Genomic DNA, 56,449 nt, shown 5'->3' with positions numbered 1-56,449 from the left:
TCGTTCCGACAACGCGCACACTGGCGATTCGCGCCTGTTGAGTGGCTGCCCGTTGACGCGCCGCCTGCGCCATCGATTGCCGGCGGAGCTGTGCGTTCGAGGCTTCGATCTGCCGGCCGATTACCTCGCCCGCTGCTTGCAGGTCGCTGGCCAACAACCGCGCATTGACCCAATACGAGTACCAGGGGTACGCGAGCGCAACCAAGAGAAAGATCAACAAGCCGATCCAGAACCTGGCATCTGCATTGTCGTCTGGAGAACCTGCGCCGCCGCCGGCTCCAAGGCGTCGAAAACGGACATTGCCCCAATCCTCCGCGGCCGCCTCCGACTGATCTTCCCGATTGAGTACTGGCTCGTGTCGCTCCATTCCGTCCCCCGATCCCCTCCCGTGTGGGCAGAATCATGCATCAATCGGATCTGGCGGGGCGACTCCGCATTACTTACGCGCCCTGCCCAGCCTCGCTGTTCCCGTGCGTGCGATACACGCGAGCGTGCCGGTAAGCAAATTAATGCGCCTACCCCATTCCTGCCGAAAGCGCCTCTCATGGCGTGTCGCCACCCTGTCATTAGAGATGCAAAGTGTCCTGTTTATGGCCCCCTATCCCGTAATATCGACCAGGGGGCGACGGAAAAGGGGATTCCGACGTGTTGATCAAGCAGGCCGATGACCAGTCGTGGATCATCGAGAAATTGGAGAGGCTAGCCCGAACCAGCTCGGGCGTTGAAGCCAAACGGGCTTCCGAGGAACTACGACGGCGCAAAGCCGGACTGAAGGGCGAATCGGAGTCGGCCTATCTCATCGACTTCGACTACGCCAAGTCGCCCAACTGGGCGGTAGTTCATGACCTTCGAATCGAGCATGACGGCCGCACCGCACAGATCGACCACCTCCTCCTCAACCGCTGGATGGAGATCTATGTCCTGGAGTCGAGGCACTTTCATGCGGGCGTCAAAATTACCGAGGACGGGGAGTTCATGCGCTGGAACGCCTTCCGCAAGACCTTCGAAGGCATGGCCTCGCCGTTGCAACAGAACGATAGGCACATTGCCGTCCTCCGCGATGCAATGGCGGAGGTGGAACTGCCTACCCGGCTGGGCGTCCGGCTCGCGCCCACGTTCTATTCCTTTGTCCTGATTGCGCCCAGCGCACGCATCGACCGTCCAAAGCGATTCGACACCTCGCGCGTAATCAAGGCCGATCAGCTGCGGAAGAACATCTGGAAGGACATCGACAACGACAACGCGCTGGTACTGCTGGCCAAAACGGCCAAGCTGGTATCCGGCGAAACCGTGGCGCACGTAGCACAGCAGCTGGCTTCTCGGCACAAGCCGCTTGTACGCAACGTTGATGTAGTGGCGCCCGAACAGCCCAGGTCCGTCGCGGCCATCCGGTCGACGCCTCTGTCGAGCAAGTCAGCCCAAACCGCAAAGACCAGTTCAGGGCCAAGCTGCAAGCAATGCAGCCAAGGCCTTGGATCGATCCTGTACGGGAAGTACGGCTACTACTTCAAGTGCTTCGGCTGTGACGCCAACACCGCCATCAGGTTCACATGCCAACCCGGCCACAATCCGCGATTGAGGAAGGACAAGGATCTGTTCTTCCGGGAATGCGCCGAATGCGGAACCAGCGCTCTATTCCATCGAAACCAAGCTGGTGACCCATGATCGTGACCATCCCTGTCCTCCTGTACCAACTCGTGTTCGTCCTGATCCTGTATGTCGCCAGCAGGTTCGGCCGCACGCCGCTAACCATCACGCTGATCTGCTGTTTGCTGTGGACGGCAACCCATGTCTTCTTCCCGCCGCTGATGGCCCTTCAGGCAATCGTGATTCTTTCCAGCTACTTCTGGTTTCAGCGTCGAAAAGGCAACGACTTGGAAGGGGCGGAGTAAATGAACCTGACCCCTTTTCGCTTGAGAGGACGGCCGCCAACCTCACGGGATAAATGAACCTGACCCCTTTTTCTCCGACCCCTTTTTCTCCAATACACCCGAAATTTTCCCTGACACCTTTTTTCGTATCTGGTTCTGCAGCACGTCTAGCGCGGGCACGTCGAGGGCAGCAACCCTGTTGCACGCTGCAATGCGCGATCCGCTGGCGCGTTGGCCAGGTCTGCGGCCGACACGGGCGTCGGGCTGGCTCGCAGGTCCATTGCCTCCCGCCAGCGCGCGAGGTCCTCGCCCTCGAGCGCGATTTCCTCGCCGGGGTCGGGTGACACGCCGGCGTTGTCGTTGGCAGGCGGTGGATCGTGGCGGTCCGCGGCCACGCCGGAGGGGCGGACGTGGCGGGCGGTGCTGAGGATCAGGCCACCACCTGCGGCGAGCGGGAACATCTCCTGGACCATGCCCTTGCCGAACGTGCGCTGCCCGACGAATGGCGCGCGGCCATGATCCCGCAATGCGGCCGCGAGGAACTCCGCGGAGGAAGCGGTCTCGGCGTCGATCAGCACGACCATCGGACCGGCCCACGCAACGTCCGCATCCGCATGATGGAGCTCGCGGCCCTTGCGGCCCTCGGAACCTGCGATCAGGCCTTCGGAAAGGAACAGGTCGGCAATCCCGATCCCCGCCGACATGTAGCCGCCCACGCTTCCGCGCAGGTCGAGCACCAGGCCGCAGGCGTGTTCCCGGCGCAGCGTCGCCAGTGCGGCTTCCACTTCGCCGACCGAATCGCTGGCGAGGCGCGCGACGCGCACATAGCCGATGCCGCGCTGCGCGTCCAGGAGGTACGCGGCAGTGCCGTCCTCGGCGCGATGCACACCATGGACGCTCGGCAGGGGGTGCAGCTTGCGCGTCACCGCGATCGTGCGCGGCGCATCGTCGCCGGTCCGCACCGTGAGCCGGACAACGCTGCCCGGCGCCCCGAGCAACCGGGGGATGAAGGCATCGTAGGACTGGCCGTGCGTGTCATGGCCGTCGATGGCGTCCAGCCAGTCGCCGGCACGCACGCCGGCGCCGCCGGCCGCCGACCCGATCATCAGGCGCTCGACGCGCGGCCGGCTGCTGGCCTCGTCGATCGCCAGGGTCACGCCGACACCGGCGAGCCCGGCGTCCAGTCCACTGCGCATCTCCGCCCATTCCGCGGGATCGAGCACCTTGCCGTACGGGTCGATGTCCGCGACGAGCGCGCGCAGCGCCCGCCGTTCCAATTCCTCGCGCGAATACGCCTGCACGTGATCACTGACGATGCGGTCGACCACCTCGTCCATCTGCGTCTGGCGCACAGGCTCGGCGGCCATCGCCATGCCTGCGCACAGCAGTGACACGATGACCGCCCCTGGAAACCCCGATCCCATGGCGCTGAAGATAGGCCATTTCCGGTTCCCCGGGGGAAGCTCGGCCTGACGGCTGTTTTGAGCCCGAATTACATCTCCGGGACGTGATCCTTGATCACGTTGATGGCTTCGTCGGCCTTGCGCTGCGACTCGCGGATTTCGGCTTCGGTGGGCGGACGATATGGCTTTAGCGACGAAACGTCCGGCCTGTGGGCTGCATCCGGCAAAGGCATGGTGGTCACTGCTCGGTTGCTGGCCGGCGCTGGAACGAGCATGGGTGCCGCCGACGAGGTCGCTGCCGGGCGCTGCCCGACCCGTGTCACCGCATTCCAAAAGTTGTTCAACACGAACAAGGCGGCAAACAACATGAAGCCGGCGAACAACAGCGCTGCAAGGGTCTTGAAAAGCAGGAAGTTGGCAACCGGCCGCACCACGTTTCCACCGCGAATCCTGGCTTCGGCGGCGGAGAGCAGACGTTCGCCGGCACCGGCCACGGCTGCGGCGTAAAAGGGGCCAGAGTAAATTTCTGTTTGAAACTGAAATTTACTCTGGCCTCTTTTTTCCGACGCCTACTTGAACTTCGGATTGGAGCTATAGATCGAATCCACGAGACGACTGCAGCTGGATGTTAATCGGGCCAAGACTCTGATCTGGTCTCGACACGTAGTTACCTTTGTCTCTGTCGGATAATTCATCGAGTGGTCGACTTCACCCCAGAGCTCCTCCGCTAGCGTCCTCACCTGAATCTCGCATGTGCGCTTCGTCACGATGTTCGGAGAAATCACATAGTGGACACTTGTGTACATCTTCGGACTTTCAACTGTTGCTATACCCACAGACTCGTAGAAGGCCCTGTACTCATCGTCCCAAGTTCGCGCCTTTGCATCTTCAATAACGTCATACTTATATTCTGCCAATAGTTTCTTCAATTCCACATCAATTGCAGTGATCTGCGTAGTATGAAGATGCAGAATGCGCAGTCCGGCCAAGTCGTTGATTGTTTCAAACACATTACTAACTGAGATGCCGAACTCTGCCCCTTCCATCTTCGCCTTCAGCATCTTTCGAGCTATCTTATCCTTTAGATGTTCCGGATCTTTAACTCGCCAACGAAGCGAATGCACAAGCGCCATTAGTTTAGAGGAGCTCTGCACCGCAGTAGCTAGCTGCGACAGCATTGTCTCAACCAGTTCCCTCTCGGAAACATACTTCGCAACAATTTCCTTTGCCAGCGCCTTTTGCTCGCTATCCAACTGCTGAAAGGAAGTCATAGCTACGACCCCCCAACAGTGCGCGCCAGCACCCTGGAGGCTAGTTCTTGGAATGCGCGCCGCGCTTGATCCTTCTGATACTGTGAGCCGCCCTTGACATTAAAAATCGCAGCACCCTGCTCTTGCGCAAGCTGCGTGAGCGTCGAGAAGTCCTTAATTTGACCCAAAGCAAACTGACTCGGCGTACCTTCAGCTAGCAATGGATCAACCGATCGCAGCACAGAGACAATATCGCTAAAACTGTGGCGCTGAAGTTGCGCTGCGTATGAGCGGCTCCCGCTCGTTAATTCACCGCCGTACATTCGAAACTTCTGAAGCACATACCCTAAATATCGCGGAGTGCCGGGAAGTGAAGGCACATCTCGGGGGGCAAGTTGTGTAACGATCTGCCAATCCTGGACCCAACTAGCGACGGTGTGTCCAAGTGTCTTGAGCGCTCGCGTCGAGAAGTGGTCGCACGCTGCTGGAACTATAAAATAGTCGACGCCTAGAATCACTGCTCTGTTCAAAGGGCCGATATTCGGACCTACGTCATATATCACTACGTCAGCATTTATCTTTTTTGCGCAATTCTGGCTGATCCTCGATAACGCCGTTAATTCGACGAAGCCGCGGACCTTTCGCTGCAAGCAATCCAACCAGGACTGCCCGAGCGCGAGTTCGAATTCGCTGAGCCTGATGTCTCCTGGAACCAAATAAACCCCAGGCGCTCTTTCGAACGGCTCAATTTCCGCCACTTCTTTACCGCTAGTCACCATCGGATACAGTGCCGACCAGATCGTGGAACCCCGAGTGGTTTCTGATTCATCCAGGAACTTGTCCACCACCTCCGAATCAACCAGATATGACGTTAGGTTGCACTGAGGATCAGCGTCGACAAGAAGAACGGACTTTCCCAGGTCCGCAAGCGCGAAGGCAAGATTGACGCCTAAGGTCGTTTTCCCTACGCCACCCTTGTGGTTGAAGAGTGTTATCGAGATTGACATACGCCGCCCCTTACCGCTTAGCCCGGCGCTTGGTTTTAGCGCTCTTAAGGATCGATTTGGCTGCGTCCCGATTCGGGAGTTCCTCGACGTATCGTTCCCCTAGAGCACTCAGTTGTTTGTTTCCCCCAACAGAGGGCACAAGCAACCCCGACGCGCGTGCGTTTTCTACGGCATACGCGGCATTAGAAAATTTCGGCTGAGCGGCTTCTATATTCAGTGCGCTGATGTCTACGGTTCGAAAGTGCGGCGCATTTCGGTAGTGACTCAAGTAGTACGCCAGACAAGCAACTCGCTCAACGTCCGTTCTGGGATCCTTGTCGTGAAGAAACTCTTTTGCAGAGATCGTGCGATCTTGCGAGAAGCTTGGTTGGACATGAATCTGCGAGTCGGCTACCGGGCGCTCCGGCATAGCCCGAGACGAGGGCACGTCAAGAAGAGCATGGACAGACGCCAGCACCCTCTTTTGGGATTCCTTGTCGAGACTACGAAGCAGATCAACGATCTTGACGAACGCTTCCGCGTGCTCCATTCCCACACTCCCAATTAAAAAACTGCGGAGATATGCATCGCCGTTCTTCGGCAGTGCTAGCTGTGATTCTTGATCAGTGCAGCGGCAGCGTTGAGCCCGGGAGACGTTAGCTTCCAGCCCGCGTCCTTCGATCCAGTCAACTTATTCCCAAGCGTCTTTAAGATCCGCACATGGTTAGGAGAATCAAAGCAGCCGAACTGCACACATAAGCTTCTTGCCTCACTATCAGAAAATTTACCGTCGCCGCCTGATAGTGCCGCGGCCAAACCGGCAAGCAAATACGTATTCTTTGTCTGCTCGCGCTTTGATTGGGCATTGCCCGGCAACCCGATAGGAGTTGCGTCACCATTCTCGAAGTGCAGATAGTTCTCCAACTGCTCGACAGAAAGGCCTAGCCTCCGCATGCGAAGATCTGGCTCTGCCGCCGCTGGGCGATCGCTTGAGCTTGTTGAGCCGTGAGCAGGCGATCCCAAGTTACTGGCGCCTGAGCTGACATCCCCCAGCAGAGTTAGCGCTGCGCGGATCACTCGAGCCCGCTCATCCACAGCGAGTGGCTCAAGTACGCGCATTACGTTTGTCGCCGCTAGAGCTAGTTCGTTCTCACTCATAACCCCTCCAATTGGCAACCCACTACTGTGAATTGTCGACCATCAGCTACATATTCCGCCGATACTCCCCACCCACCTCATAAAGCGCATGGCTGATCTGCCCCAGCGAATGCGTCTTCACTGCTTCCATCAACGCGGCGAACACGTTCCGGCGGTCGCGGGCGGTTTTCTGGAGGTAGGCCAGGCCGGGGGTGGGGGAAGAGCTCGCGGCTGAAGCCGCTCCCACAGACGCCGCTCCCACAGAAGCCGCTCCCACCGGAGCCGTTCCCGCAATTTGATTGCGTAGCGCCTGGTAGCGGGCGACGTTGTCGATCTGCTGACCCTTCTCGCTTTCCGTGCTACGGATCAGTTCGATCTCGGTGACGATGTCACCGGCGTGTTCCTTGGGCAGGAAGGTGTTGACGCCGACCAGCGGCAGGCTGCCGTCGTGCTTCTTGTGCTCGTAGTACAGGCTTTCTTCCTGGATCTTGCCGCGCTGGTACATGGTGTCCATCGCGCCGAGCACGCCGCCGCGCTCGCTGATCGCCTCGAACTCCTTGTAGACCGCTTCCTCGACCATGTCGGTGAGGTAGTCGACGGCGAAGCTGCCCTGCCAGGGGTTCTCGTTGAAGTTGAGCCCCAGCTCCTTGTTGATGATCATCTGGATGGCGACGGCGCGGCGCACGCTTTCCTCGGTCGGCGTGGTGATCGCTTCGTCGTAGGCGTTGGTGTGCAGGCTGTTGCAGTTGTCGAACAATGCATACAGCGCCTGCAGCGTGGTGCGGATGTCGTTGAACTGGATCTCCTGCGCGTGCAGGGAGCGGCCGCTGGTCTGGATGTGGTACTTCATCATCTGGCTGCGGGCGTCGCCTTGGTAGCGCTCGCGCATGGCGCGGGCCCAGATGCGGCGGGCGACGCGGCCGATGACGGTGTACTCCGGGTCCATGCCGTTGGAGAAGAAGAACGACAGGTTGGGCGCGAAGTCGTCGATCTTCATCCCGCGCGCGAGGTAGTACTCGACGATGGTGAAGCCGTTGGAGAGGGTGAAGGCAAGCTGGCTGATCGGGTTGGCCCCGGCTTCGGCGATGTGGTAGCCGGAGATCGACACCGAGTAGAAGTTGCGGACCTTGTTGTCGACGAAGTACTGCTGGATGTCGCCCATCATCCGTAGCGCGAACTCGGTGCTGAAGATGCAGGTGTTCTGCGCCTGGTCTTCCTTGAGGATGTCGGCCTGCACGGTGCCGCGCACGGTGGACAGGGTCTCGGCCTTGATCCGGGCGTAGGTGTCGGCGTCGAGCAGCTGGTCGCCGGTGATGCCGAGCAGCGCCAACCCCAGGCCGTCGTTGCCTTCGGGCAGCGGGCCGGCGTATTGCGGGCGTTCGCGCCCCTTGAAGAAGGCTTCGATCTTGTCGTGGGCGGCCTCCCAGCGGGCCTGGTCGGCGCGCAGGTATTTCTCCACCTGCTGGTCGATGGCGGTGTTCATGAACATCGCCAGGATCATCGGCGCGGGGCCGTTGATGGTCATCGACACCGAGGTGGTCGGCGCGCACAGGTCGAAGCCGGAGTAGAGCTTCTTCATGTCGTCGAGCGTGGGGATGTTGACGCCGGAGTTGCCGATCTTGCCGTAGATGTCGGGGCGCGGCGCCGGGTCTTCGCCGTAGAGGGTGACGCTGTCGAAGGCGGTGGACAGGCGCGCGGCCGGCTGGCCGACGCTGAGGTAATGGAAGCGGCGGTTGGTGCGCTCCGGCGTGCCTTCGCCGGCGAACATGCGGATCGGGTCCTCGCCGGTGCGGCGGTACGGGTACACGCCGCCGGTGTAGGGGTAGTAACCGGGCAGGTTTTCCTTCTGCAGGAAGGTCAGCAGCTCGCCCCAGGATTTGTAGGTGGGCGCGGCGATCTTCGGGATCTTCTGGTGCGACAGCGACTCGCGGTAGTTCTCGACCTTGATGGCCTTGCCGCGGACCTCGTATTCGGTGACCTCGTCGGTGATCGACTTCAGCCGCGCCGGCCACTCGCGCAGCAGCCTGAGGGCCTCGGCGTCGAGCGACTGCACGGCGTCGTTGTAGCGCTGGCGCAGGGTGCGCAGCGAGTTGTCGGCCTCCTTGTCGAGCAGCGCATCGGCCGGATACAGGTCCAGCTGCGGCGGCAGCGCCGCGTCGCCCAGCGCCACCAGCGCCTGCCAGTAGGACTGGGCGTTGTCGGCGATGTCGGCCATGTGTTCGATCTTCGCGTTCAGGGTCCTGCCCTGCTCGGCGATCTCGGCGAGGTAGCGCACGCGGTTGCCGGGGATCAGCACGGTGGCGCGCGGTTCCTTGAGCGCGGTGTCGATCCGCGGCGTCCACTTTTCCGCCGGCAGCGCCAGCTTCTCGCGCAGCAGGCGGCACAGGTTGGCGAACATCCAGCTGATGCCGGGGTCGTTGAACTGGCTGGCGATGGTGGGATAGACCGGGACGTCCTCGTCCTTGACGTTGAAGGCGACGTGGTTGCGCTTCCACTGCTTGCGCACGTCGCGCAGCGCGTCCTCGGCGCCGCGCTTGTCGTACTTGTTGAGCACGACGAGCTCGGCGAAGTCGAGCATGTCGATCTTTTCCAGCTGGCTTGGCGCGCCGAAGTCGCTGGTCATCACGTACATCGGGAAGTCGACGAGGTCCACGATCTCCGAATCGGACTGGCCGATGCCCGCGGTCTCCACGATCACCAGGTCGTAGCCCAGCGACTTGAGGAAGGCGATGCAGTCCTTGAGCACGACGTTGGTCGCCGCGTGCTGGCGGCGGGTGGCCATCGAGCGCATGAACACGCGCGGGCTGCGCAGCGAGTTCATGCGGATGCGGTCGCCCAGCAGCGCGCCGCCGGTGCGGCGACGCGTCGGGTCGACCGAGACCACGGCGATGCGCATTTCCGGGAAGCTGGCGAGGAAGCGGTTGAGCAGCTCGTCGGTGACCGAGGACTTGCCGGCGCCGCCGGTGCCGGTGATGCCGACCACCGGGGTCTTGCCGCCGGCCAGCTGCCACTGCTTGCGCAGGTGCGCGAGTTCGGCCTCGTCCAGTGCGCCTTCCTCGATCGCCGAGAGCATGCGGCCGATCGCGATCTCGTCCTCGAACGCCACCTTGTGCGGCGTCTCCACCGGCTGCCGCGCTTCGGCGGCGCGGCGGACGACGTCCTCGATCATCGCCACCAGCCCCATGTGCATGCCGTCGTTGGGGTGGTAGATGCGCTCCACGCCGTAGGCCTCGAGTTCCTTGATCTCTTCCGGGGTGATCGTGCCGCCGCCCCCGGCGAACACCCGGATGTGGCCGGCGTCGCGCTCGCGCAGCATGTCGACCATGTACTTGAGGTACTCGACGTGGCCGCCCTGGTAGGACGACAGCGCGATGCCGTCGGCGTCTTCCTGCAGCGCGGCGCGGACCACGTCCTCGACGCTGCGGTTGTGGCCCAGGTGCACGACCTCGGCGCCCTGCGACTGGATCAGCCGGCGCATGATGTTGATCGCGGCGTCGTGGCCGTCGAACAGGCTGGCGGCGGTGACGAAGCGCAGCGGGCTGGCGGCCTCGGACTGGGCGGTGGGCTGGCTTGCGGACAGGCTGGCGGCAGGCGTGCTCATGGCGCACTCGATACGGAAACGGTCATTTCCGGATTGTAGCGCGGGGCCCGCCAGGGGCCCTTCCCGTTGGGCCGGCGTGTCAGTAGGCGAGTGCGCCCAGGCGTTCGCGCAACGGGCCCAGGTGGGCTTCGTAGCGGCGCCACTGCTCGAGGAAGCGGCCGTGGATCGGCTCGCGGACCTGCATCGCGCTGGCGGTGGCGACGCTGTCGCTACGCTGCTCGATCACCGACAGCCCCGCCTGCCACGGCAGCCCGCAGAACTCCAGCACCTCGCGTGCCACGCGCTCGGGGTCGGCCACCAGCTCGTCGTAGCGCACGTCCAGGATCCGGTCCGGGTACTGCGCGCGCCATTGCGCCATCAGCGTGCGGTAGCGGCGGTAGTGGTCCGCCATCTCCAGCTGGTCGTAGCTGTGCGGATAGGCGCCGGCGAACCATTCCTTGAGGTTGGAGAAGCAGGTGTCCATCGGCCCGCGCACCATGTGCAGGATCCGCGCCTGCGGCAGCGCGCGGGCGATGTAGGACACGTTGAGGAAGTTGGCCGGCATCTTGTCGGTGTAGACGGCGCGGCCCTGCGCGCGCCATTGCGTGTGCGCCAGGTAGCGGCGGCCGAGCTCGGCGAAGTCGATGGACTCGGCGCGCCTGGCCAGCGCCAGGTCGAGTTGCGACGGGCCGCCGAGGTCGCACATCCAGCGCAGCTGGCGCACCAGGTCGCGCAGCTCGCCGGCGTCGGTCACGTCCGGATGGTTGCCGAGTACGCGCTCCAGCAGGGTGGTGCCGGAGCGCGGCATGCCGACGATGAACACCGGCCGCGGGCCATCATCGGGCGCGCCCGCGACCGGCTGCGGGCGCAGGCTCGCCATGTGGTCGAACAGCGCCTGTTCGGCGGCGGTGTCGTGGCGCATCTGCGCGCGGCGCAGGCGCATGCCTTCGGCCAGGGCCTGCCACGCCGGCTCGATCTCGTCGCGGCGGTCCAGTTCGGCGAACAGGCTGTAGTGCAGCAGCGCCAGTTCCGAATCCGGGTCGGCCGTTTCGCGCTTCGCGATCGCCCTGCGCAGGCCATCGATCCGGCCTTGCGCGCCGTGCTCCAGGCGCAGCTTGCCCAGGCCCCACAGCGCCAGCGGCATGTCCGGCTCGGTCTTCAGGCACGCCAGCAGTTCGCGCTCGGCCGCTTCGGCATCGCCGGTGTACATCAGGCACAGGGCGATCAGGTGGCCCAGCACGGGGGTGTCGAGGCCGAGCTTGCGTGCACGCTGCAGCAACGGCAGGGCCTGGCCGGGGAAGGACGCGTCGGACAGCAGCTTGCCGAGTTCGGCGAGGGTCTGGATCGAGGTCGCCTGCTGCACCGCCTGGTCGCCGGTGCACGCGAGCATGGCCTGCGACTCGCCGAACGTGGACAGGCGCTTGGCGATCATCTCCAGCAGGTCCGCATCGGACACGCGCGCGTCGAATGCGGCCATCGCGGCGTCGACCGCATCGCGATAGTGGCGCTGCGCCGTCGCGATCAGCGACAGCCGCAGCTGCGCCAACGGGCCGAACTGGGCATCGCCGACCAGCTGGCGGTACGCCGTGCTTGCGGCCGCGAGGTCGCGGGCGCCGAGGTGGCGTTCGGCGGCCTGCCAGAGGTGCAGGAGTTCGGGGGATTGCATCGGTCAACTGCTCCCGTCGCGCCCGGCGGCGCGATGCGGTGTGTGGTGGGTGGGATCCCGCGGAAGGCGCAGCGGTTCCGGGCCAAGGATAAACCGATCGCCCGCGCGCCGGCGGCGGCCCCCGCCGCGGGGCCGGGCGCCGACGGGGCCGGCCTGCAGCATTGCCATGACGGGCTTTTGCCGGCGCAGACGCGTAAAATACGGCGCCTGCGTAGGGGCAAGAACACCCCTGCTGCCGCAGAACCCCGATTAATCAAAGACTTACCAAACATTGTTGGCGTCGCTCGCGATACGCGATCCGGCCGCCAGCGCTCTGGAGCACGCGATGATTTTCGAAACCCTCGACACCTTCGGCCATGAGCAGGTCGTCTTCTGCCACAACAAGGATGCCGGCCTGAAGGCCATCATCGCGATCCACAACACCGTGCTCGGCCCGGCGCTGGGCGGCACCCGCATGTGGCCGTACAAGACCGAGGCCGACGCGCTCAACGACGTGCTGCGGCTGTCGCGCGGCATGACCTACAAGAACGCGGTCGCCGGCCTCGACATCGGCGGCGGCAAGGCCGTGATCATCGGCGACCCGGCCACCGACAAGTCCGAGGCGCTGTTCCGCGCGTTCGGCCAGTTCGTGGAGTCGCTGGGCGGGCGCTACATCACCGCCGAGGACGTCGGCATCGACGTCAACGACATGGAATACGTGTTCCGCGAGACCGAGTTCGTCACCGGCGTGCACCAGGTGCATGGCGGTTCCGGCGACCCCTCGCCGTTCACCGCCTACGGCGCGCTGCAGGGCCTGATGGCCACGCTGCAGAAGAAGTTCGGCGACGAGGAAGTGGGCAAGTACAGCTACGCCGTGCAGGGCCTGGGCCACGTCGGCATGGAGTACGTCAAGCTGCTGCGCGAGCGCGGCGCCAAGATCTTCGTCACCGACATCAACCAGGGCCTGGTCGACAAGGCCGTGTCCGAGTACGGCGCCGAGGCCGTGGGCCTGGACGAGATCTACGACGTGGCGGCCGACGTGTACTCGCCGTGCGCGCTGGGCGGCACCGTCAACGAGCAGACCCTGCCGCGGCTCAAGGCCAAGGTCATCTGCGGCGCGGCCAACAACCAGCTGGCCAGCAACGCGATCGGCGACGAGGTGCAGAAGCGCGGCATCCTCTACGCGCCGGACTACGCGGTCAACGCCGGCGGCGTGATGAACGTGGCGCTGGAGATCACCGGCTACAACCGCGAGCGCGCGATGCGGATGATGCGCACGATCTACCACAACCTCAGCCGCATCTACGAAATCGCCGAGCGCGACGGCATCCCGACCTACAAGGCCGCCGACCGCATGGCCGAGGAGCGGATCGCGGTGATGGGCAAGCTGAAACTGCCGCTGGGCCGCGCCAAGCCGCGCTTCCAGGGACGCATCCGCGGTCATTGATGACCGATGGGCGATAATGGACGGGGCCTGCGGGCCCCGTTCTCGTTGTGGCACCACCAGCACCTGCGGAGTACCCATGCGTCCATTTCCCCTCGGTGAAGAGATCGATGCGCTGCGCGAGGCGGTGCGTCGCTTCGCCGACAGCGAGATCGCGCCGCGCGCGGCCGCCATCGACCACGACAACGCCTTCCCGCAGGACCTGTGGCCCAAGCTCGGCGAGATGGGCCTGCTGGGGCTGACCGTGGCCGAGGAACATGGCGGCAGCGGCATGGGCTACCTGGCCCACCTGGTGGCGATGGAGGAAATCTCGCGCGCCTCCGGCTCGGTCGGCCTGAGCTACGGCGCGCACTCCAACCTGTGCGTCAACAACCTCTACGCCAACGGCAACGACGCGCAGCGCGCCAGGTACCTGCCGAAGCTGTGCAGCGGGCAATGGAAAGGCGCGCTGGCGATGAGCGAACCCGGCGCCGGCTCGGACGTGGTCGGTTCGATGGCCTGCCGCGCGCAACAACGCGCGGACGGAACGTGGATCGCGAACGGCAACAAGATGTGGATCACCAACGGCCCCGAGGCCGACGTGCTGGTGGTCTACATGCGCACCGCGGGCAGGGATGCCGGCAGCAAGTGCATGACCGCCTTCATCGTCGAGAAGGGCATGCAGGGGTTCTCGACCGCGCAGAAGCTCGACAAGCTCGGCATGCGCGGCTCCAACACCTGCGAGCTGGTGTTCGAGGACTGCGCCATCCCGGCGGAGAACGTGCTCGGCGAGGTCAACGGCGGGGTCAAGGTACTGATGTCGGGGCTCAACACCGAGCGCCTGGTGTTGTCCGGCGGCCCGATCGGCCTGATGCAGGCGGCGCTCGACATCGCCCTGCCCTACGTGCGCGAGCGCCGGCAGTTCGACCAGCCGATCGGCTGCTTCGAGCTGATGCAGGCCAAGATCGCCGACATGTACACCGCGCTGCAGTCCTCGCGCGCGTTCGCCTACCAGGTGGCGCGCGACTACGACGCCGGCCACAAGTCGCGCGTGGACGCGGCCGCCTGCCTGCTGCACGCCAGCGAAGCCGCGGTGCAGGTGGCGCTGGAAGCGATCCAGGCGCTCGGCGGCAACGGCTACATCAACGAGTTCGATACCGGCCGCCTGCTGCGCGACGCCAAGCTGTACGCGATCGGCGCCGGCACCAACGAGATCCGGCGGATGCTGATCGGCCGCGAGCTGTTCGACGGCAAGGCCTGACCACGCCTTGCAGGAGCGGCTGATAGCCCCGAGCTTTGCGCGGCGACTGCCCGAACAAGGCAAGTGCTCGCGGTTATCAGCCGCTCCTGCAATCCAGCGGGCAAGCATGGGCCTGCGGGCGGGCCTGCGCCAGCGGTTTGCCGCACTGCAGCAAACAGCGCCATAATCGGGCGATCCCGGCCCCGGCGCCGGCCCCACCTAGGGACGGCATGTCCCCGGAGTCCGCATGTCCACTTCCAGTACAGATGTCGTCATCGTCGGTGCCAGGCGCACCGCGATCGGTTCCTTCCTCGGCCAGTTCACCGGCGTGCCGACCACGCAGCTGGGCACCACCGCGATCCAGGGCGCGCTTGCGCATGCGGGCCTGGCGCCCGACCAGGTCGACGAGGTGATCATGGGCTGCGTGCTGCCGGCGGGCCTGGGCCAGGCGCCGGCACGTCAGGCTTCGCTGGGCGCGGACATCCCGGCGTCGGCCGGTTGCACCACCATCAACAAGGTGTGCGGCTCGGGCATGAAGGCGGTGATGCTGGCGCACGACATCATCAAGGCCGGCTCGGCCAGCGTCGTCGTCGCCGGCGGCATGGAGTCGATGACCAATGCCCCGCACCTGCTCAACGGTTCGCGCACCGGCATCCGCTACGGCAGCGCCGAGATGCTCGACCACATGGCCTGGGACGGGCTGACCAATCCCTACGACGGCAAGGCGATGGGCGTGTTCGGCGACATGGCCTGCAGCAAGTACGGCTACGACCGCGAAGCGCTGGACGCGTACTCGACCGAAAGCGTCAAGCGCGCACAGGCGGCGCAGGCGTCGGGCGCGTTCGACGCGGAAATCGTCCCGGTCACCGTCAAGGGCCGCAAGGGCGACGTCGTGGTCGACAAGGACGAGGAGCCCGGCAAGATCGACGTCGCCAGGATCCCCGGCCTGCGCGCCGCCTTCGGCAAGGACGGCGTGCTGACCGCCGCCTCGTCCTCGAAGATTTCCGATGGCGCCGCCGCCACCGTGCTGATGTCCGCCGACGAAGCGGCCCGCCGCGGGCTCAAGCCGCTGGCGCGGATCGTGGCCCATGCCACCCATTCGCAGGCGCCGGAATGGTTCACCACCGCGCCGGTGTCGGCGATCGGCAACGTGCTGGCGAAGGCCGGCTGGACGGTCGCCGACGTCGACCTGTTCGAGATCAACGAGGCCTTCTCCTGCGTGGCGATGGCGCCGATGACCGACCTCGGCATCGCCCACGACAAGCTCAACGTCAACGGCGGCGCGGTCGCCCTGGGCCATCCGATCGGCGCCAGCGGCGCGCGCCTGCTGGTGACCCTGCTGCATGCCTTGCAGGCGCGCGGCGGCAAGCGCGGCGTGGCGTCCCTGTGCATTGGCGGCGGGGAAGCCACCGCAGTCGCCGTCGAGATGGCGTGAACGATCCGGGCCGTTTGGTTAAAACGGCTTTACAAAAAAAACACGGCCTACCGCTTGACAGGCGACACGGGCTTGTCATCATGTTATAGGCGCGCAGTTGCGCGTTGCCTAACTCAACGACGAGGAAGAACCACATGATCATCAACAAGGCGCTGCTCGCCCTGGCCATGGGCCTGGCCCTGGCCGCTTGCACCAACCAGCAGCAGGCCGAGGACTCGGCCGCCGAAGCCGCCACTGCCGCCAACGAGGCGCAGCAGGCTGCCGACAATGCCGCCGCTACCGGCGACACCATGGCTGCCGACGCTGCCCAGGCTTCGGCCGACGCCGCGGCTGCCGCCGCTGACGCCGCCGGCACCTCCGCCGACGCCGCCGCCGGCGCCGGCAACATGGGCGATGCCGACGACGCCGCCGACGCTGCCGAGAACGCAGCCGACTCGGCCGAGCAGGCCCAGGACGCCGCCGAGGAAGCCGCTGCTTCCGCCGACGCGCCGACCAACAACGACGGCCAGTAATACCGCCCGAGTGTTGTGAGAAAATGGAAAAGCCGCCGGTACGCCGGCGGCTTTTTCCTTGACGGACCGTGTCGCTTGCGACACCCGCCGGCGGATGCCGGACCCGCAGCGCGCAAAGGCGTTGCCTGACACGTGATACCCAACCTTCAGACAACTCCTCCGGAGACCACCATGAACACCAAGCTTTTCGTCATCGCCGCCGCCGCCGTGCTCGCCCTGTCGGCCTGCAAGAACGAGACCCCGGAAGCGCAGCAGCAGGCCGCCGAGGCCGCCGCTGCCGCCGACCAGGCCGGTGCCACCGCCGCCGACGCCATGTCCGCCACCGGTGAAGCCGCGCAGCAGGGCGTGGAAGCCGCCGCCGCCGCCACCGGCGAAGCCGCGGGCGAAGTCGCCGCCAACACCCAGGAAGCCGCCGACGCCGCCGCTGCCGCCGCCAGCGAAGCCGCCGCCGGTGCCGCCCAGGCCACCGCCGAGGCTGCGCAGAACACCGCCGACGCCGCGCAGAACGTTGCCGACAAGGCCGACGCTGCCGCCGAAGAAGCCAAGAAGTAAGCATCCGCATCCGCTGCATGGAAAAGGCCCGCCTCGGCGGGCCTTTTCTTTTTCCCCGGGCCGCTCGCCGAACGCGGCATGGCGCCGCGCCGGGAGCCGGTGCCTGAATCTGTATCCTTGCCGTTCCGCTGCAACCCGCCGCCCGCATGCCCGCCATCGCCTCGCAACTGGATCCGCGTTCCCCCGAGTTCCGCGACAACGCCGCCTGGCACCGCGCCCTGGTCGAGGAACTCGATCGCCGGCTGGCGCGCGCCGCCGACGGCGGCGGGCAGAAGGCGCGCGAGCGGCACGTCGAGCGCGGCAAGCTGCTGGTGCGCGAGCGCATCGTCGCCCTGCTCGACCCCGGTTCGCCGTTCCTGGAGATCGCGCCGCTCGCCGCCGAAGAGATGTACGACGGTGCGGCGCCGGCCGCCGGCATGGTCTGCGGCATCGGCCGGGTCATGGGCCAGGAAGTGGTGGTGGTCGCCAACGACGCCACGGTCAAGGGCGGCACCTACTTCCCGATCACGGTAAAGAAGCACCTGCGCGCGCAGGAGATCGCGCGCGAGAACCGGCTGCCGTGCGTGTACCTGGTCGACTCCGGGGGTGCCTTCCTGCCGCTGCAGGACGAAGTGTTCCCGGACAAGGAGCACTTCGGCCGCATCTTCTACAACCAGGCGCGGCTGAGCGCGGACAACATCCCGCAGGTCGCGGTGGTGATGGGCAGTTGCACCGCCGGCGGCGCCTACGTGCCGGCGATGAGCGACGAATCGGTCATCGTCAAGGAACAGGGCACGATCTTCCTTGGCGGCCCGCCGCTGGTGAAGGCCGCCACCGGCGAGATCGTCGACGCCGAGACCCTCGGCGGCGCCGACGTCCATACCTCGATCTCCGGCGTCGCCGACCACTTCGCCGAGGACGACCGCCATGCGCTGCAGATCGCGCGCGACATCGTCGCCAACCTCAACCGGCGCAAGCTGCTGCCGCTGGCGGTGCGCGAAGCGCGCGAGCCGCTGTACGCGAGCGAGGAGCTGTACGGGATCGTACCGAAGGATGCGCGCCGCCCGTTCGACATCCGCGAGGTGATCGCGCGCATCGTCGACGGCAGCGAGCTGCAGGAGTTCAAGGCGCGCTACGGCAAGACCCTGGTCACCGGTTTCGCCCACCTGCACGGCTACCCGGTGGGCATCGTCGCCAACAACGGCATCCTGTTCTCGGAGTCGGCGCTCAAGGGCGCGCATTTCATCGAGCTGTGCAACCAGCGCGGCATCCCGCTGGTGTTCCTGCAGAACATCACCGGCTTCATGGTCGGCCGCAAGTACGAGCAGGCCGGCATCGCCAAGGACGGCGCCAAGATGGTGACGGCGGTGGCGTGCTCGCACGTGCCGAAGTTCACCGTGGTGATCGGCGGCAGCTTCGGCGCCGGCAACTACGCGATGTGCGGCCGCGCCTACGGGGCGAGGTTCCTGTGGATGTGGCCGAACGCGCGCATCAGCGTGATGGGCGGCGAGCAGGCGGCGAGCGTGCTGGCGACGGTCAAGCGCGATGGCATCGAGGCGCGCGGCGGGCAGTGGCCGGTTGCGGAGGAAGAGGCATTCAAGGCGCCGATCCGCGAGCAGTACGAATCCCAGGGCAGCCCGTGGTACGCCACCGCGCGCTTGTGGGACGACGGCATCATCGACCCGGCCGACACCCGCCGGGTGCTCGGGCTGGGGATCTCGGCGTCGCTGAACGCGCCGATCGAAAGCGGCCCCGGACGCGACGGCACCCGCTTCGGCGTATTCCGCATGTAGCGACGCCCGGCTTGCGCCAGCCAGCGTGCGCAAGCCGGGCGCGGCGTCACAGCGCCGGTGCCATGCAGCCGTGCTAGTCTCGATGGTCCAGGGGGATCATCCGTACATACGTTCGCAGAGGACCCATCGCAATGGCGATTTTCAACCCGCAAAGCACGGCCAAAAAGGACGCGGCCCCGTTCACTCCCGATCCGCCGCCCTTCCGTGAAACGCCGGCCGCCACCAGCGCTGGTCCGGGCGCGATCCCGGAGTCGTCGCCCGCGCCGCGCCGCGATGCGGTCGCCGCGAAGGAATCCCTGATCGCCGCCGACCTCACCATCGAAGGCAAGATCGAAGGCTCCGGCCACGTCCGCATCGCCGGCAAGTTCAAGGGCGACGTCAACGTGCAGGGCGACCTGACGATCGAACCCGGCGCCAAGCTCACCGGCGGCGTGCGCGCCAAGCGCGTGGTCATCGCCGGTGAACTGGAAGGCAACATCGAGGGCGCCGCCCAGGTCGAACTGCAGCAGGGCGGCGTGCTGGTCGGCGACGTCAAGGCCGGCTCGCTCACCGTTGCCGCCGGGTCGCGCATGCGCGGCCAGGCCGACTTCGGCTGGGAAGACAAGGCCTCCAAGCCGAACGGCAACGGGGAAAGCAGCACCCTGTCATGAGCAGCGCGCGCGCGGGCACCGCGGGCAGCACCCGCGTCTGCCCGCATTGCAAGACCACGATCCTGGACAGCGCGGCGGTGTGCCCGTCGTGCAAGCACCACCTGCGTTTCGAACCTTCCTCGGCACGCACCCTGGAATCGTCCTCGGCGCTGCGGGTGGAAGGCACGATCCGGCATCCGCCGGACGGCGAGCCGTGGGAATACTCGGTGGTGCTGACGATCCGCAACGATCGCGGCGAGGAAGTCGCGCGCCAGGTGGTCGGCGTCGGCGCGTTGCGCGGCAACGAGCAGCGCACGTTTACCCTGGACGTGGAGATGTTCACGCCGGCCGGGGTCAAGCTGCCGGGCGGCGGCATCCGGCACTAGCAGGCGACTGCCCTGCCCCGGGCCCATGCCGACAACGGCGTGGGCCTTGCCTGGTACGGGACGCCACGCGCTTGCCCCGATCGCGAACGACGCGAGGCGGTGGTTGCCGCGCTACGGCCCGGTGCGCGCCACTGGCCGGTTGCGGCCGCTGCGCATGTTGAGCACGAAGCCTGCGACCGCCACCGCCAGCACGCCCAGCTGCGCCAGCATCGACTGCATCGACGGATACATCCCCAGCAGCGGGATCCGCGGCGCACGCAGGGTGTGCACCGACAGCCAGCCGGCTTCCTGCAGCGCCGCCACGCCCTTGCCCGCGAGCACCACCGCGAGCACCGTGATCAGCACCGAACTCCAGGTAAAGAACTTGCCGATCGGCAAGCGGCGACTGTAGCGCAGCATCAGCACCGCGATCAGCGCCAGCGTGCCGGCGCCGGCCAGCAGGCCGAGCAGCAGCGCGCCGTTGTGGCCCTGGTTCCACAGCGCGATGTAGAACAGGATCGTCTCGAACACCTCGCGGTACACCGCGATGAACGCCAGCCCGAACAGCAGCCACGCCGAACGCCCGGTGAGCGCGGCCGACAGCTGGCTCTGCAGGTAATGCTGCCAGTGGCCGGCGACGCTCTTCTGGTGCATCCAGATGCCAACGCTGAGCAGCACCGCGGCCGCGAACAGCGCGCTCAGCCCTTCGGTCAGCTCGCGGCTGGCGCCGCTGATCTCGACGAAGTAGGTCGCCGCGAACCAGGTACCGACGCCCGCCACCAACGCCACGATCCAGCCGGCGTGGACGTAGGTCAGCGCGTCGCGACGCTCGGCCTTGCGCAGGAACGCGATCATCGCGATCAGGATCAGCAGCGCCTCCAGGCCTTCGCGCACCAGGATCGTGTAGCTGCCGAAGAACGCCACGCTGGCGTCGCCGCTGGTCTGTTCCATCGTCGCCGCCGAGGAGTCGAGCAGGCCATGCAGGACCTGCGCCTGCGCGGCCACTTCCGCCTGTGGTGCCCCCGCGGCCAGGCGCGAGCGGTATTCGCCCATGGCCGCCTCGACCTGCGCCATCAGCTTGGGATCGCGGGCGGCGAGCGTGGGCTCGACCATCTCGAAGCCGTCCAGGTACGCCGACAGCGCCAGCGTGCGCGCGCCGGCGGCGTCGCCGCGACCGTAGGCGGCGACGCTCTGGTCGAGCTTCTCGCGCGCGATCGCGAGCCCGGCGCCGCCGCCGGGGCCGCTGGCGCCGGCGACGGCCGCGACGGCGTTGGCGGAATCGACGAGCTGTTGCGGATGGCTGCGCAGGTAGGCCATCAGCGCGCGCGCGACTGCGGCATTGCTGCCTGCGGCCAGGTCGGCTTCCGTCAGCCGCGCGAGCGCGTCCAGGTCGGGCACCTGCGCGCTCGGCGGCGCGCCGGTGGTCCACAGCGCCTGTCCGGCCGCGCGCACGCGGTCGTCGTAGGACAAGCCGGCCACGTGGAACGCCAGCGCCCAGCGGTCCGCCTCCGGCAATCCGGCGAAGCTGGCCATCGAGGTGCCGGCAACGCCCTGGGTGATGACCTGGTAGAGGCCGAACACGCTGCGTTCGCGCGCGCGCGCAGCGTCGGTGAAGGCGATCGCCGGGGGATCCAGGCGTGCCGCCGCCGGACCGTCCGCGTTGCCCTGCGCGCCATGGCAGCTCGCGCACTGGCCCTGGTACAGGGTCGCGCCGCGGGCGAGGTCCGGGACCTGCCGCGGCCCGGTTTCGATGCCGTAGCCGACCACCACCTGGTCGGCCAGCCCGCGCGCCAGCCTGGCCACCTCGGCCGGGTCGGCCTTGCGCGCCACCGCCTGCACCAGCGCCGCGGAGCCGTCCACCAGTTGCGCATGGCCGGGGCCCGCGGGCAGGCGGGCGATGCTGCGTTGCGCGGTGGCGGCGAACTCGACCATCTCGGCGTACTCGCCGGCCTTGACGACCTTGCCATCGGCGACCGCGCCGGCGTAGTCGACCGCGACGTAGTCCAGCAACTGCCACAACTGCCGGGCGTCGGCGCCGGTGGTGTTCGGGGCAGCCACGCACAGGCCGGCGACGGCCAGCAGCACGGTGGTCAACAGCAGGCGCAAATGGCTCATGGGGCGGTGGCCGGCTCGGAACGGGGTCGCATCGGCGCGCCACCGTCGGGATGGGAATGGTTCTCATTCTATACCAGCCAGCGGGGCCGCGGGAGGCCTCCCGCGGCAGCGGCTATCATCCGGAAGTTTCCCCATCGAATCGGATCCGATGAGCGACTCCCTGACCCTGCACCGCGACGGCGCGGTGGCGCGGCTGCGGCTGGAGCGGCCGCAACTGCACAACGCCTTCGACGCCGCCCTGGTCGCCGCCCTCACCGACGCGCTGGCCCGGCTCGGCGAGGATCCGCAGGTCCGGGTCGTGGTGCTGGAGGGTGCCGGCGCCTCGTTTTCCGCGGGCGCCGACCTCAACTGGATGCGCGGCATGGCCGCCGCCAGCGAGGCGGAGAACCGCGACGATGCGCTCGCCCTCGCCCGCCTGCTGCGCACCCTCGACGGCTTGCCGAAACCGACCATCGCGCGGGTGCATGGCGCCGCGTTCGGCGGTGGCGTGGGCCTGGTTGCCGCCTGCGACATCGCCATCGGCGTGCCGGAGGCCAGGTTCGGGCTCACCGAAAGCCGGCTCGGCTTGCTGCCCGCGGTGATTTCGCCCTATGTCATCGCGGCGATCGGCAGCCGCCATGCGCGCCGCTATTTCGCCACCGCGGAAATCTTCGACGCCGCCGAAGCCAGGCGCATCGGCCTGCTGCACGAAGTGGCCGACGCGAGCGCGCTCGACGACGCGGTGCAGCGGCAGGTCGACCTGCTGCTAAAGGCCGGTCCGGTGGCCGCGGCATCGGCCAAACTGCTGGTGCGCAATGCCTCCGCCGGCGGCGACGCCGAGGCGATCGACCAGGCCAACGCCGCGCTGATCGCGCGCCTGCGGGTCTCGGCCGAAGGCCAGGAAGGCATCGGCGCGTTCCTGGAAAAACGCAAGCCCGCATGGACCCAAGCCTGATGCCCGGCACGCCCCTGTTCGACAAGATCCTGGTCGCCAACCGCGGCGAGATCGCCTGCCGCGTCATCCGCAGCGCACGCCGGCTCGGCATCCGCACGGTCGCGGTGTATTCGCAGGCCGACGCCGACGCCCAGCACGTGCGCCAGGCCGACGAAGCCTGGCCGATCGGCGGCCCGCGCCCGCAGGAGTCCTACCTGCGCGGCGACGCGATCATCGAAGCGGCCCTGCAATCGGGCGCGCGGGCGATCCATCCCGGCTTCGGCTTCCTCAGCGAGAACGCCGACTTCGCCGACGCGGTCGCGGCCGCGGGCGTGGTCTTCATCGGCCCGTCGGGATCGTCGATGCGCAGGATGGGCAGCAAGGCCGGCGCCAAGGAACTGATGCAGGCCGCTGGCGTGCCGGTGGTGCCGGGCTACACCGGCGAGGACCAGTCGCCGCAGTTGCTGGCACGCGAAGCGGAACGGATCGGCTTCCCGCTGATGATCAAGGCCGCGCACGGCGGTGGCGGCAAGGGCATGCGCGTGGTGCACGGGCCCGGGGAGTTCCTGCCGAACCTGGAAAGCTGCCAGCGCGAAGCCGCCGGCGCCTTCGGCCGCGATCGCGTGCTGCTGGAGCGCTACGTGCGTTCGCCGCGCCACATCGAGATCCAGGTGTTCGGCGACAGCCACGGCAACGTGATCCACCTCAACGAGCGCGAATGCTCGGCGCAGCGCCGCTACCAGAAGGTGCTGGAGGAATCGCCATCGCCGTTCCTGACCCCGGAACTGCGCGCGGCGATGGGCGCGGCCGCGGTGCAGGCGGCACGCGCGATCGACTATGCCAATGCCGGGACGGTGGAGTTCATCGTCGCCCCCGATGGCGCCTTCTATTTCATGGAGATCAACACCCGGCTGCAGGTCGAGCACCCGGTCACCGAAATGGTGACCGGCCTGGACCTGGTCGAATGGCAGCTGCGCGTGGCCGCCGGCGAGCCGCTGCCGCTTGCCCAGGAGCAGGTGCCGCAGCGTGGCCATGCGATCGAGGTGCGGTTGTACGCCGAGGATCCCGAGGCCGGCTTCCTGCCCGGCTCCGGCAAGCTCGAGCAACTGCGCCTGCCGGCGCCGTCGGCGCACGTGCGCGTCGATTCCGGCGTGGTCGAAGGCGACACCGTCAGCATCTTCTACGACCCGATGATCGCCAAGCTGATCGTGCACGACGAAGATCGCGCGTCCGCGCTGGCACGGATGCGCGAAGCGCTGGCGCAATGCGACATCGCCGGGCCGAAATCCAACATCGCCTTCCTCGAGCGGCTGGTGCGGCACCCGGCGATCGTCGACGCCAGCATCGACACCGGCTACCTGGACCGCCACCTCGACGAGTTCGTGCCGGCCGCCGACGACGCCATCGACCCGCTGCACCTGCTCGCCGCTGCCACCGCGCAGCTGCTGCTGCAGGAACGCGCGCAGGCCGCGGGCGCCGCCGCGTCCGCCGACCCGGGATCGCCCTGGGCGCTGGCCGACGGCTGGCGCCTGGGACACGCCGGCAAGCGCCACCTCGCGTTCCTGCATCGCGGCCGGCGCGTGCTGCTGGCCGCGCACGGCAGTGGCGGGGAATACCGGATCGAAGTCGACGGGCACGGCAGCGTCGTTTCCGGCGCGCGGCTGGCCGATGGCGTGCTCAGCGCCCGTTTCGACGACCTGGCGCACCGGTTCCTGGTCCGCGCCGGATCGCGGCGGCTGCTGCTGCACGACGGGCAGCGACGCCTGCAACTGGAACCGGTCGAGGTGTATCTTCGCGAAGGCGGCACGCAGGCCGCGCAGGACGACCGCTTGCGCGCGCCGATGCCGGGCCGCGTGGTGGTGGTCCGGGCCGGCCCGGGGGAGAGCGTCGTGGCGGGGCAGGAGTTGCTGGTGGTCGAGGCGATGAAGATGGAGCTCGCGCTGAAGGCGCCGCGCGATGGCGTGGTCGCGTCGCTCGGCGCGGCGGCCGGCGATTTCGTCGAGGCCGATGCCGTGCTGCTCACGCTGGAGCCCTGAGGTGGCCGCGCCCGCGCCCCGGCTGCCCGGCCATGTGCGCATCGTCGAAGTCGGCGCGCGCGACGGCCTGCAGAACGAGAAGAAGATCGTCGCGACCGCGGCCAAGATCGAGCTGGTCGACCGGCTGTCGGCGACGGGGCTGCAGAGCATCGAGGCGACCAGCTTCGTCAGCCCGAAATGGATTCCGCAACTGGCCGACGCCGCGGAGGTATTCGCGGGCATCACCCGCCTGCCCGGGGTGCATTACCCGGTGCTGGTGCCGAACCTGCAGGGCTACGAGCGCGCGCGTGCCGTCGGCGCCGAAGAGATCGCGATCTTCACCGCGGCTTCGGAAGCCTTCAACCAGCGGAACATCAACGCCGGCATCGACGAGTCGCTGGCGCGCTTCGCGCCGGTGATGGAACGCGCCTGCGCCGAAGGCGTGCGCGTGCGCGGCTACGTCTCCACCGTGCTCGGCTGCCCCTACCAGGGCGCGGTGCCGTTGGCCGACGTGGTGCGGGTGGCGCGCGCGCTGCACGCGATGGGCTGCTACGAGGTCTCGCTGGGCGACACCATCGGCGTCGGCACCCCGGGCAAGGCACGGGCGATGCTGCGCGCGGTCGCGGCGGAAGTGCCGATGGCGGCGCTCGCGGTGCATTTCCACGACACCTACGGCCAGGCATTGTCGAACATCCTCGCGTGCCTGGAGGAAGGCGTGGCGGTGGTCGATTCCTCGGTCTCCGGCACCGGCGGCTGTCCCTACGCGAAGGGCGCCAGCGGCAACGTCGCCAGCGAGGACGTGGTCTACATGCTGCATGGCCTGGGCATCGAGACCGGCATCGACCTCGGCCGCCTGGTCGAGACCGGGCGCTGGCTCGCCGCCCTGCTCGGCCGCGACAGCGGCAGCAAGGTCACCCGGGCGCTGGCCGCCGCGTGAACGCCGACGCGCCCATGCCGCCGGTACCGCCTCCCGGGCCCGACGCGGCCGCGCCAGCTGCCAGCGGCATGCCCGACACCGATGCCCTGCTGGCCGCGCTGAAGCGCGCCGCGGAAAATCCGACGCTGCCGCATGGCCTGCAATCGCTGCTGTTCGAAACGCGCAACGTGCTGCAGGCCGCCGTCGCCGACAGCGCCGCCGAGCGCAGCCGCTATCGCGCGCTGTTCGACGCCGTGCCCGACCCGGTCAGCGTGATCGCGTGGGACGGCACCGTCCTCGACCTCAACAAGGCCGGCATCGCCGCCTACCGGCGCCGGCCCGAGGAAATCATCGGCAAACCCATCCACGTGCTCAACCCGGACCTGCCGCGCGACCACATGGGCCCGGTCTGGGACGCGCTCACCCGCGGCGACAGCTACGTGGTGGAAGTCACCAACATGCGCGCCGACGGAACCCGCTTCCCGGTGGAGGTGCATTCGGCCAACTTCGAGTACGACGGGCGTCCCTGCGTGGTGGCGGTGGCGCGCGACCTCAGCGACCGGATCGAGGCGGACCTGCGCTACCGCGAGCTGATGGCGGTCATCGACAAGGGCATCATGGTGCGCGACGCGCAGGGCCGCATCACCTACGCCAACGCCGCCGCGTTCCGCATGCTCGACGTCGAGGACGGCCTCAGCCTGGACGAGGAGCTGCGGCCCGGGCGCTGGCGCGTGGTCGACGAGGACGGCAACGAATTGCAGGAGCAGGACCTGCCCGCGTTCCGCGCCCTGCGCACCGGGCGCATGGAAGACAGCACCGTGCTCGGCTTCTACAACGAGCGCCTGCGGCAGCTGACCTGGCTGGCGGTGGCCTCGGTGCCGCAGTTCGCGCCCGGCGCCGACAAGCCGCACCAGGTGCTGTCGCTGTTCAGCGACGTCACCGAACTCAAGCGCGACAGCGCGCTGTTCGACCGCGTGCAGGCGCTGGCGCACATCGGCGGCTGGCAGTGGGATGCCGGCCGCGGCCTGCTCTACCTCAGCGACGAAGCGCAGCGCATCCTGGGCTTCGACAACGCGCCGACGACGATGGAACAGATGCTGGCCACGCTCGCCGAAGGCGACCGCATCCGCCTGCGCGAGGTGCTCGAGCGCACGTTGGCCGGCAGCGGTGGCTTCGACCTGGAACTGCAGGGCCGGCGCGCGGACGGCCGGCTGTTCCACGTGCGCGCGATCGGCGAGCCCGAGGGCGAACAGCCCCTGTCGCTGCACGTCACCGGCACCCTGCAGGACATCACCGAGCGCAAGCGCACGGAGGAAACCCTGCGGGTGCAGGCGCGCACCGACCCGTTGACCGGCCTGTTCAACCGCGACGCGGTGCTCGGCGAGCTGCAGGCGCGCCTGGCCGACCAGGCGATGGCCGGGATCGCGGTGCTGTACATCGACCTGGACCGGTTCAAGGTGGTCAACGACGTGCTCGGCCACGCCGCCGGCGACGACCTGCTGGTGTCCGCCGCCCACCGCATCACCCACGCCGTCGGTACCGAGGGCCTGATCGCGCGCTTCGGCGGCGACGAATTCCTGGTCGTGTGCAACGTCGGCGACGACCCGGCACGCCCGGAACGCCTCGCCGACACCATCCTCGGCGCCTTCGGCGACAGTTTCCGCTTCGACAGCGAGGAATTCACCATCACCGCCAGCGTCGGCATCGCCCGCGCCCCCGACGACGGCCAAACCCCGCAGGCCCTGATCCAGAATGCCGACGCCGCGATGTACGACACCAAGCGCCGCGTGCGCAACGGCTGGCAGGCGTTCACCCCGGCGCTGGCGCAATCGCAGCAGGAGCGTTTGCGGCTGGAGACGCACCTGCGCCGCGCCACCGAGAACAACGAGTTCCACCTGGTCTACCAGCCGCAGGTCGACCTGCACGGCGGCGGCATCGTCGCCGCCGAGGCGCTGATCCGCTGGCGCAACCAGCACCTGGGCGAAATGCGCCCGGACCGCTTCATCGCCCACGCCGAAACCACCGGCGACATCATCCGCATCGGCAGCTGGGTGCTGCGCGAGGCCTGTCGCCAGGTGCGGCAGTGGCGCGATGCCGGGCTCGGGGTGGTCCGGGTCGCGGTCAACGTTTCCTACCGCCAGTTCCTCGGCGACGACCTGGCGGTCATCGTGCGCGACACCCTGCGCGAGTTCGACCTGCCCGGCTCGGCGCTGGAGCTGGAGTTCACCGAGCGCGTGCTGATCGAGGACGCGCCCGACACCCTGCGCACCTTCGCCGAACTGCGCGCGCTGGGCGTGATGCTCACGATCGACGATTTCGGCGAGGGCTACAGCGCGCTCAACTACCTGCGGCGCTTGCCCATCCACGGCCTCAAGCTGAGCCAGCTGTTCGTCGAAGGCGTGCCCGGCAACAAGTCCGACGTCGCCGTCTGCCAGGCGGTGTCCGGCATCGCCCGCAGCCTCGGGCTGGGGCTGGTGGCCGAGGGCGTGGAGTCCGCGGCCCAGCGCGAGTTCCTGCTGCAGCTCGGGGTGCCGGTCGGACAGGGCTTCCTGTTCGCACCGGGCCTGCCCCCGGGGGAATTCGCGCGCCGGCTCGGGCAGGCCGCGCCGTGACCGCGGCGAACTGGTCGATCCGGCCGATCATCGCCGACGACGATGCCGCCATCGCCGCGATCATCCGCGCGGTGATGCCCGAGTTCGGCGCGGTCGGCGACGGTTTCGCCATCAACGACCCCGAGGTCGACTGGATGAGCCGCGCCTACAGCGCGCCGCGCAGCGCCTATTTCGTGGTCGAAGCCGACGGCGTCGTGCTTGGCGGCGGCGGCGTGGCGCCGCTGGAAGGCGGCCCCGGCGATACCTGCGAACTGCGCAAGATGTACTTCCTGCCCGGCGCGCGCGGGCTCGGCGCAGGCGCTGCGATGATGGCGCGCTGCCTCGACGCCGCGCGCGGCTTCGGCTTCGCGCGCTGCTACCTGGAAACCCTGGGCGGAATGGATGCGGCGATGAAACTGTACGAGCGCAGCGGCTTCCGCCGCATCGACGCGCCGTTGGGCGCCACCGGCCACGGCGGCTGCAACGCCTTCTACCTGCGCGACCTGTAGTCCGGGCCCCCGGCCGGCAACCCGGCGCAGCCGTCCCCGCCGCGCGCGGCGGACGGGGGAATGTCCCCACCGGAATCCGAAACCACTAAAATTCCCGGTTTCCGCCACAAGGATGCCCCCATGCAGCTTTCCGCCACCCGCGCCGTCGTCACCGGCGGCGTCTCCGGCCTCGGCCTGGCCGTCGCCCGGCACCTCGTCGCCAACGGCGGCAAGGTCGCGCTGTTGGACGTCAACGACGACAAGGGCGCGGCCGCGGTCGCCGAACTGGGCGCCGGCAACGCACGCTACTTGCGCACCGACGTCACCGACGAGGCCGGCGTCGCCGCCAACGTCGCCGACGCGCGCGAATTCCTCGGCGGGCTCAACGTCGCGGTCAATTGCGCCGGCATCCTCGGCGCCGGCCGGGTGCTCGGCAAGGAAGGCGCGATGCCGCTGAAGAATTTCGCCGGCACCGTGATGGTCAACCTGGTCGGCAGCTTCAACGTCGCCAAGGCCGCGGCCGAACTGATGCAGCACAACGAAGCCGGTGCCGATGGCGAGCGCGGCGTGATCGTCAACACCGCCTCCGTCGCCGCCTACGAAGGCCAGATCGGCCAGGCCGCGTATTCGGCATCCAAGGGCGGCGTGGTCGGCATGACCCTGCCGATGGCGCGGGAACTGGCACGTTTCGGCATCCGCGTGATGACCGTCGCCCCGGGCATCTTCTGGACGCCGATGGTCGACGGCATGCCGGAGAACGTGCAGCAGTCGCTGGCGGCGTCGATCCCGTTCCCCTCGCGCCTGGGCAAGCCGGAGGAATACGCCGACCTGGTCGGCTTCATCCTCGGCAACACCTACCTCAACGGCGAGACCATCCGCCTGGACGGCGCCACGCGCCTGGCCTCCAAATAACCCATTCCGGATGTAGCGGCTTCAGCCGCGACCCCGCATCCCGGTCGCGGCTGAAGCCGCTCCTACACACAAATGCACGAGACAGGAATCGGATGAAGGCTTACGACATCAAGAAGGGCAACGTGGTCGAGCACAACGGCACCGTGTACCAGGTGCGCGACATCGAACGCAGCTCGCCGCAGGGTCGCGGCGGCAACGTCAAGTTCCGCTTCACCCTGTACAGCGTGCCCGGCGGCACCAAGTTCGACCTCAGCCTCGGCGGCGACGACGAGCTGAAGGAAGTCGAGCTGTCGCGGCGGCAGGCGACCTACTCGTACCGCGACGGCGACGCCTTCGTGTTCCTCGACGACGAGGACTACACCCCGTACACGCTCGACGCCGACGTGGTCGGCGATGCCGCCGGCTACATCGTCGACGATCTCAAGGGCTGCTACGTGCAGGTCATCGACGACCAGCCCGTCGCCCTGCAACTGCCACAGAGCGTGGCGATGGAAGTGATCGAGACGCCGCCGGAACTCAAGGGCGGCACCGCGACCAAGCGCCCGAAGCCGGCGAAGCTGTCGACCGGGATCGAGATCCAGGTCCCCGAGTACATCGCCAGCGGCGAAAGGGTCTGGGTCAACACGACCACCGGCGAATTCGGCGGCCGCGCGGACTGACGGCCGCCTGGCGGCGCCCGCCCCACTGCCCCCCTGTGGGAGCGGCTTCAGCCGCGAGCTTTTGCAGTGGCGCCGCTTGCGATGCGACTGGGGAAGAGCTCGCGGCTGAAGCCGCTCCCACAATTGCGCACGCGGGTCAGTTCGACGCCGCTCGCGCCAGCCATTTGCCCGCCATCCGCCGCACCGACGGATCGGCGCTGGCCTCGCCCGCCAGTTCGGCGATGCTGCGCCAAGCGAGGGCATGGGATTCGTCGCTGACCACGAAGGCTTCGCCGGCACCGGCGCGCACCACGTAGCGCACGTCGTAATGCCAGTGCGCGGGCACGCCCTTGTGCTCCGGAATCCAGTGTCGGTCGAGATCGAAGATCTCGTCCTCGATCTCCAGGCCCGCCAGCCCGGATTCCTCGTGCGATTCCTTCAACGCGGCGCGGACCAGGTGGCGGTCGCCGTCGGCGTGGCCGCCCAGCTGCAGCCACAGGCCGAGCTTGCGGTGGTGGGTCAGCAACGCGCGCGCGCCATCGGCGGCGACCAGCCACGCCGACGCGGTGAAGTGCCCCGCCAGGCGCTCGCGCACGAACGGGTCGGCCGGGTCGTCCAGCAGTTCGAGGAAGCGGTCGACGGTCCCGCCCTCGCCTGGCCAGCGGCTGCGGTAGGCCCGCAGCGCCTCGGCAAGCCGCGCGGCGCCGTCTTCTCCTTTCCATCCATCCATGTCGCCGCAGTCCACCGATCGTCGAGGCCGTCGATTATCGCCCCGGCCCCGTTCATGTGCCCCACGGCGCTTGTGTGCATGCCGGGTGACCGGTAAGGTCGGCGACTTGCCGTTCCAGCACGGGTCCACCGTGCCCACCGCAACGTACTGGGGAGAACACGATGCTTTTTTGGCGCGTCAAGCCGCTCGACAAGATCCTGGAAACCGCCGGCAAGAAGGCGCTGACCCGGCAACTGGGTGCGTTCCAGCTGACGATGCTCGGCATCGGCGCGGTCATCGGCACCGGCATCTTCGTGCTGACCGCCGAAGCGGGCCAGAAGGCCGGCCCGGCGATGATGATCGCGTTCGTGATCGCCGCCGTTGTCTGCGCGCTGGCCGCGCTTGCGTACGCCGAGCTGGCATCGATGGTGCCGGTCTCCGGCTCCGCCTACACCTACACCTACGGCGTGCTGGGCGAGGCCCTGGCCTGGGTCGTCGGCTGGGCGCTGGTCCTTGAATACGCGGTCGCGGCAGGCGCGGTCTCGGTCGGCTGGTCGGGTTACATGAACGGCCTGCTGATGCATACCGACCTGTTCGGCCTGGTCGAGAAAGGTTCGCTGGCGCTGCCGCTGGCACTGCGCACCGGCCCGTACGACGGCGGCATGTTCAACCTGCTGGCGTGTGCCATCGCCCTGGTGGTGACCTGGCTTCTGGTGATCGGCACGTCCAAGTCGGCCAAGGTCAACGCGGTGCTGGTGTCGATCAAGGTGGCGGCGCTGATCGCCTTCATCGTGATCTCGCTGCCGGCGGTGCAGAGCGAGAACTTCGAACCGTTCTTCCCGACCGGCTGGGGCAGCCCGATGGGGGGCATCGGCGTGCTCGGCGCGGCGGCCTCGATCTTCTTCGCCTACGTCGGTTTCGATGCGGTCTCGACCGCGTCGGAAGAAACCAAGAACCCGAACCGCAACATCCCGATCGGCCTGATCGGCTCGTTGCTGATCTGCACCATCTTCTACCTGCTGGTGGGATACGGCGCGGTGGGCGCGGCCGGGTCCACCCCGATGGTCGGCGCCGACGGCGTGGTGCTGCAGCCCGGCACCCCGGAGATGGCGGCGGCGTGCCTCAACCACGCCGAGGCGCTGGTCTGCAGCAAGGAGCCGCTGGCGCACGTGATGCGCATGATCGGCTTCGGCGGCATCGGCAACCTGATCGGCCTGGCCGCGGCGCTGGCGCTGCCGTCGGTGGTGCTGATGATGATCTACGGCCAGACCCGCATCTTCTTCACCATGTCGCGCGACGGCCTGCTGCCGGAGGTGCTGTCCAGGGTGCACCCGAAGTACCACACCCCGCACGTGATCACGGTCATCACCGGCGTGTTCGTGGCGCTGTTCGGCGCGATGTTCCCGGTCGGCATCCTCGCCGACATTTCCAACTCGGGCACGCTGTTCGCCTTCATCATGGTCGCGATCGGCGTCATGATCCTGCGCAAGCAGCAGCCGAACCGGCATCGCCCGTTCCGCACCCCGCTGGTGTGGGTGGTGTGCCCGCTTGCGGTCGCCGGCTGCCTGCTGCTGTTCTTCAACCTGTCGCTGTACACGATCGGCCTGTTCTTCGGCTGGGCGATCATCGGCCTGGTGGTCTACCGGTTCTACGGCTACAAGCACAGCGACCTGGGTCGCGGCCTCACCGGGCCGGAAGGCGGCGAAGTACCGCCCCCGGAACCCGTGTTCCACGAGGGTCCGGAAGCCTGACGGCGGTAGGAACCGACCGCTAAGAACGGCGCCGGTGGCGCCGTTCTTTTTTGCCCGCGCTAAACTGCGGCCATGAGCGCTCCCCTGCCCTACGACACACAGCAACTGCGGCACACGGCCGGCGAGATCATCACCAACGTGCGCGAGCTGTCGCATGCCGGGTGGACACCGGCGACCAGCAGCAACTTCTCGCGCCGGCTGGACCCCAGGCATGCCGCGATCACCGTCTCCGGGCGCGACAAGGGCCGCCTGACCGAGGACGACATCATGGTCGTCGACCTCGACGGCCGGGCGGTCGGCAGCGACCACCGCCCCTCGGCGGAAACCCTGCTGCACACGCAGCTGTACCGGCGCTTCCCGGACATCGGCTGCGTGCTGCACACCCATTCGCAGGTGCAGACCATCGCCTCGCGGCTGTACGCCGGCGTCGGGCGCGTGCACCTGGAAGGCTACGAACTGCTCAAGGCCTTCGCCGGCAACACCACCCACGAAGCCGCGATCGACGTCCCCGTGTTCGCCAACACCCAGGACATGCCGACCCTCGCCGCGCAGGTCGACGCCCTGCTCGACCGCCAGCGTCTCTGGGGCTACCTGATCGACGGCCACGGCCTGTACGCCTGGGGCGCCGACATGGCCGAGGCACGCCGCCACCTGGAAGCGTTCGAATTCCTGCTGGGCTGCGAACTGGAACTGAGGAAACTGGGATGCCCGCAATGAGCCGCCTGCGCATCTTCGCCGAGGAGCATCCCGACGAGGCCCTGCTCGCGACCACCGATCGCGACGCCATGGCCGCCGAACTGGCGAAGATCGGCGTGGCCTTCGAGCAATGGCAGGCCACGCAACCGGTCGCGCCCGGCGCCGCGCCCGAGCAGGTCATGGCCGCCTATCGCGCCGACATCGACCGCCTGGTCGCGCAGCGCGGCTTCCGCAGCGTCGACGTGGTCAGCATCGCGCCGGACAATCCGCAGCGCGAGGCGATGCGCGCCAAGTTCCTCGACGAGCACTTCCACAAGGAAGACGAAGTGCGCTTCTTCGTCGCCGGCTCCGGCCTGTTCACGTTGCACGTGGACGGCCGGGTCTACGAAGTGCTGTGCACCCGGGGCGACCTGATCGCGGTGCCGGATTCCACGAAGCACTGGTTCGACATGGGCCCGGAGCCGAGCTTCGTCGCGATCCGCTTCTTCACCGAGCCCGACGGCTGGGTCGGGCATTTCACCGGCACCGACATCGCGCAACGGTTCCCGCGCCTCGAGCCCGGGCAAGGCGACCGATGAAGCCCGTCATCCTCACCGACATCGAAGGCACGACGAGCGCCATCTCGTTCGTCAAGGACGTGCTGTTCCCGTACGCGCGCCGAGAGCTGCCGCGTTTCGTGCGCGAGCACGGCCATGACCCCGAAGTGCGGCGCTGGCTGGACCGGGTCGCGGTCGAGAACGGCGCCGTCTGCAGCGACGAGGTCATCGTCGAGACCCTGCAGGGCTGGATCGACCAGGACCGCAAGCACACCGCGCTGAAGGCGTTGCAGGGCCTGATGTGGCGCGAAGGCTACGAACGCGGCGACTACCGGGGCCACGTCTATCCCGACGCCGCCGCATCGCTGCGCCGCTGGCACGAGGGCGGCCATCGCCTGGCAGTGTTCTCCTCCGGCTCGGTCGCCGCGCAGAAGCTGCTGTTCGGCCATTCCGAAGCCGGCGACCTCGCGCCGCTGTTCTGCGCCTTCTTCGACACCGAGGTCGGGCACAAGCGCGACGCCGATAGCTACCGGCTGATCGCCGACCAGCTCGACCGCAGCCCCGAAGACATGCTGTTTCTGTCCGACGTGGTCGCCGAACTCGACGCCGCGCGCGACGCCGGCATGCGCACGGTGTTGCTGGACCGGCGCGAGGACTACCCGCAGCCGCGCGACGCCAACGCCGGCAACGGCCATCCCCGCGTCGAATCCTTCGACGAAGTCGACGCGCTGCTGCAGGCCTAGCTACGGCGCGGGTTCGTCGAGCCGGTAATCGGTGGCAGCCCGCTGCTCGCCACGCCAGGGATCGAAGTAGCGGACCTCGACGCGATGGCTGCCGGCGGCCAGGTCGGTCGCCAGCACGCCACGCCACAGGTGCGTCGACGGCGTGGCCTCCGGGGAGCGGTCGTAACCGCGCAGCGCGTCGGCCTCGTCGTCGCGCGCGTTTTCGGCCAGCAACCGCGGATCGGGCGCCAGCACCTTCGCCATCGGCTTCCAGTCGCCCTCGTCGATGCGGTATTCGACGCGGCCGCCGTCGAAGCCCATGTACACGTTGGCGTACACGCCGAACGCCGGGTACGCGCCGCGGCGCAACACCTTCGGCGCGTGCAGGCCGATCTGGCTGTCGGCGGCGTCGCGGGCGTTGTGCCAGGCCAGCCGGTAGTCGCCGTGCCCTGCGACCGCCAGCACGGCGTATCCGTTCGGGGTGCCGTCGCCCATGGTGCTGTCGGGCACGCCCTGCGCATCCTCGACGCCCGACCAGTACGCACCGCAGGCGGCGCCTACGTTGTACTGGTGCAACGGCGTCGCGCCGTGCCACCCATTCGCAGCCTGGTGGAAGACGTGCATCTGGTTGTGGGTGTGGCCACTGAGCAGCAGCACGTGCGGGAAATCGCGCAGCAACGCGAACAGGCGTTCGCGGTCGGCGGCGCGGAAGGTCGGCGGCACCCCCGCCGGCGCGGTATCGAAGAACGGGATGTGCGCGGCGACCACCAGCAGCCTGTCCTTGCGCACCGTCGGCAGGTAGGCCTCGAGGAAGGCGAACTGGTCTTCGCGCAGGCCACCGACGTAGGCCGGGCGCTGGCCGGGCATGGCGATGACGTCATCGAGGCCGATGAAGGTCGCCTGCGCTTCTTCCCACGCGACCGTATCGGGGCCGTAGCGGGCATGGAACGTCCGCAAGTTGTCCGCATCGCTGGCCGCGCCGGCATCGATGTCATGGTTGCCGGCGACGTGCAGCCAGGGCACGCCCAGTGACGCGGTGACGGCGTTGAGCGCCGGATAGAGGTCGGGCGCGTCGTCGACCAGGTCGCCCAGGGTCATGCCGAGGGCGGCGCTCGTGCCGGCCAGCGGGGCGACGATGTCCGTGTAGTAGTAATCGACGTCGACCAGCGATGCCACCTGCGGATCGCTGAACAGCAGGACCTGCATCGGTCCGCGCACGTTTCGGCGGCGCGAAAGCGCGACATCGAATGGAGGGCCGGCAGCGTTGCCCGCGCCGGACCCGGCGCCATGCGCGGCCTGCGTGCCCACGCGCCAGAATGCAGGCAGCCCGTCCGCACGCATGCCGAAGCGGCGGTCGGCCGGCTTGATCGCGAACACGACATCGTCGGCGCGCGCAGCGATCGCGTAGCTGCCATCGGTCGCGCTGCGCACGATGTCGCGACCGTTGGACAGGGCCACGCCGGCGATCCCCGGTTCCCCGGCATCGCGCCTGCCGTTGCCGTTGGCGTCCTCGAAGACCGTGCCGCCCAACTGCGCCGCTGCCACGGCACCCGCAGGCGCCAGCAGGGCGAGCGCCAGCAGCGGGCCGAAACGGGCCGCCGTCACTCCGCCGCCCGCGCCGCCGCCAACACGCTGCCGTCCTCGACCATGCCGATCGCGGCACGCACGTCGCCGTCCAGCGCACGGTCGCGTTCGAGGAAGCCGATGCGTTCGCGGATCGCCGCATGCGCCGCGGCGACCACGCGCCCGGGGCGGAACGCGCCGGCCCCGCGCAGGTCCGCCCGCAGTTCGTCGACCTGCGCCAGGAACGATGCGCGCGCCTCGCCGTCGCCGACCGGGCCGCCCTGCACCTTCGCCGCGAACGCCGCGGCATCGGCGGCCAGCTCCTGTGCCGTCCGCAGCATGCGCAGGCGCACGTCCAGCGCCTGCGCGGCGGTGAACAGCTCCAGTGCCAGCACCTTGCCGAGATCGGCGGCCATCGCCAGCACGTGGCGCGCCTCGTTGGCGCCCATCGACACGTGGTCCTCGGCGTTGGCCGACGTCGGGATCGAGTACACCGACGCCGGCATCGCCCGGCTGGCGAGGTCGTTGACGATCGCCGCGGCGGTGTACTGCACGATCATGTGCCCGGATTCGGTGCCGTCCTCGTTGCCGACCAGGAACGCCGGCAGGCCATCGTTGGTCGCCGGGTCGACGAGCTTGTTGAGGCGGCGCTCGGAAATAGATGCCAGCACCGGGATCGCGGCCTTGGCGTAGCTCATCGCCAGCGCCAGCGGCATGCCGTGGAAGTGGCCGGCGGAAACCACCGCGCGATCGGCCTCGGCGTCGGGGAACACCAGCGGGTTGTCGGTGACCGCGTTGAGTTCGATCTCCAGCACGCGCGCGGCCTGCGCGACCGCGTCGCGCACCGCGCCGTGCACCTGCGGCACGCAGCGCAGCGAGTAGCTGTCCTGCGGCTGCACCTTCTTGCCGCCGCGGAACGGCGGCTTCGCATCCGGCGCCCATTGCCAGGCGATGTCGAACGCGCATTCACCCGGGTGGAATTTCGGCACCAGGTGGTAGTCGATGCCGGCCAGGGTCGAGCCCTCGAGCAGCGCGCGCAGGCGCGCGGCCACGTGTACCTGGCCCGGGTGCGGGCGCAGCGCGTGCACCTCCGGCGCGAACGCGCCGAGGCGGCCGGCGAAGGCATCGACGGTCATCGCCGCGGCGAGGTCGGCGGTGTCGAGCAGGTCTTCAAGCCGGGCCAGCGCCAGCACGCCGGTGGCCAGCATCTGCGCGGTGCCGTTGTTGAGCGCGAGGCCCTCCTTCAGGCCGAGCGTGACCGGTGCAAGCCCCGCCCGTTGCAGCGCCTCGCCGCCGGGCAGGCGCTCGCCGCCAAAAAGCGCCTCGCCGCCGCCCAGCAGCACGATCGCCAGGTGCGAAAGCGGCGCCAGGTCGCCGGAGGCGCCGACCGACCCGAGCTGCGGCACCACCGGCACCACGCCGGCGTTGAGCATCGCCGCCAGCGCCTGCAGGGTGGACACGCGGATGCCCGAGTGCCCGCGCAGCAGCGTGTTGATGCGGATGCACAGCATCGCCCGCACCACGTCGGCGGCGAACGGTTCGCCCACGCACACCGCATGGGTGATGACCAGGTTGCGTTGCAGCTGCTCGCGCAGGCAGCCGTCGGCGGGCAGCAGCTTGTCGGCGTTGCTGCCGAAGCCTGTGGAGATGCCGTAGATCGGCTCACCGCGCTCGACCTGCGCGGCGAGGAAACCGGCCGCGCGCGCCACCGCCTGCAAGGCGCCGGGGTCGAGTTCGACCGGGGCGCCGTTGGCCACCGCGAGCAACTGCGCGCGCGTCAGCGACACGCCATCCAGCATCACCGCGGTCATGCGCGCGCCCCCCGCAAGGCGTCGGCAAGGCCGGAGTCCGCGACCTCGAACTGTTCGCCGCGACGCAGGTCCTTGACCGCGACCACGCCGCGCGCGGCCTCGTCGTCGCCGCGGATCACCGCGAAGCGGATCCCGGCGCGGTCGGCGTACTGCAGCTGCTTGGCCAGCTTGCGCGGTTCCAGCTGGGTCTCGACGTTGAAACCGGCGGCGCGCAACTGCTGCGACAGCGACAGCGCATCGGCCAGCCGCGCCTCGTCCATCAGCGCGACCAGCACCTCCACCGAGCTCTCGGCGGTGGGCACGATGCCCGCCTCCTGCAACTGGAAGAACAGGCGCGTCAGCCCGATCGAGATGCCCACGCCCGGCAGTTTCGACTTGCTGTAGTGGCTGGCGAGGTTGTCGTAGCGCCCGCCGGAGCAGATCGAGCCGATCTCCGGGTGCGCGTCCAGCGTGGTCTCGTAGACGATGCCGGTGTAGTAGTCCAGGCCGCGCGCGATCGACAGGTTGAGCGCATAGCGCGACTCCGGCACGCCGAGCGCCTTGAGTTGCGCCAGCACCTGGCGCAGCTCGTCGCGGCCTTCCTCGAACAGCGGCGTCCCGGCGCCCAGCGCATCCAGCCGGGCCATGGCGTCGTCGTGGCCATTGGAACGCACCCGCGAGAACGCCATCAGCCGCGCCACGACGTCGCCGGCCAGGCCGAAGCCCTCCCCCGCCAGCGTCGCCGCCACCGCATCCGCACCGCGCTTGTCGAGCTTGTCCAGCTCGCGCAGCACCAGCAACTGCCGCTCGCCCTCGATGCCCTGGCCTTCGAAGAAGCCGCGCAGCAGCTTGCGGTGGTTGAACTGGATGGTGAACTCGCCGATCGCCAGCCGCTCGAAGGTGGCGTTGATCACCGCCGGGATCTCGGCGTCGAAGCGGATCGACAGGCTGTCCTTGCCGATCACGTCGATGTCGCACTGGTAGAACTCGCGGAACCTGCCGCGCTGCGCGCGCTCGCCGCGGTACACGCGCTGCATCTGGTAGCGGCGGAACGGGAATGCGAGGTCGTGCTCGTGCTCGGCGACGTAGCGCGCCAGTGGCACGGTCAGGTCGAAGCGCAATGCCAGCTCCGGCCGTCCTTCGCCGCCCTTCTCCAAGGCCCCGGTGGACTGCACGAAATACACCTGGCGCTCCGTCTCGCCGCCGGATTTGGTCAGCAGCACGTCGGTCAGCTCGAACACCGGCGTCTCCACCGGCAGGAAGCCGTAGGCCTCGAAGGTGGCGCGGATCGCGTCGAGCATGCGCTGGAACGCGACCTGCTCGCGCGGCAGCAGCTCCATGACGCCGGGCGGGGTGCGGGGCTTGATCAAGCGGGAAACTCCGGGCACTGGCTCAGCTGACCAGTGTAGCCGGCGGCCGCCGATCCGCCGATGGCAGGCCGGAGGGCCTTGCCCGCCCCCGGGCCCAGTCCTTACAATGCCGGGCTCACCTGTCGGGGTGTAGCTCAGCCTGGTAGAGCGCTACGTTCGGGACGTAGAAGTCGCAGGTTCAAATCCTGTCTCCCCGACCAATCGAATCAAGGTGTTAACGGAGAGCCGGCCATGCGCCGGTTTTCTTTTGCCCGCGCGTCGCGCGGGCGGCGGGCCGGGGACTAGCCGAGCGTATCCAGGCGCGCGCGCAGCGAGGCCAGCCGCGGCTCTCCGGCCGCGCCGGGCGATGTCCGCGCCTGCAGGCTGGCTTCCGGATCACGCGCCCGCCAGCGTGCGGGATCGGCCGCCTGCCGATAGGCGTCGCGGAACGGGACGCCCTGCTTCGCCAGCTCCACCGCCAGGTCGGTGGCATACAACGACGGATCGAGTGCCGCGCGCATCGCTTCGGGCTGCCACTGCAGGTCGCGCAGCAGTCCCGGCAGCAACGCCAGCGCCTGCAGGCCCTTGCCGAACCCGTGGAACAGCGCGCCCTTGGACACCTGAAGGTCGCGATGGTATCCGGACGGCAGCGACAGCAGCTGTTCGATCTCGGTGCGCGCCGCGGCGACGCTGGCATAGGTGCCGCGCATCAGCTCGACCACGTCCGGGTTGCGCTTGTTGGGCATGATCGAACTGCCGGTGGTGTACTGCGGCGGCAGGGCGACGAAGCCGAACTCGGCGCTGGTGAACAGGCTCAGGTCCCAGGCCAGCCGGCGCAGGTCGAGCATCGCGCTGCCGAGCGCCTCCAGCGCCGCCAGTTCGAATTTTCCGCGTGACAGTTGCGCGTACGTCGGCGCGACCTGCAGCCGAGCGAAACCGAGCGCGGTGGTGGCATGGTCGCGATCCAGCGCCAGGTTGATGCCGTAGCCGGCGGCGGTGCCGAGCGGATTGGCGTCGATCCATGCGCGGGTCGCCGCGGCGCGCTCGGCGTCGTCGATGAAGGCCTCAGCCCAACCCGCCCACCACATGCCCGCCGAGGACACCACCGCGCGTTGCAGGTGGGTGTAGCCGGGCAGCGGCAGCAGCATCTCGGCTTCGGCACGGTCCAGCGCGATCGCCGCCGCCTCGCGCGCCAGCGCTTGCAACTGCGTGAGCCGGTCCTTCAGCCACAGGCGGTTGGCGACCAGTACCTGGTCGTTGCGGCTGCGCCCGGCATGGATGCGCTTGCCGGCGTCGCCCAGGCGCTCGACCAGGCGCGCCTCGATCGCGGAGTGGCCATCCTCGTGGCGCGCGTCGAGGGCGAAGGCGCCGCTGCGGAAATCGACGGCAAGCGCGTCGAGTTCGCGCAGCAATCCAGCCAGCTCGTCCGCGGACAGCATGCCGATGCGATGCAGCCCTTGCGCGTGCACGCGGCTGGCGGCGATGTCGTGCAGGAAGAACTCGCGATCGAGCACCACGTCGTCGCCGGCGAGGAACGCCTGGATGCGGGCATCGATGGCGATGCCGGGTTTTTGCCAGAGCAGGTCGGACATTGGCTTGATTCCTGTGCTGCGTGTGCTTCGGTCGCTGCGTGTTTTTGTGGGAGCGGCTTCAGCCGCGAGCTCTTGCACTTGGCGATGCGCGCGAAAAGCTCGCGGCTGAAACCGCTCCCACGGAGCCGCGTTTACATGGGGATACCGGTGGATTCGGGGAGGCCGAAGGCCAGGTTGAGGTTCTGCAGTGCCTGCGTCGCCGCGCCCTTGAGCAGGTTGTCCACGGTGGCGACGACCACCAGCCGGTGGCCGTCCGCGGACAGGGTGACGCCGCCGATCTCGACATGCTGCGCGCCGGCGATGCGACTGACCCACGGCGCCTCGCCTGCGAGCACGCGCACCAGCGGTTCGCCGCCATAGCGCTGGCGGTAGCGCGCCAGCACCTCGTCGGCCGCACACGCGCGCGCCAGGTGCAGGTTGGCGGTCAGCATGATGCCGCGGAAATGCGGGGCCACGTGCGGCATGAACTCGACCGCATGGCCGAGGTGGCGCGTGGCTTCGCGTTCGTGGACGTGGCCGGTGAGCGCGTACGGCATCAGGTTGTCGCGCAGCTTTTCCGGGTCGTTGCGGTCCGATGGCGTGGTGCCGGCGCCCGAATGCCCCGACACGCCGAAGCACTGCACCGGGCCGTCGAGCACGTCCAGCATCGGCGCGATCGCCAGCTGCATCGCCGTGGCGTAACAGCCGGGATTGCTGATCCGCCGCTGGCCGCGATACGCGCCGCGGGTCAGTTCGGGCAGGCCGTAGTACCAGCTGTCGTCGAAGCGATAGTCGGCGGACAGGTCGACGATCACCGGTTCCGCACCGGCGGCGTCGAACGCCGCGACGCAGGCAGCCGCCTTGCCGTTGGGCAGCGCCAGCACCACCGCATCGGCGCCGATCCCCGGCAATGCCTCGTGTTCCGGCGCGCTGTAGCGCAGGTCGCCGTGCCAGGCCGGGACGTGGTCGGCGACACGCTGGCCGGCGCGCTCGCGCGAGGTGACGAAGGCCAGCTCGAAGCGCGGGTGCCCCGCCACCAGGCCGATCAGTTCGGCGCCGGTATGCCCGCGCGCGCCGACGATGCCGAGCGTGATCGCGGGCTCAGCCATTGGCGTGGCGCTCCAGCTTCTGCAGCAGGCCGGCCTTCACCGCCGGCCATTCGCTGCCGAGGATCGAGAAGTTGACGGTATCGCGCAGGCTGCCGTCGCGATGGCGCAGGTGATGGCGCAGGATGCCCTCCTGGGTGGCGCCCAGGCGCGCGATCGCGGCGCGCGACGCGGCGTTGCGGGTGCTGGTCTGCAGCCCGACCGAGGCGCAGCCCAGCGCCTCGAACGCGTGCCCGAGCAGCAGCAGCTTGGCCTCCGTGTTCAGGCCGGTGCGCTGCACCGAGCGCGCGTACCAGGTGTAGCCGATCTGCAACCGCGGCGTCTGCGGCAGCAGGTCGTAATAACGGGTGGTGCCAACGATGCGGCCGCCGGCATCGCGCACGGTGAATGCGAGCGCCGCGCCCGCGGCCTGCATCGCCAGCGCGGCCTCGATCCACGCCTCGACCTCGCCCGGCATCGGCACGTTGGTGTACGCCAGTTCCCAGAGGCTGCCGTCCGCGGCCGCGGCGCGCAGGCCGTCGGCATGCGCCGGCTGCAGCGGTTCCAGCGCGACATGGCGGCCGTGCAGGTGCGGCGGCCGCGTCCAGTCGGCGGTGGTGGCCGTGGTGGTCATGCCGGTTCCTCCAGCGTTGGCGGCCGCGTGCGGCAATGCTCGACGCAGCGGGCGATGTCGTCGAGCGCGTCGAAACCGTACCAGAACACCTTCCAGCGCGGCTGCTTGATGCAGCCGTCGCACTCGGCGAAATAGAACGGGTTGACCGGGTTGCCGCGGCGCGAGCGCCAGAACAGGCGTGGCGTGCGTTCGCGCATCTCCTGCCACACGGCGCGCCCCAGGCCCTCGCCCTGGGCGTCGTCCAGCACCGCGAACTTGTCGAGATAGCACGTGCTCGTTCCAGGCCGGCCGCCCTCGTCGGTCAGGATGACCGCGGCGCGATAGTTCTCGCTGACGTAGGCACGATGCAACGCGGTGCGCTCGAAGTAGTCGGCGGCCAGCCGGCGCCCGAACGCGGATTCGATCAGTCCGCGCAGCCGTGGCAGGTCGAGCTCGGCCCACGACGCCGCCTGCAGCACGCGCTCGCCGCGCCGCACCAGCGTGCCCGAACCCTTGTGGGTGAACAGCTCCTTGGCCAGTTCCGCAGGCCTGGTGATCGATACCGACGAGGCCGGCGGCAGGCCATCGAGCAGCTGCTTGACCTGTTCCAGCTTGACCCGCATGCCGCCGTCGATCCACGGCTGCGCCATCAGGTGCGCGTATTCGCTCGACAGGTTGATCGAATCGATCACCCGGCCCTGCGCGTCGAGCAGGCCGCCGCTGCCGGTGAGGAACACGATCTTGTACGGCTGCAGCACCTGCACCAGCGCATTGGCGGCGAAATCGGCATTGATGTTGAGGATCTGGCCGCCGACGGTCTCGCCGAGGCTGGCGATCACCGGGATCGAACCGGCCTGCAGGCTGGCCTGGATCGGCGCGGTGCCCACCCGCTGCACCGCCCCGACCAGGCCGAGGCCGTCGCGGTCGACGTAATCGGCCTCGAACACGCCCGAGACGATCGAAGTCGCGCGCGCGTCCTGGGCCTGCAGCGCTTCGACCAGCTTCAGGTTCTGCGCCTGGAACACGCGCCGCACCACCGCGAGCGCTTCCGGCGAGGTCACGCGCAGGCCATCGACGGTGCGCTTGCCGATGCCGGCGGCGGCCAGCTCCGCGTCGAGTTGCGGTCCAGCGCCGTGGACCACGATCGGGGTCAGGCCGACATCCTGCAGGAACGCCAGCGACGAGGTCAGCGCCTCGAGGTCGTCGCGAAGCACCGCGCCGCCGACCTTGACCACGGCGAAGCGCGCCGCGTCCAGTTGCGAGAAGCGCCGCAGGTACTGCGAGATCTCCTTGGCGCTGCCCATGCTGGAAAGCAGGCGGACGATGGTCTGGCGGGTTTGCGGGTCGTGGACGGGGCTGATCATGGCCAATAGTCTTGTAGGAGCGGCGTCTGTGGGAGCGGCTTTAGCCGCGAGCTTTTTTGGGTGAGGAAAAACTCGCGGCTAAAGCCGCTCCCACAAGGTCAGTGCACGGCTCCAAGGATGCGGACGATGGATTCGGCATACCGCTGCAGTTGCTCCAGCGCCACCCATTCGTCGGCGGCGTGCGCCTGGGCGATGTCGCCGGGGCCGTAGACGATCGCGGTCATGCCGGCGCGGGAGAACAGCGAAGCCTCGGTCCAGAAATCGACTGCGTTGCCGATCGGCAGGCCCAGCTCGTCGGCGAGGTCGCGCGCCAGCAGCCGCTGCTCCTCCGCCGCCGCCACGTCGCCCGCCGGCAACGCCGGGCCACGGAAGGTTTCCCGGTAACTCTCCAGCGCACCGGGCGCGGCGCAGGCGCCCAGGCGCAGGTGCAGCTCGTCGATGTCCTGCGACGGCAGCGGCCGGAAGCCGAAGCGCACCTCGGCAGCGGGCGCGATGACGTTCGCCTTGATCCCGCCTTCCACCCGGCCGATGTTGAATCGCAGCCCGGTGAGGCCGCCGAAGCGCAGGTGCGATTGCGATTCGACCAGCTCCAGCGCATTCGCGCCCCAGCGCATCGCCCGGTGCAGCGCACTGGCATCCAGCGCCTTCGCGCCGGACGCATGCCCCGCCTCGCCCTTGAACTGCAGCAGCACCGAACTGATGCCGCGATGCGCCAGAACCGCTTCGCAACCGGTCGGCTCGGCGACGATCGCTTCCCGGAAGCCGTGGCCACTGCCGAGGAAGGCCTCGATGCAGCGCGCGTCGTTGGCTTCCTCGTCGCTGCCGAACAGGAAGGCCGCATCGCCCGACGTCTCGTTCGCCGCCGCGATCAGGCCCGCGGCCGCGCCCTTGATGTCGCAAGCGCCCAGGCCGATCGCGCGATCGGCGTCGACCCGCAGCCGCAGCGGATCGGCGGACCACCGCGGCGACGACGGCACCGTGTCCAGGTGCACGTTGAACACCCGCGCCGGATGGCCGCGCAGCGCCAGCAGCGACACCGCGCCGTCGCCATGGTCGCTGACGGTGCAGCGGAACCCCGGCAGTTGCGCGCGGATGTAGTCGAAGATGCCGCCCACGCCGATCCGGCGCGGCGGATTGCGGGTATCGAACGACACCAGCGCTTCGAGGTGTTCAAGGACCGCGTCGAGCATTCGGATCGATTCCGGCTGGTTGTGGGAGCGGCTTCAGCCGCGAGCTTTTCCCACATGGACAAGGCAGGAGCTCGCGGCTGAAGCCGCTCCTACAGGTTGTTGATTTTCGCCCACAGCGTGCTGCTCATGCCGAACAGCTTGATGAAGCCCTCGGCCTCCTGCACGCCCCAGTCGGCGCTCTGCGCGTAGGTCGCGCCCGCGGCCGCGAGCAGATGCGGCGAGCGCACCGCGACCGCGTCGACCCGGCCGCCGCGCGTCTCCAGCACGACCTCGCCGCTGACCATGCGCTGCGACGACGCCAGGAACGCCTCCAGGTCGGTCTTCAGCGGATCATGGAAGAAACCCTCGTACACGATCTCCACCCACTTGCGCGCGACCTCCGGCTTGAACCGGTTCTGCTGCTTGGTCAGCACCGCCTCTTCCAGCGCGCGATGCGCGGCCAGCAACGCGGCCAGGCCCGGCGCCTCGTACACGATCCGGCCCTTGAGCCCGATGGTGGTGTCGCCGGTGTACAGGCCGCGGCCGACGCCGTACTGCGCGAACATGGTGTTGAGCTGCGCCAGCAGTTGCGCGCCGGGCAGTTCCTTGCCGTCCAGCGCCACCGCCTCGCCGGCGACGAAACGCAGCGCCACCTGCAGCGGCTCGGCCGGCCATTGCTCGCGCCGCGCGCACCAGCCGCGCGCGCCCTCGCCCGGCGCTTCCCAGCGATCGATCTCGCCGCCGGACATCGTCAGGCCCAGCAGGTTCTCGTTGATGGTGTAGGCCTTCTGCCTGGCCTGCACGCCGAAGCCGCGCTGCTCCAGGTAGGCCTGCTCGTAGGCGCGCGTCTGCGTGTGCTGCTTCTGGATTTCGCGGATCGGCGCGACGATGCGGTAGTCGCCGGACGCCTTCACCGCCAGGTCGAAGCGCACCTGGTCGTTGCCCATGCCGGTGCAACCATGCGCGACGGCGTCGGTGCCCAGGTCGCGCGCGCGTGCCAGCGCCGCATCGACGATCAGGTAGCGATCCGACACCAGCAGCGGGTACTGGCCCTGGTAGCCCTCGCCCGCCCAGACGAACGGCTTGGCGAAGCCGTCCCACAGCGCCTGCCCGCCATCGACGGTGACGTGCGAGGCGACCCCGAGTTCGGCGGCGCGCTGTTCGATCGCCTCGCGCCCGGCCGCATCGACGCCGCCGGTATCGGCGAACACGGTATGCACGCTCCAGCCCTGCTCCTGCAGCCAGGGCACGCAGAAGCTGGTGTCGAGGCCGCCGGAGAACGCGAGCACGATGTCCGTCGAACCGGGGCCCGGGACCGGCAATAGGTGACTCGAGGAGGGGGATTGCGATGACATGGGAGTGATTCCTGGAAACGTGTGATGGAACGCCGCGGGCGCTGGGCCCTATGCGCGCTGCGCGACCAGCCGGGCCATCACCGCCTTCTGCACGTGCAGGCGGTTCTCGGCCTCGTCGATGGCGATGCAGCGCGGCGAATCCATCACCGCGTCGGTGGCCTTGACGTTGCGGCGCAACGGCAGGCAATGCGAGAACACGCCGTCGTTGGTGAGCGCCATCTTCGCCTCGTCGACGATGAAATGCCGGTAACGGTCGCGAATGGGTTTTTCGGCCTCCCAGTTGCCGAAGTACGGCAGCGCGCCCCAGCTCTTGGCATAGACCACGTCGGCGCCGGCGTAGGCGGATTCGATGTCGTGGCTGACCCGCAGCGAGCCGCCGTTCTCGGCCACGTTCTGCGCAGCCCACCCCATGTAGCGCTCGTCGAGCACGTAGTCCGGCGTCGGGCACAGCAGGGTCACGTCCATGCCCATGCGGGTGGCGATGGTCAAGGCCGAATTGGCGACGGCGGTGTTGAGCGGCTTCGGGTGGTACGTCCAGGTCAGCACGTACTTCTTCCCCCGCAGGACCCGTTCCGGATCCGATCCGGGCTCGCTGCCGCCGAAGTGTTCCTGCAGCGCCATCGCGTGCGCCAGTTCCTGGCAGGGGTGGGTGATCGTCTCCATGTTGATCACCGGCACCGTGGCATGGCGCGCGAAACCCCGCAGCACCCGGTCCTCGCGATCCTGCGACCAGTCGACGAACTTCGGGAACGCGCGCACCCCGATCAGGTCGACGTAGCGGCTGAGCACCCGCGCCACTTCGGCGATGTGCTCCTCGGCCTCGCCATCCATCACCGTGCCCAGCTCGAATTCGATCGGCCAGGCGTCCTTGCCCGGTTGCAGCACCACCGCGTGGCCGCCCAGCTGGAACGCACCCAGCTCGAAGCTGGCGCGGGTACGCAGCGAAGCGTTGAAGAACAGCAGCGCGATGGACTTGCCCTTGAGCGCGTCGCCGGCGCGGTGGCGCTTGTAGCGGGCGGCTTCGGCCAGCAGCGCGTCCAGCCCGGCGCGCGAAAGGTCCTGGGTGTTGAGGAAGTGCTGTATGGGGGCGGGCTGCATCGGGGCGGGTTGCATCGGACTGGCTCGTGGTTCGTGGGGCGGAAAAGCGGAAGCGCGAAAGCAAAAAAGCCCAGCGCGGGGCTGGGCTTTTTCTGGATGCGGCGATGCGTCCGGAGTTACCCAGCAGGAGGGAATTCCGGTCGGCGCGCGCGCGAGGTCATGCCCGCCGCCAGGTAGGCGGAAGTCTGGACAACGGCGTCGGCGCGGGTCTGGGTCATCGGGCGCGCATCCTCGCACGCAGCCACCGGGCTTGCAAGGCCGGTGCCGCGCGGGCGGCACACGGAGGGCTCAGCGCCCGCTGTCGGGCACGAACGGGGTCACCGATACCCGCACCCGCAGCCGGTTGCCGGGGTCGTAGGGCAGCCGCGAGCGGTACTTCATGCCCTTGTAGACGTAATCCACGTCATAGGCGATCGGGCGCCGGAATTCGCGCTGGACCGGCACCAGCTCGCAGTCGGCGGGCGCGGGGGCGGCTTCTTCGACGGATTCTCCATCGGCACTGGGCGTGAGCGCATCCTTGACCGCGCCGACGATCCGCGAGAGCCCGCGCGGCGGGTCGTTCGGCGGCACCACCTTGCCGTTGCACTGCTGCTCCATGCGGGTGGCGGTCAGGGTCTGGAACACCGGTTCCACCCGCAGCACCTGGGCATAGCCGGTGCGGATGTTCTGCCTGGGGATCACCGTTTCCTGCGCCAGCGCCGGCGCCGCGGACGCGGCCAGCAGCAACGCCGGCAACAGCAGCCTGCGCATGGCGGGCCATGCTCCCGATCGGGACGTTCGCAGCGCTGGCGGGGATCGGTGGCTCACGGGGCAAGCAGTGTATGCGCTGGGCGGCCGCAGGGTATGAATCGCCGCTGTCATCGGCCGGCTGTCGTCGCCCGCGCGCGACCGCTAGAATTGGCTTCCTTCCCGTTTCCACCCGCGGATGAGCCTGCACCTGCACAACAGCCTGACGCGGCGGCTGGAGCCGTTCGCGCCGCTGGACCCGGCCTGCCCGACCATGTACCTGTGCGGGCCCACGGTCTACAACTACGTGCACATCGGCAACGCGCGCGGGCCGGTCGTGTTCGGCGTGCTGGCCGCGCTGCTGCGGCGGCGTTACGGCAACCTGCGCTACGCCCGCAACATCACCGACGTCGACGACAAGATCAACGCCGCGGCACGCGAGCTCGGGGTCCCGATCGCGACCATCACCGACAGGTACGCCGCCGCCTACCGCGCCGACATGGCCGCGCTGGGCATCGCCGCCCCGGACCTGGAGCCGGCCGCGACCGCGCACATCCCGCAGATCGTGGCGATGATCGAGCGCCTGGTCGCCAGCGGCCACGCCTATGCGGCCGAAGGCCACGTGCTGTTTTCCGTGGGCAGCTTCGCCGGCTACGGCAAGCTTTCGCGCCGCGATCCCGAGGACATGCTCGCCGGCGCGCGCGTGGAAGTGGCCCCGTACAAGCGCGACCCTGGCGATTTCGTGCTGTGGAAACCCTCCGGCGACGACCTGCCCGGCTGGGACTCGCCCTGGGGCCGCGGCCGCCCGGGCTGGCACATCGAATGCTCGGCGATGGCCGCCGACCACCTGGGCCGGACCATCGACATCCACGCCGGCGGCGTCGACCTGCAGTTCCCCCACCACGAGAACGAGATCGCGCAAAGCGAATGCGCGCACGGCGGCGAGGTGTTCGCGCGCTTCTGGCTGCACAACGGCATGCTCAACTTCGGCGGCGCCAAGATGTCGAAGTCGCTGGGCAACATCGAGAAGGTCCACGACCTGCTGCAGGCGCACCCGCCCGAGGCGCTGCGGCTGGCGCTGCTGTCGGCGCACTACCGGCAGCCGCTGGACTGGTCGGATGCGCTGATCGAGCAGTCGGTGCGCACGCTCGACCGCCTGTACGGCACGCTGCGCGACCTGGCCGGCGTGGATGCCGACGCCACGATACCCGCGAGCGTCGAGGCCGCGCTCGACGACGACCTCAACACCCCGAAGGCGCTGTCGCTGCTGGCGCAACTGGCGTCCGAAGCGCGCGCGCTGCGCAGCACCCTGGGCGATGGCGGCGATGATGCCGGCGCCGACGGCGCGCGCGCACGACTGGCGACACTGAAGGGCGAACTGCTGGGCGCGGGGTTGGCGCTCGGGCTGCTGCAGCAGGATCCGGCGGCATGGTTCGCGCGCGGCGCCTCCGGCGACGACGACGCCCGCATCCAGGCGCTGATCGACGAACGCAACGCGGCCAGGCAAGCCCGCGACTTCGCCCGCTCCGATGCCATCCGCGACCAGCTCGCCGCCGAAGGCATCGCGCTGGAAGACACGCCGCAGGGCGTGCGCTGGAAGCGCGCATGACCGGCATGCATGAAATGTAGGAGCGGCTTCAGCCGCGACCCAGGCGGCAGGAAGTCGCGGCTGAAGCCGCTCCTACGAGAAACGGCAACAACGAGGCAGCCTTGAACGACACCCCCTTCCCGCTCGAAGCCACCGCCGCCGAAGCGCAGGCCGCGATCGCCGACGAGTTCGCGTTCTTCGGCGACTGGTCGGAGCGCTACCAGTACCTGATCGACCTCGGCCGCAAGCTGCCGGAATTCCCGGAGGCGTGGAAGACCGACGAGCACCGCCTGCAGGGCTGCCAGTCGATGGTCTGGATCGTGCCTTCGGGCGACGCATCGCGGCTGGACTTCGCCGCGATCAGCGACTCGGCGATCGTCTCGGGCCTGGTGTACCTGGCGCTGCGCGTGTATTCGGGGCGGCCGGCCGCCGAGATCCTCGCCACGCAGCCCGACTACATCGCCGCCATCGGGCTCGCCAGCCACCTCTCGCCGACCCGCAGCAACGGCCTCGCCGCGCTGCTGGCCTTCATCCGCGACCGCGCGCGCGAAGCCGCCGCATGAGCAGCGGCGCCGACGCCGGCACCGCGGCCGCCGCGCCCGCCAGTTCGCCGCTGCACAACCGCGCCTTCCTCGCCCTGCTGCTGTACCGCATCTGCGCCGGCCTGTCGTACCAGATCGTCGCGGTCACGGTCGGCTGGCACATCTACACCATCACCCGCGATCCGTTCGCGCTCGGCCTGGTCGGCCTGGCCGAGATCGTGCCCTACTTCTGCGTCGCGCCGTTTGCCGGCTACCTGGTCGACCACCTGCGCCGGCGCACGCTCGGCGCGCTCGCGGGCCTGGGGCTGATGGTCACCGCGCTGGCGCTGGCGGCGATCGCGCACACCGCGCTCGGCGAGAGCGCCACCTGGCCGATCTACGCGGCGATCGCCCTCACCGGCATGGTCCGCGCGTTCCTGACGCCGGTGTACAACGCGCTGTTCGCGCGGGTGCTGCCGCGCGAACAGTTCGTGCGCGGCGCAAGCTTCGGCAGCGTGGTGTTCCAGGCCAGCCTGGTGATCGGCCCGGCGCTGGGCGGCGTGCTGGTCGGCTGGGCCGGCGTCGCCGAGGCCTATGCGGTCGCCGGCGCGTTCGGCGCGGCCGCCGCGGTCGCGGTGTACCGGCTGCGCGTCACCGAGCCGCCGCTGCTGCTGCAGCGCGCGCCGGTGTTCGCCAGCATCCACGAAGGCCTGCGTTTCGTGTTCGGCAACCAGATCATGCTGGGCGCGATGGCGCTGGACATGTTCTCGGTGCTGCTGGGCGGCGCGGTGTCGATGCTGCCGGCCTTCATCCGCGAGATCCTGCACTGGGGCCCGGAAGGCCTGGGCATCCTGCGCGCGATGCCGGCGGCGGGTTCGATCTGCGTCGCGCTGTGGCTGGCGCGGCATCCGCTGGAAAAGCACGCCGGCCGGGTGCTGATGTTCGCGGTCGCCGGCTTCGGGTTGTGCACGATCGCGTTCGGCCTGTCGCGGCACTTCTGGCTGTCGGCGGCGATCCTGGTGCTGTACGGCATGTGCGACGGGGTGTCGGTGGTGATGCGTTCGACCATCCTGCAGCTGGCCACGCCGGACGACATGCGCGGGCGGGTGTCGTCGATCAACGGCATCTTCATCGGTTCGTCGAACGAACTCGGCGCCTTCTACGACGGCACCATGGCGCGGCTGCTGGGACTGGTGCCGGCGGTGGTGCTGGGCGGCTGCGTGACCCTGGGCGTGGTGGCGATCACCGCCGTGCGCGCACCGCGCCTGCGGCGCCTGGACCTGCGCGAACTGCAGTGACACGGCCCCGTTGCGGGCGAGCGCTTCGTCCGCGCGACTGATCCGGCCAGCATGCGCCAAAGCCGGCCTGCAGGGCGCTTGACACACCCATTTCGTGTGCCCGGCCGGCCCCGGCATAGACTGCGGGCTGTCGCAGGACAACCGCAGGAGTCGCGCCATGGCCCATTCCGACACCCCGCCGCCGGGCCCCGATTTCAGCCAGGGCGTGCCGCTGTCCAGCATTCCCGCCGAGGGCGTGCTCGCCGGCCACGTCGATGGCGAGCCGGTGCTGCTGGCGCGGCTGGACGACGGCATCCACGCCGTCGGCGGCAGCTGCACGCACTACGGCGCGCCGCTGTCCGAAGGCCTGGTGGTCGATGGCGAAGTGCGCTGCCCGTGGCACCACGCCTGCTTCAGCCTGCGCACCGGCGTGGCGTTGCGCGCGCCGGCGTTCGCGCCGCTGGCCACGTGGCGGACCGACATCGTCGGCGACCGCGTGTTCGTGCGCGGCCAGGACGACGCACCACGCCCGGCACCGAAGGTGCCTGAAGATGCGCCGCGACGCATCGTCATCGTCGGCGGTGGCGCCGCCGGCTACGCGGCCGCGATCCGGCTGCGCGAACTCGGCCACGACGGCAGCATCACCCTGCTCAGCGCCGACGCGGCCGCGCCGGTCGACCGCCCCAACCTGTCCAAGGACTACCTCGCCGGAACCGCGCAGGAAGACTGGGTCCCGCTGCAGGGCGACGACTTCTATGCCAAGCACGGCATCGACCTGCACCTGGGCTGCGACGTCGCCGCGATCGACACCGGCGCCCACGAAGTCGTGGCGGCCGGCGGCGAACGCTTCGGCTACGACGCGCTGCTGCTGGCCACCGGCGCCGAACCGCGGACCCTGCCCACGCCCGGCTTCGACCGCCCCAACGTCTTCAGCCTGCGCACGCTGGCCGATGCCCGCGCGATCATCGCCGCCGCCGAGGGCGCGGGCAGCGTCGCCTTCATCGGCGCCGGCTTCATCGGCCTGGAAGCCGCGGCCGCGCTGCGCACGCGCGGGCTCGCCGTGCACGTGGTGGCGCCGGAAGCGATCCCGATGGAACGCGTGCTCGGGCCCGAACTCGGCGCGTTCCTCACCGAGCTGCACCGCGCGCACGGCGTGGCCTTCCACCTGGGCGCCAAGGCCACGGGGTTCGACGGCAAGGCACTTACGCTCGAGGATGGAACCCGCGTGCCCGCCGACCTGCTGGTGGTCGGCGCCGGCGTCACGCCGCGCACCGCGCTCGCCGCCGCGGCCGGGATGGAGGTCGACAACGGCATCCTGGTCGACGCGCAACTGCAGGCGTCGCTCCCCGGCCACTACGCCGCAGGCGACGTCGCCCGTTACCCGCAACGCGACGGCGAACGCGCGCGCGTCGAACACTGGGTGCACGCGCAACGCCAGGGCCAGCTCGCCGCCGCGAACATGCTCGGCGCCGCCGACGCCTTCCTCGACGTGCCGTTCTTCTGGACCCACCAGTACGACCTGGAACTGCGCTTCACCGGCAACGCCCAGGGCTGGGACGACGTGCGGATCGACGGCGACCTCGCAGCACGTGACTTCACCGCGCGCTACCTGCGCGGCGGCAGGCTGGTCGCCGCGGCCTCGGTTGGGCGCGACCTGGAAAACCTCCGGATCGAGGCGCAGCTGCGCGGCTGATCGCGGCGTGCCGGACTGCGCGCGCTGCAGGTCGAACACGCCGGAAGCGAAGCAGCAGCGTTACCGGCTCCGCGACTCCGCCAGCAGGAGCCCACGGGCCGCCAGCACCCTGGCCGCTTCCTTGTCGCTGGCCACGCGATGCTGCAGCGACTGGCAGCGCTCGATCCCCGCCAGGGTGAGGCGCATGCCGTCGTCGTAGCGATCGACCAACCCCGCCTCCACCAGGCGCTGGACCATCCCTCCGGAACGGGGGTCGAGCGCCTGCCCGGTATCGATCCGGACCAGGCATTCGAGCAGGTCGATTTCCGGCTGGCCGATGTTGCCGACGTGCATGGAATAGCGTGCTTGCTCTCCCATCCCTCCGCTCCAGGGGCATGGACCGGAGCGGGAATCTAGCGCCAACGGCGTGAAGACGCCAAGCATCCGCGGCGGCTTTCGCGCGGCCGCCGGACGTGCATTCAGGATCCGTTTTCCGGCGGCTGGACCGACACGCCCCCGCCCGGCCTCCCGCGCCGAACCCCCCGGTCGGCCGGCCCGGTGGCCGCCTGCTTGACAGCCATTAGTTAGTTGCTTACCTTAGTATTGTCCGGTGCCGGTTCCCGCCCGGACCGTCCATCCCGCGCCCCATCGGAGTTGCCTGCCATGGCCCCATCCGCAGCCACCGACGACGTCTTCCACGCCCTGTCCAACGGCACCCGGCGCGACGTGCTGGCGCGGCTGTCGGCCGGCCCCGCCAGCGTCGGCGAGCTGGCCGCGGGCTTCGACATGAAGCTGCCCTCGTTCGTGCAGCACCTCTCGGTGCTCGAACGCAGCCGGCTGGTGAAATCGAACAAGCGCGGCCGCGTGCGCACCTACGAGCTCGCGCCCGAGCGCCTGCAGGTCGCCGAGGACTGGCTGGCGGCACGACGCAAAACCTGGGAACAACGGCTCGACCAGTTCGACCAGTACGTCCACCAACTCAAGGCGAAGGAATCCGGCACATGAGCAACCCGTTCAAGTTCGACCCCAAACTCGATTTCTCCATCGAACGCGTCATCGACGCACCCGTGCGCCTGGCCTGGGAAGCACTCACCCGGCCCGAGCACCTCAAGCAGTGGTACATGCCCAGGCAATGGGGCCGCGTGACCAACGCCGAGCTGGACCTGCGGCCCGGCGGCATCGTCAGCATCGACATCGCCACCGCGGACGGCAAGTCGTTCCCCAACGTCGGCTGCATCCTGGAAGCGATCCCGATGCAGCGCCTGGTCTGGACCTCGATGCTGTTCCCCGGCTACCGCCCCGCCGTCTTCGACGACGTCCCGATCACCGCGATCATGGCGATGGAGAGCCAGGGCGACGGCACGCGCTACGTGTTCACCGCGCTGCACCGCGACGCGGCGGACTTCGAGAAGGACATGGCGTCCGGCTGGGCGGAAGGCACGACGATCGCCGTCGACCAGTTCGTCGAGCATGTGCTGGCGATGAAGTAGCCGCGCCGGCCGCGGCGGGCGCCAGCAGGACGGCACCGCCCGCCAGGACACACCGGCTTCGCGGGAAGGCATCGAAGCCCCGCGACCGGGCCGGGGCCCAAGGCCGCAGCGCGGCCCGGCCTCATTGCTTCATGAAGGTCGGCGGACACCGGGCGCCGATGCCCACGGCGTGCTGCAGGCCAGAAACCCGAAGTGCGCCGAGTCCAGAAGCGGCTTCGGCCGGGATCACGTGTCAGCCGCGCGCACGCCGATAGTGCATGGCGACCGCGCCATCGCGCAGCGCGGTCGCCGAGATCAACTCGAGCCGTCGCGTGCCGGGCAGCCCACCCTGGTACAGGGTCGGGCCGTGACCGGCGATCCTGGGGTGGACGAGGAACCTGTACTCGTCGATCAGGTCAAGCCGGTCCAGCGCGTTCGCGAGCTTGCCACTGCCCAGGAGGACGCCGGATGGCGTTGCGTCCTTGAGCTTCTGCACGCCCGTGCGCAGGTCACCGGCGATGTGCTGGCTGTTGGCCCAAGGGAAGTCGGTCCGCGTAGAGGACACCACGTACTTCGGCTTGGCCTCCAGCTTGACCGCCCACTCGCGCATGGCCGCCGGTACCTCCGTGTCGCCGCGGGCAACCGCTGGCCAGTAGGCCTCCATCAGCTCATAGGTGACGCGGCCCCACAGCATCGCCCCGCTCGCGTCCATGAGCCCGGTGAAGAAGGCGTGCGTCTCGTCGTCGACGATGCCTTCCCGGTGGTCGACGCAGCCGTCCAGGGTGAGGTTGATGCTGAAGGTCAGAAGGCCCATGGGGACAAGCTCAAGACAGGTTTGGCGGCGTCATCAAATGAACGATTGGATTTCAATAGCCGGCAGCTGGAAGCCTTATGCCGTAGCTTTACCATCCAGCACGTACCAGCAATTCCTTGTTAGCGCCGATTGCTTATCAATGTGCGCATCTGTGAGCGGCACAGCCAGACGAAATGTCAGGCGGCACCTGACAGTGGTTGGTAGAACTGGAGTGAGTTTTGCCCAGGATCACGCAGGTGGAACTCACGCGTACCCCAAGGCGTCTCTGCGGGAGACGACCACGGGCTGCCCTGGCCAGTCGTTGCGTTGATGCTGCCGCCTGCGAGGAACTCCTGATAGATCGCATCCACGTCCGTAACGCGGAATCGATACGCAGGACGATCAGTTGGATACGCCCACTGCGTCGCGTCTGCCCACTGAATGTGCAGCTCAACGCCGTCACGGACGATGCCCGCGTATCGCGGTGCCTCCGGTCGGTCTGCAAATGCCAGCGAGAATCCAAGCGTGCGATAGAACTGCACAGACTCCGCCACATCCTTGGCCATGAGTACAGGATGGGCGGCCAACAAGCTTGCTTTCATGGGCGCTCCTAGATGCACCAAGTGCCGCCTAACACCTGAATC

At 68.7% G+C, this 56,449-nt stretch carries 51 protein-coding genes and 1 tRNA gene (1 of these 52 running past the window's edge); 28 read left to right on the top strand and 24 right to left on the bottom strand.

Features of this window, described 5'->3' with window-relative positions; genetic code table 11:
• Positions 1 to 367, bottom strand: the 5' portion of a protein-coding gene (locus MQC88_RS00755; protein ID WP_243318282.1) for a hypothetical protein. It extends 185 nt beyond the left edge of the window; 367 of the gene's 552 nt are visible here — the first part of the coding sequence; its start codon is at positions 365 to 367; its stop codon lies beyond the left edge, outside the window.
• A gap of 278 nt (positions 368 to 645) precedes the next feature.
• Here MQC88_RS00755 and MQC88_RS00750 point away from each other — a divergent pair, with 278 nt between their 5' ends.
• Positions 646 to 1,665, top strand: a complete 1,020-nt coding sequence (locus MQC88_RS00750) for a nuclease-related domain-containing protein (protein WP_243318280.1) — start codon at positions 646 to 648, stop codon at positions 1,663 to 1,665.
• Positions 1,662 to 1,892, top strand: coding sequence for a hypothetical protein (locus MQC88_RS00745; RefSeq protein WP_243318278.1), 231 nt, complete (start codon positions 1,662 to 1,664; stop codon positions 1,890 to 1,892). Before MQC88_RS00750 ends, MQC88_RS00745 begins: the two co-directional genes overlap by 4 nt.
• A 146-nt stretch (positions 1,893 to 2,038) precedes the next feature.
• On the opposite strand, the gene MQC88_RS00740 is transcribed toward MQC88_RS00745, so the two are convergent.
• The 7 genes from MQC88_RS00740 to MQC88_RS00710 all read right to left on the bottom strand — a co-directional run bounded on the left by MQC88_RS00740 (position 2,039) and on the right by MQC88_RS00710 (position 11,893).
• Positions 2,039 to 3,265, bottom strand: a complete 1,227-nt coding sequence (locus MQC88_RS00740) for a S41 family peptidase (protein ID WP_243318276.1) — start codon at positions 3,263 to 3,265, stop codon at positions 2,039 to 2,041.
• A 98-nt stretch (positions 3,266 to 3,363) separates the two neighbouring features.
• A complete protein-coding gene (locus tag MQC88_RS00735) occupies positions 3,364 to 3,768 on the bottom strand; it encodes a hypothetical protein (protein ID WP_243318274.1) in 405 nt (134 codons plus the stop codon).
• A 75-nt stretch (positions 3,769 to 3,843) separates the two neighbouring features.
• Complete coding sequence (locus MQC88_RS00730) at positions 3,844 to 4,527, bottom strand: RelA/SpoT domain-containing protein (protein ID WP_243318273.1); 684 nt, start codon at positions 4,525 to 4,527, stop codon at positions 3,844 to 3,846.
• Positions 4,528 to 4,547: 20 nt separating this feature from the next.
• Entirely contained in the window at positions 4,548 to 5,531 is a 984-nt protein-coding gene (locus tag MQC88_RS13100; RefSeq protein ID WP_243318271.1) for a ParA family protein, read from the bottom strand.
• Between the two features lie 585 nt (positions 5,532 to 6,116).
• Positions 6,117 to 6,668 carry a hypothetical protein gene (locus MQC88_RS00720; RefSeq protein ID WP_243318269.1) on the bottom strand — a complete coding sequence of 184 codons (552 nt, stop codon included), beginning with the start codon at positions 6,666 to 6,668 and terminating at the stop codon, positions 6,117 to 6,119.
• A 46-nt stretch (positions 6,669 to 6,714) separates the two neighbouring features.
• Positions 6,715 to 10,248: a methylmalonyl-CoA mutase family protein gene (locus MQC88_RS00715; protein ID WP_243318268.1), complete on the bottom strand. Its 3,534-nt coding sequence runs from the start codon at positions 10,246 to 10,248 to the stop codon at positions 6,715 to 6,717.
• Between the two features lie 79 nt (positions 10,249 to 10,327).
• Entirely contained in the window at positions 10,328 to 11,893 is a 1,566-nt protein-coding gene (locus MQC88_RS00710; protein WP_243318266.1) for a tetratricopeptide repeat-containing sulfotransferase family protein, read from the bottom strand.
• A 325-nt stretch (positions 11,894 to 12,218) separates the two neighbouring features.
• Here MQC88_RS00710 and MQC88_RS00705 point away from each other — a divergent pair, with 325 nt between their 5' ends.
• From MQC88_RS00705 to MQC88_RS00670, 8 genes are all read left to right on the top strand, one after another.
• The gene (locus tag MQC88_RS00705) at positions 12,219 to 13,319 is read left to right on the top strand and encodes a Glu/Leu/Phe/Val dehydrogenase dimerization domain-containing protein (protein WP_243318264.1); all 1,101 of its coding nucleotides are present in this window, start codon (positions 12,219 to 12,221) and stop codon (positions 13,317 to 13,319) included.
• A gap of 76 nt (positions 13,320 to 13,395) precedes the next feature.
• Positions 13,396 to 14,556 (top strand): isovaleryl-CoA dehydrogenase, encoded by a 1,161-nt coding sequence (locus MQC88_RS00700; RefSeq protein WP_243318262.1) that lies wholly within the window; start codon positions 13,396 to 13,398, stop codon positions 14,554 to 14,556.
• A gap of 226 nt (positions 14,557 to 14,782) precedes the next feature.
• Entirely contained in the window at positions 14,783 to 15,970 is a 1,188-nt protein-coding gene (locus tag MQC88_RS00695; protein ID WP_243318260.1) for a thiolase family protein, read from the top strand.
• A gap of 134 nt (positions 15,971 to 16,104) precedes the next feature.
• On the top strand, positions 16,105 to 16,482 hold the full coding sequence (locus MQC88_RS00690) for a hypothetical protein (RefSeq protein ID WP_243318258.1): 378 nt from the start codon (positions 16,105 to 16,107) through the stop codon (positions 16,480 to 16,482).
• Positions 16,483 to 16,653: 171 nt separating this feature from the next.
• The gene (locus tag MQC88_RS00685) at positions 16,654 to 17,034 is read left to right on the top strand and encodes a hypothetical protein (RefSeq protein WP_243318256.1); all 381 of its coding nucleotides are present in this window, start codon (positions 16,654 to 16,656) and stop codon (positions 17,032 to 17,034) included.
• Between the two features lie 146 nt (positions 17,035 to 17,180).
• Positions 17,181 to 18,806: a carboxyl transferase domain-containing protein gene (locus MQC88_RS00680; RefSeq protein ID WP_243318255.1), complete on the top strand. Its 1,626-nt coding sequence runs from the start codon at positions 17,181 to 17,183 to the stop codon at positions 18,804 to 18,806.
• 131 nt (positions 18,807 to 18,937) lie between these two features.
• Complete coding sequence (locus MQC88_RS00675) at positions 18,938 to 19,456, top strand: bactofilin family protein (protein ID WP_243318253.1); 519 nt, start codon at positions 18,938 to 18,940, stop codon at positions 19,454 to 19,456.
• Complete coding sequence (locus MQC88_RS00670; protein WP_243318251.1) at positions 19,453 to 19,821, top strand: FYVE zinc finger domain-containing protein; 369 nt, start codon at positions 19,453 to 19,455, stop codon at positions 19,819 to 19,821. The genes MQC88_RS00675 and MQC88_RS00670 overlap by 4 nt, the downstream gene beginning before the upstream one ends.
• A 111-nt stretch (positions 19,822 to 19,932) precedes the next feature.
• Here MQC88_RS00670 and MQC88_RS00665 read toward each other — a convergent pair whose 3' ends face one another.
• Complete coding sequence (locus MQC88_RS00665; RefSeq protein WP_243318249.1) at positions 19,933 to 21,915, bottom strand: cytochrome c/FTR1 family iron permease; 1,983 nt, start codon at positions 21,913 to 21,915, stop codon at positions 19,933 to 19,935.
• 148 nt (positions 21,916 to 22,063) lie between these two features.
• Between MQC88_RS00665 and MQC88_RS00660 the strand changes: the two genes are divergently transcribed.
• From MQC88_RS00660 to yeiP, 7 genes are all read left to right on the top strand, one after another.
• Positions 22,064 to 22,849 (top strand): enoyl-CoA hydratase-related protein, encoded by a 786-nt coding sequence (locus tag MQC88_RS00660; protein ID WP_243318246.1) that lies wholly within the window; start codon positions 22,064 to 22,066, stop codon positions 22,847 to 22,849.
• Positions 22,850 to 22,863: 14 nt separating this feature from the next.
• Positions 22,864 to 24,864, top strand: coding sequence for an acetyl/propionyl/methylcrotonyl-CoA carboxylase subunit alpha (locus tag MQC88_RS00655; RefSeq protein ID WP_425491575.1), 2,001 nt, complete (start codon positions 22,864 to 22,866; stop codon positions 24,862 to 24,864).
• 22 nt (positions 24,865 to 24,886) lie between these two features.
• Entirely contained in the window at positions 24,887 to 25,780 is an 894-nt protein-coding gene (locus tag MQC88_RS00650; RefSeq protein WP_243320180.1) for a hydroxymethylglutaryl-CoA lyase, read from the top strand.
• Positions 25,781 to 25,848: 68 nt separating this feature from the next.
• Positions 25,849 to 28,371 carry a sensor domain-containing protein gene (locus MQC88_RS00645; protein ID WP_243318243.1) on the top strand — a complete coding sequence of 841 codons (2,523 nt, stop codon included), beginning with the start codon at positions 25,849 to 25,851 and terminating at the stop codon, positions 28,369 to 28,371.
• Positions 28,368 to 28,859 carry a GNAT family N-acetyltransferase gene (locus MQC88_RS00640; RefSeq protein WP_243318241.1) on the top strand — a complete coding sequence of 164 codons (492 nt, stop codon included), beginning with the start codon at positions 28,368 to 28,370 and terminating at the stop codon, positions 28,857 to 28,859. The genes MQC88_RS00645 and MQC88_RS00640 overlap by 4 nt, the downstream gene beginning before the upstream one ends.
• 120 nt (positions 28,860 to 28,979) lie before the next feature.
• Complete coding sequence (locus MQC88_RS00635) at positions 28,980 to 29,750, top strand: SDR family NAD(P)-dependent oxidoreductase (RefSeq protein WP_243318239.1); 771 nt, start codon at positions 28,980 to 28,982, stop codon at positions 29,748 to 29,750.
• Positions 29,751 to 29,842: 92 nt separating this feature from the next.
• Positions 29,843 to 30,409, top strand: a complete 567-nt coding sequence (yeiP, locus tag MQC88_RS00630) for an elongation factor P-like protein YeiP (protein ID WP_243318237.1) — start codon at positions 29,843 to 29,845, stop codon at positions 30,407 to 30,409.
• Between the two features lie 136 nt (positions 30,410 to 30,545).
• Here the strand turns inward: yeiP and MQC88_RS00625 are convergent, their stop codons facing one another.
• Positions 30,546 to 31,118, bottom strand: a complete 573-nt coding sequence (locus MQC88_RS00625; protein WP_243318235.1) for an NUDIX hydrolase — start codon at positions 31,116 to 31,118, stop codon at positions 30,546 to 30,548.
• A gap of 161 nt (positions 31,119 to 31,279) precedes the next feature.
• Between MQC88_RS00625 and MQC88_RS00620 the strand changes: the two genes are divergently transcribed.
• From MQC88_RS00620 to mtnC, 4 genes are all read left to right on the top strand, one after another.
• Positions 31,280 to 32,848, top strand: coding sequence for an amino acid permease (locus tag MQC88_RS00620; RefSeq protein ID WP_243318233.1), 1,569 nt, complete (start codon positions 31,280 to 31,282; stop codon positions 32,846 to 32,848).
• A gap of 72 nt (positions 32,849 to 32,920) precedes the next feature.
• On the top strand, positions 32,921 to 33,565 hold the full coding sequence (locus tag MQC88_RS00615; protein ID WP_243318232.1) for a methylthioribulose 1-phosphate dehydratase: 645 nt from the start codon (positions 32,921 to 32,923) through the stop codon (positions 33,563 to 33,565).
• Positions 33,562 to 34,122, top strand: a complete 561-nt coding sequence (locus MQC88_RS00610; protein ID WP_243318230.1) for a 1,2-dihydroxy-3-keto-5-methylthiopentene dioxygenase — start codon at positions 33,562 to 33,564, stop codon at positions 34,120 to 34,122. Before MQC88_RS00615 ends, MQC88_RS00610 begins: the two co-directional genes overlap by 4 nt.
• Positions 34,119 to 34,823, top strand: a complete 705-nt coding sequence (gene mtnC / locus MQC88_RS00605) for an acireductone synthase (protein WP_243318228.1) — start codon at positions 34,119 to 34,121, stop codon at positions 34,821 to 34,823. The genes MQC88_RS00610 and mtnC overlap by 4 nt, the downstream gene beginning before the upstream one ends.
• Here the strand turns inward: mtnC and MQC88_RS00600 are convergent, their stop codons facing one another.
• Genes MQC88_RS00600 through hisS form a run of 3 tightly spaced genes read right to left on the bottom strand, consistent with a single transcriptional unit; the run spans position 34,824 to position 39,525 of the window.
• Positions 34,824 to 36,407, bottom strand: coding sequence for a calcineurin-like phosphoesterase C-terminal domain-containing protein (locus tag MQC88_RS00600; protein WP_243318226.1), 1,584 nt, complete (start codon positions 36,405 to 36,407; stop codon positions 34,824 to 34,826).
• Positions 36,404 to 38,176 (bottom strand): HAL/PAL/TAL family ammonia-lyase, encoded by a 1,773-nt coding sequence (locus tag MQC88_RS00595; RefSeq protein ID WP_243318224.1) that lies wholly within the window; start codon positions 38,174 to 38,176, stop codon positions 36,404 to 36,406. The genes MQC88_RS00600 and MQC88_RS00595 overlap by 4 nt, the downstream gene beginning before the upstream one ends.
• Positions 38,173 to 39,525: a histidine--tRNA ligase gene (gene hisS / locus MQC88_RS00590; RefSeq protein ID WP_243318221.1), complete on the bottom strand. Its 1,353-nt coding sequence runs from the start codon at positions 39,523 to 39,525 to the stop codon at positions 38,173 to 38,175. Before hisS ends, MQC88_RS00595 begins: the two co-directional genes overlap by 4 nt.
• 123 nt (positions 39,526 to 39,648) lie before the next feature.
• Here hisS and MQC88_RS00585 point away from each other — a divergent pair.
• Positions 39,649 to 39,725 (top strand) — tRNA-Pro (locus MQC88_RS00585).
• 81 nt (positions 39,726 to 39,806) lie between these two features.
• Here MQC88_RS00585 and argH read toward each other — a convergent pair.
• The 8 genes from argH to MQC88_RS00545 form a co-directional block, all read right to left on the bottom strand.
• A complete protein-coding gene (gene argH / locus MQC88_RS00580) occupies positions 39,807 to 41,096 on the bottom strand; it encodes an argininosuccinate lyase (RefSeq protein WP_243318219.1) in 1,290 nt (429 codons plus the stop codon).
• A gap of 131 nt (positions 41,097 to 41,227) precedes the next feature.
• On the bottom strand, positions 41,228 to 42,184 hold the full coding sequence (gene argC, locus MQC88_RS00575; RefSeq protein ID WP_243318217.1) for an N-acetyl-gamma-glutamyl-phosphate reductase: 957 nt from the start codon (positions 42,182 to 42,184) through the stop codon (positions 41,228 to 41,230).
• Entirely contained in the window at positions 42,177 to 42,794 is a 618-nt protein-coding gene (locus MQC88_RS00570; protein WP_243318214.1) for a GNAT family N-acetyltransferase, read from the bottom strand. The genes argC and MQC88_RS00570 overlap by 8 nt, the downstream gene beginning before the upstream one ends.
• Positions 42,791 to 44,137: an acetylglutamate kinase gene (locus MQC88_RS00565; RefSeq protein WP_243318213.1), complete on the bottom strand. Its 1,347-nt coding sequence runs from the start codon at positions 44,135 to 44,137 to the stop codon at positions 42,791 to 42,793. Before MQC88_RS00565 ends, MQC88_RS00570 begins: the two co-directional genes overlap by 4 nt.
• 98 nt (positions 44,138 to 44,235) lie before the next feature.
• On the bottom strand, positions 44,236 to 45,327 hold the full coding sequence (locus MQC88_RS00560; protein WP_243318212.1) for an acetylornithine deacetylase: 1,092 nt from the start codon (positions 45,325 to 45,327) through the stop codon (positions 44,236 to 44,238).
• 89 nt (positions 45,328 to 45,416) lie between these two features.
• Positions 45,417 to 46,661, bottom strand: a complete 1,245-nt coding sequence (locus MQC88_RS00555; RefSeq protein ID WP_243318210.1) for an argininosuccinate synthase — start codon at positions 46,659 to 46,661, stop codon at positions 45,417 to 45,419.
• Between the two features lie 48 nt (positions 46,662 to 46,709).
• On the bottom strand, positions 46,710 to 47,759 hold the full coding sequence (locus MQC88_RS00550) for an N-acetylornithine carbamoyltransferase (RefSeq protein ID WP_243318208.1): 1,050 nt from the start codon (positions 47,757 to 47,759) through the stop codon (positions 46,710 to 46,712).
• Between the two features lie 288 nt (positions 47,760 to 48,047).
• Positions 48,048 to 48,509 (bottom strand): hypothetical protein, encoded by a 462-nt coding sequence (locus MQC88_RS00545; RefSeq protein WP_243318207.1) that lies wholly within the window; start codon positions 48,507 to 48,509, stop codon positions 48,048 to 48,050.
• Between the two features lie 175 nt (positions 48,510 to 48,684).
• On the opposite strand from MQC88_RS00545, the gene cysS reads away from it, so the two are divergent.
• From cysS to MQC88_RS00525, 4 genes are all read left to right on the top strand, one after another.
• The gene (cysS, locus tag MQC88_RS00540; RefSeq protein ID WP_243318205.1) at positions 48,685 to 50,094 is read left to right on the top strand and encodes a cysteine--tRNA ligase; all 1,410 of its coding nucleotides are present in this window, start codon (positions 48,685 to 48,687) and stop codon (positions 50,092 to 50,094) included.
• A gap of 101 nt (positions 50,095 to 50,195) precedes the next feature.
• Positions 50,196 to 50,636, top strand: a complete 441-nt coding sequence (locus MQC88_RS00535) for a SufE family protein (protein WP_243318203.1) — start codon at positions 50,196 to 50,198, stop codon at positions 50,634 to 50,636.
• Positions 50,633 to 51,892 (top strand): MFS transporter, encoded by a 1,260-nt coding sequence (locus MQC88_RS00530; protein WP_243318200.1) that lies wholly within the window; start codon positions 50,633 to 50,635, stop codon positions 51,890 to 51,892. Before MQC88_RS00535 ends, MQC88_RS00530 begins: the two co-directional genes overlap by 4 nt.
• A gap of 157 nt (positions 51,893 to 52,049) precedes the next feature.
• On the top strand, positions 52,050 to 53,564 hold the full coding sequence (locus MQC88_RS00525) for an FAD-dependent oxidoreductase (RefSeq protein WP_243318198.1): 1,515 nt from the start codon (positions 52,050 to 52,052) through the stop codon (positions 53,562 to 53,564).
• Between the two features lie 60 nt (positions 53,565 to 53,624).
• Here the strand turns inward: MQC88_RS00525 and MQC88_RS00520 are convergent, their stop codons facing one another.
• The gene (locus tag MQC88_RS00520; RefSeq protein ID WP_243318196.1) at positions 53,625 to 53,921 is read right to left on the bottom strand and encodes a hypothetical protein; all 297 of its coding nucleotides are present in this window, start codon (positions 53,919 to 53,921) and stop codon (positions 53,625 to 53,627) included.
• Between the two features lie 285 nt (positions 53,922 to 54,206).
• Here MQC88_RS00520 and MQC88_RS00515 point away from each other — a divergent pair, with 285 nt between their 5' ends.
• Entirely contained in the window at positions 54,207 to 54,548 is a 342-nt protein-coding gene (locus MQC88_RS00515; protein WP_243318195.1) for an ArsR/SmtB family transcription factor, read from the top strand.
• The gene (locus tag MQC88_RS00510) at positions 54,545 to 55,033 is read left to right on the top strand and encodes an SRPBCC domain-containing protein (RefSeq protein ID WP_243318193.1); all 489 of its coding nucleotides are present in this window, start codon (positions 54,545 to 54,547) and stop codon (positions 55,031 to 55,033) included. Before MQC88_RS00515 ends, MQC88_RS00510 begins: the two co-directional genes overlap by 4 nt.
• Positions 55,034 to 55,265: 232 nt before the next feature.
• On the opposite strand, the gene MQC88_RS00505 is transcribed toward MQC88_RS00510, so the two are convergent.
• Both MQC88_RS00505 and MQC88_RS00500 read right to left on the bottom strand, forming a co-directional pair.
• Positions 55,266 to 55,826 carry a dihydrofolate reductase family protein gene (locus MQC88_RS00505; RefSeq protein WP_243318191.1) on the bottom strand — a complete coding sequence of 187 codons (561 nt, stop codon included), beginning with the start codon at positions 55,824 to 55,826 and terminating at the stop codon, positions 55,266 to 55,268.
• Between the two features lie 176 nt (positions 55,827 to 56,002).
• Positions 56,003 to 56,407, bottom strand: coding sequence for a bleomycin resistance protein (locus MQC88_RS00500; RefSeq protein ID WP_243318189.1), 405 nt, complete (start codon positions 56,405 to 56,407; stop codon positions 56,003 to 56,005).
• Positions 56,408 to 56,449 lie beyond the last annotated feature (42 nt).

The sequence above is a fragment of the Cognatiluteimonas sedimenti genome, assembly GCF_022808325.1.
In the GTDB taxonomy this organism is placed as follows: domain Bacteria; phylum Pseudomonadota; class Gammaproteobacteria; order Xanthomonadales; family Xanthomonadaceae; genus Cognatiluteimonas; species Cognatiluteimonas sedimenti.
Note: the sequence above shows the minus strand (reverse complement) of the source record. Positions and strands in the feature narration are given on the sequence as shown.

What these genes read in the sequence shown, in the direction of transcription:
- MQC88_RS00715 (WP_243318268.1), bottom strand. Translation starts at nt 10,248, where the DNA reads ATGAGCACGCCTGCCGCCAGCCTGTCCGCAAGCCAGCCCACCGCCCAG.
- cysS (WP_243318205.1), top strand. Translation starts at nt 48,685, where the DNA reads ATGAGCCTGCACCTGCACAACAGCCTGACGCGGCGGCTGGAGCCGTTC.
- MQC88_RS00745 (WP_243318278.1), top strand. Translation starts at nt 1,662, where the DNA reads ATGATCGTGACCATCCCTGTCCTCCTGTACCAACTCGTGTTCGTCCTG.
- MQC88_RS00670 (WP_243318251.1), top strand. Translation starts at nt 19,453, where the DNA reads ATGAGCAGCGCGCGCGCGGGCACCGCGGGCAGCACCCGCGTCTGCCCG.
- argC (WP_243318217.1), bottom strand. Translation starts at nt 42,184, where the DNA reads ATGGCTGAGCCCGCGATCACGCTCGGCATCGTCGGCGCGCGCGGGCAT.
- MQC88_RS00550 (WP_243318208.1), bottom strand. Translation starts at nt 47,759, where the DNA reads ATGCAGCCCGCCCCCATACAGCACTTCCTCAACACCCAGGACCTTTCG.
- MQC88_RS00615 (WP_243318232.1), top strand. Translation starts at nt 32,921, where the DNA reads ATGAGCGCTCCCCTGCCCTACGACACACAGCAACTGCGGCACACGGCC.
- MQC88_RS00710 (WP_243318266.1), bottom strand. Translation starts at nt 11,893, where the DNA reads ATGCAATCCCCCGAACTCCTGCACCTCTGGCAGGCCGCCGAACGCCAC.
- MQC88_RS00610 (WP_243318230.1), top strand. Translation starts at nt 33,562, where the DNA reads ATGAGCCGCCTGCGCATCTTCGCCGAGGAGCATCCCGACGAGGCCCTG.
- MQC88_RS00520 (WP_243318196.1), bottom strand. Translation starts at nt 53,921, where the DNA reads ATGGGAGAGCAAGCACGCTATTCCATGCACGTCGGCAACATCGGCCAG.
- mtnC (WP_243318228.1), top strand. Translation starts at nt 34,119, where the DNA reads ATGAAGCCCGTCATCCTCACCGACATCGAAGGCACGACGAGCGCCATC.
- MQC88_RS00695 (WP_243318260.1), top strand. Translation starts at nt 14,783, where the DNA reads ATGTCCACTTCCAGTACAGATGTCGTCATCGTCGGTGCCAGGCGCACC.
- MQC88_RS00545 (WP_243318207.1), bottom strand. Translation starts at nt 48,509, where the DNA reads ATGCGCAGGCTGCTGTTGCCGGCGTTGCTGCTGGCCGCGTCCGCGGCG.
- argH (WP_243318219.1), bottom strand. Translation starts at nt 41,096, where the DNA reads ATGTCCGACCTGCTCTGGCAAAAACCCGGCATCGCCATCGATGCCCGC.
- MQC88_RS00690 (WP_243318258.1), top strand. Translation starts at nt 16,105, where the DNA reads ATGATCATCAACAAGGCGCTGCTCGCCCTGGCCATGGGCCTGGCCCTG.
- MQC88_RS00665 (WP_243318249.1), bottom strand. Translation starts at nt 21,915, where the DNA reads ATGAGCCATTTGCGCCTGCTGTTGACCACCGTGCTGCTGGCCGTCGCC.
- MQC88_RS00660 (WP_243318246.1), top strand. Translation starts at nt 22,064, where the DNA reads ATGAGCGACTCCCTGACCCTGCACCGCGACGGCGCGGTGGCGCGGCTG.
- MQC88_RS13100 (WP_243318271.1), bottom strand. Translation starts at nt 5,531, where the DNA reads ATGTCAATCTCGATAACACTCTTCAACCACAAGGGTGGCGTAGGGAAA.
- MQC88_RS00675 (WP_243318253.1), top strand. Translation starts at nt 18,938, where the DNA reads ATGGCGATTTTCAACCCGCAAAGCACGGCCAAAAAGGACGCGGCCCCG.
- MQC88_RS00570 (WP_243318214.1), bottom strand. Translation starts at nt 42,794, where the DNA reads ATGACCACCACGGCCACCACCGCCGACTGGACGCGGCCGCCGCACCTG.
- yeiP (WP_243318237.1), top strand. Translation starts at nt 29,843, where the DNA reads ATGAAGGCTTACGACATCAAGAAGGGCAACGTGGTCGAGCACAACGGC.
- MQC88_RS00565 (WP_243318213.1), bottom strand. Translation starts at nt 44,137, where the DNA reads ATGATCAGCCCCGTCCACGACCCGCAAACCCGCCAGACCATCGTCCGC.
- MQC88_RS00555 (WP_243318210.1), bottom strand. Translation starts at nt 46,661, where the DNA reads ATGTCATCGCAATCCCCCTCCTCGAGTCACCTATTGCCGGTCCCGGGC.
- MQC88_RS00705 (WP_243318264.1), top strand. Translation starts at nt 12,219, where the DNA reads ATGATTTTCGAAACCCTCGACACCTTCGGCCATGAGCAGGTCGTCTTC.
- MQC88_RS00700 (WP_243318262.1), top strand. Translation starts at nt 13,396, where the DNA reads ATGCGTCCATTTCCCCTCGGTGAAGAGATCGATGCGCTGCGCGAGGCG.
- MQC88_RS00620 (WP_243318233.1), top strand. Translation starts at nt 31,280, where the DNA reads ATGCTTTTTTGGCGCGTCAAGCCGCTCGACAAGATCCTGGAAACCGCC.
- MQC88_RS00635 (WP_243318239.1), top strand. Translation starts at nt 28,980, where the DNA reads ATGCAGCTTTCCGCCACCCGCGCCGTCGTCACCGGCGGCGTCTCCGGC.
- MQC88_RS00505 (WP_243318191.1), bottom strand. Translation starts at nt 55,826, where the DNA reads ATGGGCCTTCTGACCTTCAGCATCAACCTCACCCTGGACGGCTGCGTC.
- MQC88_RS00500 (WP_243318189.1), bottom strand. Translation starts at nt 56,407, where the DNA reads ATGAAAGCAAGCTTGTTGGCCGCCCATCCTGTACTCATGGCCAAGGAT.
- MQC88_RS00525 (WP_243318198.1), top strand. Translation starts at nt 52,050, where the DNA reads ATGGCCCATTCCGACACCCCGCCGCCGGGCCCCGATTTCAGCCAGGGC.
- MQC88_RS00510 (WP_243318193.1), top strand. Translation starts at nt 54,545, where the DNA reads ATGAGCAACCCGTTCAAGTTCGACCCCAAACTCGATTTCTCCATCGAA.
- MQC88_RS00625 (WP_243318235.1), bottom strand. Translation starts at nt 31,118, where the DNA reads ATGGATGGATGGAAAGGAGAAGACGGCGCCGCGCGGCTTGCCGAGGCG.
- MQC88_RS00680 (WP_243318255.1), top strand. Translation starts at nt 17,181, where the DNA reads ATGCCCGCCATCGCCTCGCAACTGGATCCGCGTTCCCCCGAGTTCCGC.
- MQC88_RS00720 (WP_243318269.1), bottom strand. Translation starts at nt 6,668, where the DNA reads ATGAGTGAGAACGAACTAGCTCTAGCGGCGACAAACGTAATGCGCGTA.
- MQC88_RS00685 (WP_243318256.1), top strand. Translation starts at nt 16,654, where the DNA reads ATGAACACCAAGCTTTTCGTCATCGCCGCCGCCGCCGTGCTCGCCCTG.
- MQC88_RS00595 (WP_243318224.1), bottom strand. Translation starts at nt 38,176, where the DNA reads ATGACCGCGGTGATGCTGGATGGCGTGTCGCTGACGCGCGCGCAGTTG.
- MQC88_RS00645 (WP_243318243.1), top strand. Translation starts at nt 25,849, where the DNA reads ATGCCCGACACCGATGCCCTGCTGGCCGCGCTGAAGCGCGCCGCGGAA.
- MQC88_RS00515 (WP_243318195.1), top strand. Translation starts at nt 54,207, where the DNA reads ATGGCCCCATCCGCAGCCACCGACGACGTCTTCCACGCCCTGTCCAAC.
- MQC88_RS00530 (WP_243318200.1), top strand. Translation starts at nt 50,633, where the DNA reads ATGAGCAGCGGCGCCGACGCCGGCACCGCGGCCGCCGCGCCCGCCAGT.
- MQC88_RS00560 (WP_243318212.1), bottom strand. Translation starts at nt 45,327, where the DNA reads ATGCTCGACGCGGTCCTTGAACACCTCGAAGCGCTGGTGTCGTTCGAT.